This window comes from Streptomyces sp. NPDC054961 (assembly GCF_053609145.1).
This window is the reverse complement of record NZ_JBSGWY010000033.1, coordinates 45,258-93,770: the sequence shown is the minus strand read 5'-3', so window position 1 is coordinate 93,770 and position 48,513 is coordinate 45,258. Positions and strand designations below refer to the sequence as shown.

Below are 48,513 nucleotides of genomic sequence, written 5' to 3'. Positions count from 1 at the left end.
GGGGGCCGGGGTCGCGCGCCCCGGGCCCCCGCGCCCCGCGCCCGCCGCGCGCCCCGGGGCCCCCCGCGCCGCGGGCGGCCCCGGTCGCGGCAAGGCGCCGGGCCCCCGGACCCCGCGGGCCCCGGGCGACGGGGCGGGCCGCCCGGCGAGCGGCGGCGGCGGCGCGACCGGCGCCCTGGCCAAGGCGGCCGCCGTGACCGCCGGACTGACCGCGGCCGGGGCCGTGTTCGGGCTGGTGCGGGACCAGACCATCGCGCACCTCTTCGGCGCCGGACACGACAGCGACGCCTTCCTCATCGCCTGGACCGTCCCCGAGATGGCCTCGACGCTGCTCATCGAGGACGCCATGGCGCTGCTGATGGTGCCCGCGTTCAGCCACGCCCTGGCCCGCCGGGCCGCCAGCCGGGCCGGGCTCACCCGCAAGGAGGCCCGCGCGCAGGACCCCGTACGGCTGCTCGTGGGGGCCACGCTGCCCCGGCTGGCCGTGCTCCTGGCCGCCGTGGCGTCCGTGCTCATCGTCGCCGCCCCGCTCGTGGTGGCCCTGCTCGCCCCCGGACTGCCGGATCCCGGGCTCGCCGTCGAATGCACCCGGATGACCGCCCTGACCGTGCTGTCCTTCGGGATCGCCGGCTACTTCAGCGCCGCGCTGCGCGCCCACCGGTCCTTCGTCCCGCCCGCCGCCATCTACGTCTCGTACAACGTCGGGATCATCGGGACCATGGTGGCCCTGCACGCCCTGTGGGGGGTGCGCGCCGCCGCCGCCGGGGTCGCCGTCGGCGGGATGCTGATGGCGCTGGTCCAGCTGCCCGCCTTCATCCGCAACGTCGGCTTCGGGCCGTCCCGCGCCAAGGGCGCGCCGCGCAGCCAGCGCGACCGGGACCGGCCGACCCTGATCGCCTTCGGGGTGATCGCCCCGGTCATCTTCTTCGCCGTCTTCCGGCAGTCACAGGTGCTGGTCGAGCGGTTCCTCGCCGCCTCGCTGCCGCCCGGCGCCATCTCGCACCTCAACTACGCGCAGAAGGTCGCGCAGATGCCGATGGTGCTGTCCCTGATGATCTGCACCGTCACCTTCCCCGTCGTCGCCCAGGCCATGGCCGGCGGCGAACGCGAGAAGGCCCGGCGGCGCGTGGAGCAGGACCTGGCGCTCGCCTCCCTCGCCGTCCTGATGGGCACCGCCCTCGTCATCGGGTACGCGCCCCAGATCATCCAAGTGCTCTTCGAACGCGGGGCCTTCACCCACCAGGACACCGAGGCCACCGCCTCCGTCATGCGGGTCTACGGCCTCGGACTGCTCGGCCACTGTCTCGTCGGGGCGCTGTCCCGGCCCTTCTTCTCGACCGCCCGGCCCACCTGGTTCCCGGCGCTCGCGATGGGTGCCGGGCTCCTCGTCAACATCGTCGCCGGGGCCTTCGCCGTCGGCTGGTGGGGCACCTACGGGATCGCCGCCGCCAACGCCGCCGGCATCTCCACCACCGCCGTCCTGCTGCTCACCGGTCTCGGCTCGCGGATCATCGCGATCCAGGTCCGCCGGGTCGCGATCAGCATCGGCCGGCTCTCGGTCGCCGCCGTCGCCGCCTGCGTCACCGGCTGGATCGCCGGCCCGATGATCCCCGACCCCCTGGTCAGCGCCGCCCTCGGCTGCCTGCTGGTCCCGGCCATGTTCGGGGCCACCGGCATGGCCATACGGGCGCTGGAGATCACCGCCCTGCCCGGCCAGCTCGCCCAGCTCACCGCTCACCTCACCTCCCAGCTCACCCAGAGGTTCCGCAATGTCCGCTGACACCGATACGGCGCCCGCCGCCGCGCTGGTTCCCACCCGCCGGACCGCATCGCCGTGGGTCCTGATGTACCACTCCGTCGCCGAGTTCACCGATCCCGCCGAGGACCCGTACGGCATCACCGTCACCCCGCACGCGCTGGAGGCCCAGCTGCTGTGGCTGCGCTCCCGCGGCCTGCGCGGGGTGTCCGTCGACGAACTGCTGCGGGCCCGTGCGGCGGGGAGCGGCGCCGGACTGGTCGGCCTGACCTTCGACGACGGCTACACCGACTTCCTGACCTGCGCGCTGCCGCTGCTGCGCCGCTTCGGCTTCACCGCCACCCTCTTCGTCCTGCCGGGCCGCCTCGGCGTGGACAACGTGTGGGACCCGCTCGGCCCCCGCAAGTCCCTGCTCACCGCCGAGGGCATCCGCGAAGCCGCCTCCGCCGGGCAGGAGATCGGCTCGCACGGGCTGCTCCACCAGGACCTCACCGCGGCCGCCGACGACGTGCTGCAGCAGGAACTGCGGGGCAGCCGCGAGCTGATCCGGGAGCTGACCGGGACGCTGCCCGCCGGGTTCTGCTACCCGTACGGGCACCTCGACGCCCGGGTCGTCGCCGCGACCCGGGACGCCGGGTACGCGTACGCCTGCGCGATCGACCCCGGGCGGCTCGCCGGGCCGCACGCGCTGCCCCGCACGCACATCAGCCAGGCCGACGGCGGCGCGCGCCTGGGGATCAAGCAGGCGCGCCACCGGGTGCGGGAGCTCCGGCGGGCGGTGCGGCTGTGACCGCCGACAAGGTGCTGCACATCATCACCGGCCTGGGCGTCGGCGGCGCCGAACAGCAACTGCGGCTGCTGCTGCGGCACATGCCGATGCCGTGCGAGGTCCTGACGCTGACCAACCCCGGCCCGGTGGCGGAGGGACTGCGCGCGGACGGGATCCGGGTCGCGCACCTGGGGATGAGCGGCAACCGGGACCTGGGAGCGCTGCCGCGCATGGTCAAGTTCATCCGGCGCGGCCGGTACGACCTCGTGCACACCCACCTGTACCGGGCCTGCGTGTACGGGCGCCTCGCGGCCCGGCTCGCCGGGGTCGCCCGCGTCGTGGCCACCGAACACTCCCTGGGCGAGGGCGAGATCGAGGGCCGGCCGCTGTCGGGCGGGGTACGGGCGCTGTACCTGGCGAGCGAACGGCTCGGCGCGGCCACGGTGGCCGTGTCGGACACGGTCGCCGCCCGGCTGGAGGGCTGGGGCGTACCGGCCGCGCGGGTGCACGTGGTGCCGAACGGGATCGAGGCCGTCCGCTTCCGTTTCGACGAAGGCGTACGGCGGGCCACCCGGGCCCGGACCGGCCTGCCCGAGCGGGCGTTCGTCGTCGGCGGGGTCGGGCGGCTGGTGCCGGGCAAGCGGTTCGACGTGCTGGTGCGGGCGGTGGCGGCGCTGCCGGGCGCGCACCTGCTGCTGGCCGGGGACGGACCGGAGCGGGCCGCGCTGCGCTCGCTGGCCGCCGAACTGGGTGCGCAGAGCCGGATCCACCTGCTCGGAGAGCGGGACCCGCTGGGCGACAGCGCCGACGGGCGGACGCCGGGGATCCCGGCGCTGCTCGCCGCGATGGACGTCTTCGTGTCGCCCTCGCGCGAGGAGGCGTTCGGGCTGGCGGTGATCGAGGCGCTGGCCGCCGGGCTGCCGGTGCTGCACGTCACCTGTCCGGCGATCGACGACCTGCCGGCGACGCAGGCGCCGGGGGCGCGCCGGATCGGCACGGGCACCGAGGAACTGGTCGCCGCGCTGCGCGGGCACATGGAGGCGGGCGCCCGCAGGCTGCCGCCGCCCGCGGTGGTGCGGCGCTACGACATCGCCCGCAGCGCCGAGCGGCTCCTGTCGGTCTACGACCTCGTGACGACCGCCGCGCCGGCCGGGGGACGCACGGCGGGAGCGGACGGCGCGGTGCCCTCGCCCGGGGCCGGCTCCCGGACACCCGCGCCCCAGCCTCCCGAGGCCACCGCCGGGAGGGACCCCCTGGCGGGGCCGAAGACGGCCTCCGTGCCGGGGCCGGCGACCGGGCCGCGGGCGGCGCCGGGGGGCGGCGAGGCCGGCTGACCGCGCTTCCGCAGGGGTCCCGCACCGGGGATCCGAAACCACCACTCCTCCACCAGGAAAGAGGCACGCACATGGCTGACACCGCCGAGCAGAAGAAGTCCACCCACCGCCGCCGGGTCCGGCTGCTGCCGCCGCCCGCGTGGTGGCCGTTGCCCGTCGCCGCGCTGCTGGGGCTGGCCGCGGGCGGGGCGTACGGGGTGCTCAAGGCGCCCGAGTACGCCGCCACCAGCTACGTGGTCGCCGTCCCCGACGACACCACGGAGCCGGCCACCGCCCTCGGCTTCGCCCAGGCCTACGCCCGGATCGCCACCAGCAGTTCGACCCTCGCCTACGCCCAGCCCCGCGCGGGCATCGGCGTGCGGCAGCTGCGCACGCGGGTCCGCGCCGAGACCTCTCCCGAGTCCCCGATGATCGCGATCACGGGGACCGCGAAGAGCCCTTCCGAGGCCGCCGACATCGCCAACGCGGTGGCCGACGCGCTGTCGTTGAGCAGCAACCAGGCCGCGAAGAACACCGGCGTCCAGCTGCTCCTCTTCAACCAGGCCGTCGCCCCCACCGAGCCGGCCTCCGCGTCCCCCGCCCTCGGCGGAGCCGTCGGGCTGTGCGCCGGCGGGCTGCTGGGCGGTCTGTGGATGCTGGCCCGGCCCGCCGGGCGCCGCAGGGCGCGGGAGGCGGACGCCGTGGTCCCGGCCGTCGGCGAGTTCGCCTCGCTGCCCGCGCAGGGCGACCACAGCGAGACCAAGGAGAAGGAGTCCGTGCGATGACTCCGGGCTCCACCGGGGCCCTGTCGGTGACGCTGTGCCGCGACCCCCGGCAGTTCGCCGCGCTGGAAGAGCCGTGGAACCGGCTCGTCCGCGGCTGTCCCACCGCCACCCCCTTCCAGAGCCACGCCTGGCTGCACTCCTGGTGGCTGTCCTACGGCAAGGACGGCCGGCTGCGGATCGTCCTCGTACGGCGCGGGCAGGAGCTGGTCGGCGCCGCCGCGCTGATGCTCGTGCACCGGCCGCTGCCGCTGCTCGTGCCGCTCGGCGGGGGCATCACCGACTACTTCGACGTGCTGGTCGCCGAGCGGTACGCCGACCAGGTCGTCCCGGCGCTGGCCAACGGCCTGCACCGGGCGGCCCGGGGCGCGGTCGTCGACCTGCGCGAGGTCCGGCCGGGGGCGGCCGCCGAGGCGGTGTACGCGGCCTGGCCCGGGATCGGCAGCAAGCTCACCGACTCCACGTGCATGGAGCTGCCGGCCATGCCCTTCGACGAGCTGGTCAAGCGGATGCCGTCCTCCGGCGCGCAGCGGGTGCGGGCCAAGCTCCGCAAGAGCGACGCGGCCGGGATCGAGGAGCACGAGGTCACCGAGCAGGAAGTACCGGGTGCGGTACGGACGCTGCTGCGGCTGCACGAGAAGCAGTGGCGGGGCCGCGGGGTCACCCCCGAGCACCTCAAGCCGCGGTTCGCCGAGCACCTGACCCGGGCCACCCGGCGGATGGTGCGGGCCGGGGAGGGGCGGCTGGCCGAGTTCCGGCTCGACGGGAAGGTGGTGGCCGCCAACCTCACCCTGCTGTCGGGCGCGCTCAGCGGCGGCTACCTCTACGGGGCCGACCCGGACCTGCGCGACCGGAAGGTCGACGTGACGACGCTGCTGCTGCGCTACGAGACCAACCGCGCGCTCGCCGAGGGCCGCCCGGTGGTGAGCTTCCTGCGGGGCAGCGAACCGTACAAGAACCACTGGCGGCCGCGGACGGTCGTCAACCAGCGGCTCCTGCTGTCCACGGCCGCGCTCGCGCCCCTGCTGCGGCTGCACGAGTCGCAGGTGGCGGGGCGCGGGCGGGCGGTGGAGGTGCTGCGCGAGGCGTTGCCGGCCGCCCGGGACTGGCGGGCACGGCTCAACGAACTGCGGATCCGATGACCCCGCCGTCCCGTCTAGAAGGGCCAGAAACCGGAGTCCCTGCCCCAGTCGATCTTGACGCAGAACGACTGCCTGCCGACCAGCTTGGAAAGCCACTCGCCGAAGTTGAGCGGCACGCACCACTGCGTGCTGTTGACGGGCGGCTTCTCGGGCTGGGGCTTCGGCACGACCGGCGAGGGCACCGGGGACGGCACCTGAGGGGACGGGACCACGGGGACGGGCTCGGGCACGAGGGGGCTCGGGCTCGGGTCGGGGCTCGGGACCTCCGGGCTGACCTCGGGGGACGGGACGGCCGGGCTCGGTTCGACCGGCACCGGGAGATCCGGGCTCGGGGCGACGGGGCTCGGGATGACGGGGCTCGGGACGGCCGGGCTCGGGACGGCCGGGCTCGGGACGGCCGGGCTCGGGACGGCCGGGCTCGGTTCGACCGGCACCGGGAGATCCGGGCTCGGGGCGACGGGGCTCGGGACGGCCGGGCTCGGGGCGACCGGGCTCGGGATGACCGGGCTCGGGACCTCGGGGCTCGGGGCGACCGGGCTCGGCACGGGGATCGGCGGCGGCGTGACGACCGGCGTCGGGATCTCGGGCGTGGGGATCTGCGGGCTCGGCACCACGGGCGTCGGGATGACCGGGGTCGGGACCACCGGGGTCGGGATGACCGGGGTCGGCACCACCGGGGTCGGGATCACCGGGCCGGGCTTCTCGGGCGTCAGGGCGTCGCGGAAGACCTTCGCCGACCCGGGGTTCTGCTTGCACTGCCACACGCCGTGCGGGCAGTAGTCGGTGATGGTGTGGTAGAGCGGCTTCTGCTGCTCGATCCACTTCAGCATGCGCCGCACGTACTCCGGGTTGTCCCCGTTGCGGAAGAGTCCCCACTCCGGGAACGAGATCTGCTTGCCGTGTGCCTTCGCGAAGTCGACGTGCTGCTGGAGCCCGTACGGCTGGCTGATCTGCTCGTCGAAGGTCCGGCCGGGAGCCTGGTCGTACGAATCCATTCCGACGATGTCGACCACGTCGTCACCCGGGTAGCACTTGGTCCAGCCGATGGCGTCTGTGCCGCGGTTCGGGGTGAAATCGAACTTGAACTTCTGGCCGGGCACCGCGCGCATCGTGTTGACGACGCGCTTCCAGTACGCCTTCCACCTCTCCGGATCGGGTCCGCAGCGGTGGGTGTAGGTGACCCCGTTCATCTCCCAGCCGAGCACGATCACGGTGTCCGGGACGCCCAGCGCCACCAGTCGCTCGGCGAGCTTCCTGAAGTGCCGGTCGTACTGGCCGTCCGCGCCCGCCCGGATCAGCTGGGCGACCTGGTAGTCCGGGACCCGGGCCTCGTTGCGCTCCTGCATCGGCACGTTGAGGACGAACATCCGGTCGTCCCGGGCCCGCCGCCAGTCGGCCCAGTTCTCCAGGAAGTTGACGTCGCCTTCGATGCCGGCCCACCGGTCACCGGGCAGATAGGTGTGTCCGACCCGGATCTCCTTGCCGCCCAGCCAGTGCGACAGGAACGGGATCCGGGCCACTCCCGACGGCCCGTAGTCGAGATAGGCGCCCATGGCGATGTCGGAGCCCGCGCCCTGTTCCTCGGGGGCCGCGAGGGCGGCCCCGGTGGCGAGCAGCCCGGCCGTGACCGTGCCGATGCAGGTGCTCGCCAGTCGGCGGCGTGGTCTGGCCATGGCTTCTCCCGAGCTTTCCTGAACCGGTGTGCTTACGAGAGACGTTAGACATCAGATCTGACGAATGGCCTGTCCGGTGACGTCTGCCTAGGCCATTCGCAGGTGCGCATCCTCCCCGCTTGGTCCGACTAGGTGAAAGACACCGTTCTCATGCACGCGCATCCCAACCAAGTGCCCGCAGTTCTGCTCAGACTCGATCGGAATCCGTTCCACCACGGAACCCTCGGCGCCGTCAGATCGCTCGGGCGCAAGGGCGTGGAGGTCCATGCCGTCGTCGAGGCCGGGGGAGGTCCCATGGGGCGTTCGCGCTACCTGCGTTCCGTGCATCCCGGACCGTCCGGCGGGCTGGACCCCGAGGCGCCCGAAGCGCTGCTGGAGTGCCTGACCGGGGTCTCCGAGCGGATCGGCCGTCCGGCCGTGCTCATCGCGATGGACGACCTGAGCGCGATCGCGGTGTCCCGGGTCGCGCCGATGCTGACGGACCGTTTCCGGATCCCCCATCAGCCCGACAACCTTCCCGCGCGGGTGGCGGACAAGGCCGAGCTGTCCAGGCTGTGCGCCCGCTGGGACGTCCCGCACCCGGAGACCGTGATCCCGGCCGGCGGGGCCGAGGCGGCGGAGGCCGCGTGGCGGCTGGGCCTTCCGGTGATCGCCAAGTGGAGCCAGCCCTGGCTGCTTCCCTCGGGCACGGACCTGCGCAGCACCACCCTGGTCCACTCGGCCGCCGAGGCGCGGAGGCTGTACGAGCGCTCGGCGGAGGCGGGGAGCCGGCTGCTGCTCCAGCGGTTCCTGCCCGCCGGGCCGGACACCGACTGGTTCTTCCACGGGGCGTTCAGCCGGGGCGGGCATCCGCTGATCGCCGGGTCGGGGCGCAAGGAGATGTCCTGGCCGGTGCGGACGGGGCTCACGGCGGTCGGGCGGTGGCTGCCCGATCCGGCGGTGGAGGAGGCCGGGCTGCGCCTCGCCGAGCGGCTGGCCTACCACGGGATCCTGGACCTGGACTTCCGCCGCGACGAGCGCGGGGTCTTCCGGCTGGTGGACTTCAACCCCCGGCCGGGGGCGCAGTTCCGGCTCTTCACCGACACGGCGGGACTGGACGTGGTCCAGGCGATGTACCTGGACCTGACGGGCCAGCGGGTCCCGGAGCCCTCGGGCGGGCCGGGACGCGTCTTCGTGGCGGAGAACTACGCGCTGCTGTCGGCCCTCCGCTCCCGCTCCCTCCCGCGCCGCGCCCCGGCCGTGCCCGCTCCGGCGGCCGCCGGAGCCGTCGCCGGTCCCGGGACCCGCGCCGACGCCGACCGGTCCGTACGGGCGCTGCCGCGCGGGGAGCGGGGCCGGGTGGAGGTGGCCTGGTTCGCCGCCGACGACCCGCGGCCGTTCCTCGCGATGCTCGCCGCCTTCCTGGGGCGGGGCGCGGGGAAGGCCGCGAGGGTGCTGCGCGGAGTCCCCGCGCAAGGCCGCCGCACGGCCCGGGCCGTCGCGCGGGCACCGCGCCAGCGCGGCGGCGACCTGCCGGCGGGGGCGGCGGCCGGCGGACCGGGTGCCTCGCGGCCCAGCCCGCCGGAGGCTCCCGCGGAGCCGGACGAACTGGTGACGCGGTGACGCCGTGACGGGGGTGACGCGGTGACGGGCCGGGCGAGGAGGTCCGAGACGTGCGAGAAGGCCGGGACATCAGAGAAGTCGGGGGAGGGACCATGAGACTGGAGGGACAGCGGTGACGCGGATGGACGATCTCGTGGTGATCGGAGCGGGCCCGTACGGGCTGTCGATCGCCGCCCACGCCGCCGGCGCGGGGCTCGGGGTGCGGGTGCTCGGACGGCCCATGGCCTCCTGGCGGGATCACATGCCCGAGGGCATGTACCTGAAGTCGGAGCCGTGGTCCTCCAACCTCTCGGCGCCCGGCGGGCGTTACACCCTGGCCGAGTACTGCGAAAGCCGCGGGATCGCGGCCGGACACGGAACTCCGCTGCCCATCGGGACGTTCAGTGCGTACGGGCTCTGGTTCGCCCGCCATGCCGCACCCCCGGTGGAGGAGGCGACCGTCACCGAAGTCACCCCGCAAGGCGACGGATTCCGCGTCCGCACCGCCGAGGGGCCGCCCCTGCTCGCCCGGACGGTGGCGCTGGCCGTGGGCGTCATGCCCTTCGTCCGGTACCCCGGCGCGCTCCGGGAGCTGCCCCCGGCCCACTACTCGCACAGCACCGGCCACCGCGACCTGACCCGCTTCGCCGGCCGCGAGGTCGCCGTGCTCGGCGCCGGGCAGGCGGCCCTGGAGACCGCGGCCCTGCTCGCGGAGCAGGGGGCCCGGCCGTGCCTGGTGGCCCGCCGCTCCCGGCTGAACTGGAACACGGTGCCGCAGCCGCTGCGGCGGCCCCCGCTGCGCGCCCTGCGCGACCCGCACAGCGGACTGGGCACCGGCTGGCGCAGCTGGGCCTGGTCGGAGCTGCCCTGGGCGGTGCACAGGCTGCCCGCGCCCACCCGGGAGCGGATCGCGGCGACCGCCCTGGGCCCGGCCGGAGCCTGGTGGCTGCGGGAGCGCTTCGAGCGCAGGGTCCCCGTCCTGCTCGGGCACCGGCTGCACCGGGCGGTCGCGTCCGGCGAGCGGACCCGGCTCGGGCTGACCACCGCGGCCGGGGAGTCCGTCGTACTGGACACCGCGCACGTGATCGCGGCGACCGGGTTCACCCCGGACCTGGCCCGGCTGGACCTGCTCGACGCGGGGCTGCGGGCCGCGCTGGGGACCGTCGGGGAGAGCGGGACGCCGGAGCTGAGCCCCGGCTTCGAGTCCTCGTGGCCGGGACTGTTCTTCGCGGGGCTGCTGACGGCTCCCTCATTCGGCCCTTCCATGCGATTCGTGCACGGCGCCGGCTTCACGGCGGGGAGACTGGTGGCAGGAGTCCGCAGGCGTCTGGGAGCGCGGGGCCCGCTGGCGGGTTCCAGCGGTGCGACCCGGGCCGACCGGGCGCCGGCGGCCGGGCACAGAGCGTGAGAGGGGTCCGGGATGAGCGATGAGCGACCACAGGGCCGCGGCTGGGTGAGGATTCCGGCCAGCCGCGGGGAACAGCCGGCCACCACGAGGCCGGAGCCCCCGCACCCCCGTCCGCAGCCCTCGTACGCGCAGCCCTCGTACGGTCAGCAGCCCTCGTACGCGCAGCCCTCGTACGGTCAGCAGCCCCCGTACGGTCAGCCCTCGTACGGGCAGCAGGCCGCGTACGGGAGCGGCCGGTACCCGCAGGCCCCGTACGACCCCGCGACGGCGATCTACCTCTCCCTCGTCACACGCTGGCGAGAGGCCGGACGCACCCTTCCGGGGCATCCTGACGAAGAGTGGGAGCGGCTCATTTCCCAGCCGTGCTGGCCCGGCCGTTAGGTGGTGTGAGTCTCGTGGCAGCGGCGGAGCGACGCGACAAGAGACCGGATGCGCAGAGGTCCGCGAGCCCCCTCACCGGCCCCGGCGAGCGGCTCGCGCTCAACGGCATGGGCAGCTTCGAGTGGGACCTCGTCGCCGGGACCCTGGTGCTGGACGAGGCCGGGATGACGGTCTTCGACCTGGAGCCGGAGGAGTTCGACGACACCCCCGAGGGCCTGGGGCTGCGGATCCCGCCCGACGACGGCGCGCGGCTCGCGGACACCGTGCTGGCGGTCCTGGAGAGCGGGGAGGAGACGTACGGCCAGTACTTCACGGTGCAGCGGCGCGACGGCCGCGACCAGTGGACGCACACCCAGGGCCGGGTGGTGCGCGACGGTGACGGCCGGCCCGTGCGGATCCTCGGCATCGTCCGGGACGCCACGGCGGAGCTCGCCCACCTCACGGTGCTGCGCAAGCTGGAGTCGGCGCGTGCCCAGCAGGCCACGATCGTGCAGCGGACCACGGAGGCCCTGTCGCGGGCGGTGACGGTCGACGACGTGACGGCCACCCTGACGGGCGCGGGCGCGCTGGAACGGCTCGGCGCGGACGGTCTGGCGCTGGGGCTGGTCGAGGGCGGCACCATGAAGATCATCGCCCTGAGCGGGGAGTCCCTGGAGATCCTCAGCGAGCGGAAGTTCACCCGGCTGGACGGCTCGCTGCCGCTGTCGCAGGCGGTGCTCACCAGGAAGGCGCGTTTCGTCACCTCGCTCGCGGAGCTCTCGGGCGAGTTCCCGCTGCTCTCCGACTACCTCAACCGCATCCAGTACGACGCCGCCGCCTACCTGCCGCTCATCGCCCAGGCCAAGTCCATCGGCGGGCTGGTGCTCTTCTACCGGCGGCGCACCGAGTTCAGCCCCGAGGAGCGCAACCTCTGCCTCGGCCTGGCCGGCATCGTCGCGCAGTCGCTCCAGCGGGCGCTCCTCTTCGACCAGGAGCGCGAGTTCGCCACGATGCTGCAGGCCGCCATGCTCCCGCGCCGGATCCCCGAGATCACCGGCGGGGAGATCGCCGTGCGCTACCACTCGGCCTGGAGCGGGCGCGAGGTCGGCGGGGACTGGTACGACGTGATCTCGCTGCCCCGCGACCGCGTCGGGATCGTGGTGGGCGACGTACAGGGCCACGACACGCACGCCGCCGCCATCATGGGCCAGCTGCGCATCGCGCTGCGCGCCTACGCGGGCGAGGGCCATCCGCCGTCCACGGTGCTGGCGCGCGCCTCGCGCTTCCTGGCCGAGCTCGACACCGAACGGTTCGCGACCTGCATGTACGCGCAGGTGGACCTGGAGAGCGGAGGGGTGCGGGCGGTCCGCGCGGGCCACCTCGGACCGCTGATCCGGCACACGGACGGGCGAACGGGCTGGCCCAACGTGCGCGGCGGCCTCCCGCTCGGACTGGCCACGGCCTTCGAGCAGGAGGAGTTCCCCGAGACCCGGCTCGACCTGGTCCCCGGCGAGACCCTCGTGCTGTGCACCGACGGCCTCGTGGAGGAGCCCGGGACCGCCATCACCCAGGGCATGGACGCCCTCGCCCACGCGGTCCGCAGCGGCCCCCAGGAGGCCGGGGCGCTCGCCGACCACCTCTCAGACCGGCTGTGGGAGCGCTGGGGCTCCGGGGACGACGTGGCCCTGCTGGTGCTGCGCCGGGCCCCCGACCCGGGCACCCACCGGGCCCCGCGCATCCACCAGTACGTCCACCAGGCGGACCCGGAGGGGCTCTCCGAGGCCCGCTACGCCCTGCGGCAGGCGCTGCGCGACTGGGGCATGCCGGAGCTCGCCGACGACGTGGAGCTGGCGGCGGGAGAGCTGCTGGTCAACGCCCTGCTGCACACCGAGGGCGGAGCGGTGCTGACGATGGAGGTGCTGCCCGAGCCCGTCCGGCGGATCAGGCTCTGGGTCAAGGACCGCTCCAGCGTGTGGCCGCGGCGGCGCACGCCGGGGGAGTCGGCGACCACCGGGCGCGGGCTGCTGCTGGTGGACGCCCTGGCCACGCACTGGGGCGTGGAGTCCCGTGGCGACGGCAAGGCGGTGTGGTGCGAGTTCGACGCGGCGGGCCACGCGGCGCGCAGCGCGCCGTGACCGATCGGTCACGTCGAGTTGTGGGTCGTGCGAGGTGGGGCGAAGATGCGGACCATGGAACGGGAACGGATTGTGATCCTGCGGGTCCTGCCGGTGGTGCGCCTGTCGCGGGTTCTGCCGTGCGCCGGCTGAACAGGGGCGCCGTGACGGGCGTCCTGGCGCTGCTGCTGCTCGCCGCCGGGGTGCCGAAGGTGGTGGACTGGACGACCGGGCGCCCGCACGCGGACCCGCGGTGCCAGACGGTGGCCTTCATGTCGATGACGGGCGTCGCGCCCGAGTGCCGCTGACGCTGCCGACACCGCCCGCACGCCTACACCACCGACACCGCTGTCCGGCTGACGCGCTGACGCGCCGACGCGCCGACGCCCGGGTCCGGGTAGCGGCGGCTACCGGACGGGGCGTCGCGCGCACTCCGACGGTCTACCGGTGGTCGATCACCGTGACCGGGTGGGCGTACTCGGCGATGGTGTCGACCGAACGCGGCAGCAGACGGCCGAAGCGGACCTCCTGCAGCCGGGCCTCGGCCATGGCCTCGCCCGCGTGGATGCTCGGGGTGAGCCGGAGCGTGCCGTGGGCCGACCACTCGTGCTCGGTGCCGTCGCACCGTGCTTCGCCGGCGCCGATGCTGAGGCGGACGTCGTCCTGGACGACGGTCGCCTTGATCTGCACCGCTCCGGAGCGCGACGGGGAGGTGCAGTGGTAGGCCCCGGAGAGGTGGATCGTGCCGTCCTCGGCGATGTGGGCTTCCGAAGATACGTAAATGTCATTTCCGTAGGGCGCGGCATTCGCCGGGGCGGTGAATACCGCCGTGGCGCCCAGTGCGGCGAGTGCGGCCAGGGCCATGCGGGGGCCGGACGCGGCCATCGTTCCTCCTGTTGGACGGGGGTTGCGGGGGGATTGCGGAATTCCGCCGGAACGCATTGTGCTGGCATATGGAGGGCAATGCGTTCCGCCTGCTCGTGTCGGTGAGTGCAATTGCCTGCTCGGGCGCGTGAAACTGGCCGTAATACGTCCTCGAAGATCCCCGAAGGGATCCCGCATGCGTCAGTCCTCCCCCCGCACCTCCACGGCTTCCGCCCTCGCCGCCGCGGCCCTCCTCCCGCTCCTGCTGTTCGGTGCCACGGCCTGCTCCGGCGCCCCTGAGGGCGCCGCGCTCGCCCCGGCCGCGGCGCCCGCCGTACCGGTGGACGACGGCGCACCGGGCGCCGGGGACGACCCCGTGGCGGAGGAGGGCGGGGCCGTGCGACGCGCCGCCCCGAAGGACGCCCACGTGGGTGACTCCGTACGGGTCAAGGGCAAGGAGGTCGGCCGTCACCTGCAGGTGGTGCTCAACGCGTACGTGGACCCGGCCGTGAGCGTGGAGAAGAACTTCGCCCCGGCCGCCGGCAAGCGCTGGGTGGCCGCCTCGATGTCCTTCGTCAACGTCGGCGGGGCCTCGTACGGGGCTCTTGGGCGCATGTGGGCGCTCGACGGCGCGGGGCAGCGCCACCCGGTGGTGCCCACCGGTGAGCTCACGACCGGCAAACCACTCGTCTTCGATTCCCTCGCGGTGGGTGAGCGGGCCGAAGGCTGGGTGGTGTTCGAAATCCCGGAAAACACGCGCATCGTGCGGCTCCAGTACCAGGACACGAACATGCAGGCGAATTCCGGAGGTGGATTCTGGGCCGTCTAGCCCGGCCGGGTGAAACGGCGTCAAAGGGACGGGGCCCCGGCCACTAAGGTGCGGCGCATGACTTCTACCCAGGCCGAACTCGACCGCTCCAAGCTCGGCACCCTTTCGGTGCTCGCGTGGATCGGCGATCCCGAAGAGGCCCACGACATTCCCTACCTCCTCGCCTACATCCTCGGCGACGGACCCGACGGGCCGGCGGCGAGCGAGGCGGCCGCCCGCGGGCTGCTGGAGGAGATCGGCCTGCCCATCGGCGACGTGGTGATGGACGGCGTCCGCAACCCGGCCGGCTTCCCGGTGCAGATCCTCCTGGAGGGCAACCAGATCGCGCTGACCCTGCCGGGCATGAACGCGAAGTGCACCGCCCCGCCGGAGTGGGTCAAGGCGGCGGACGACAGCGGCCAGGCGTACTTCCTCTTCGCCACGCGGGCCTGGCCCGAGGCGGCCCCCGGCCGGCCGGTCTCGGCGGAGACCCTGCAGGCGTTCGCGGGTGACGAGTCGGTGCTCACCGGCAGCGCCCACGCGGTCCTCGCGGTGCGCCGCCTGCAGCGGTAGTCTCCGCCCGCACCCGGCGTTCCCGCTCCGGCGGCCCCCCCGCCCCGGCCGCCGGGCGCCCAGCCCGCCCGGTGGCCGGTCCGCCGGCCCCTCAGGGCTGTTCGAAGGCGAAGCGCAGCGAGCGGACCCGGTTGTCGAAGCTGGAGCCCGCGAGATCGGGCAGGCCGACCGCGCGGAGCGCGACCGGGCGGGTCAGCAGCTCGCGGAAGAGGGCCTTCATCTCCACCCGGGCCAGGTGCGCGCCCAGGCAGAAGTGCGGGCCGCCGCCGCCGAATCCCAGATGGGGATTGGGGGAGCGGGTGATGTCGAAGGCGTCGGGCAGGGGGAAGACGTCCCCGTCGCGGTTGGCGGAGGCGTAGTACAGCACCACCTTCTCGCCGGGCGTGAACAGGCGTCCGCCCAAGGTGTGTTCGGCCGCCACCGTCCTGCGGAACTGGATGATCGGCGTCGAGTGGCGGATCATCTCGTCGACCGCTCCGTCCGCGTGCTTCTCGAAGTCCCCGAGCAGCAGGTCGCGTTGGTCCGGGTGGTCGGTCAGCAGGGTCAGGCCGTGCGTGATGGCGTTGCGCGTGGTCTCCACCCCGGCCACCATCAGCAGGGAGAAGAACGCGCCGAGCTGGCGGGCGCCGAGGGCCTGCCCGTCCACGTTCGCGGTGACCAGAGCCGAGATCAGGTCGTCCGTCGGGTTCTTGCGCCGCTCGCGGCCGATCCCCGCCACCATCCGCTGCATGCGGGCCAGGGCCCGCAGCCCGCGGCCGGGCATCCGCAGCCGGGAGGCGAGGCCCCGCTCCACGCCGATGTTCTCGGAGGCGTGGTTGACGCGGTCGGCGATCTCGGCGCGGTAGCGCTCCGGGATGCCCATCATGTTGCAGATGACCTCCAGCGGCAGCCGGGAGGCCACCGCCGAGACGAACTCCTCCGGCCGCTGGGCCAGTACGTCGTCCACGATCCGGGCGGCCACCGCATGGACGTCCTCCTCGGCCGCCGCGAGCAGCCGGGGCGTGAAGGCCCGCTGCACGATCTTGCGCAGCTGCGCGTGGTCCGCGCCGTCCAGGTTGACCATCGAGTCCCCGAAGAGGGCCCGCACCCACCGGGCCGGTTCGGGCGTGGTCACCCCGGGCGCGCTCGCGAACACCTTGGGGAGCCGGCTCGCCTCCTGCACGTCCGCGTGCCGTACGAGGGCCCAGTGCCCGGTGGTCCCCTCGGGGACGAACACGGGGGAGTCGAGGGCGCGCAGGCGGGCGAAGGCCGCCAGGCGGTGGGCGGGCGGAGCCTTCCAGAAGGCCGGGTCGGCCAGTTCCCTGCCGGGGTCGGTTCCGGTGCCGTGCCGTTGTGGGGGGAGTGTCATCCGAGCAGCCTCTTCCTGTCGCCGCCGTGGCGTCCTGCGCTGAGAACGGCGGGGACGGCGCCGGAGTGACGGCCCGGGGCCCGGCGCCGTCCCCGGGACTCCGTCCGGGAGGGCGCGGTCACCCGGCCGGACGGCCGGCGCGTACCGCGAGGATCAGGCCGACCGCGACGGCCGCCGCCGAGACCAGGCCCGCGTACAGGACCGCGTACGTGCCCGCCCACGCGCAGGCGAGCACCGCGGCGGCGGCGACCGGCAGGGTCAGCTGCTGGGCCGGACCCCGTTTGAAGTGGCGGGAGTGCAGCAGCCAGACCATCAGCAGGAAGAGCGCGGCCGGGACGGTGACGGACGCGTTCGCGGCGGTCTGGGAGATGTGGGCCTTGCCGACCGCGTGCTCGACCGCGACCTCGATGCCGGCGCCGATCGCCGCGCCCGAGGCGAAGACCAGCAGGTGTCCGTAACCCCAGGGGATCGCCACCCGGTTGGAGGTCAGCCGCTCGTGCATCGGGGCCGCGAAGTAGATCCACCACGCGGCGAAGACGATCAGCAGCCCGCCGGCGGCGAGGGGAAGCAGCTCGCCCAGCGCCTCGTGCTCGTCGATCGCCGACTTCACGGCCACCGTGCTCGCGGCGATCGTCTCGCCCAGCACGATGATCGTGAACAGGCCGTAGCGCTCCACGATGTGGTGGGCGTGCCACGGCGTCGGGTGTCCGTGCTCCGCCCACACCGGGACCAGGAGCTCCGCGGCCACGAGGAGCAGGAACAGCCAGCGCTTCGAGCCGTCCGGTGCGAACAGCAGCGCCACCCAGCCGGCCTGGCAGACGACCAGCCCGGCCGCGTACTTCAGGTTCGCCGTGCGGGCCTCGCCGCTCTCGCCCGCGGCGGCCCGCAGCCACTGGGCGGTGAGCGCCACCCGCATGATCAGGTAGCCGATGACGGCCACCGTCCAGTCGTTCATGTCGAAGGCCTGGCTCACCCCGGCCGCGTAGACGAGCACGCCGGTGATCTGGACGAGCGTGGCGATCCGGTAGGGCACGTCGTCGCAGTCGTAGGCGGAGGCGAACCACGTGAAGTTCATCCACGCCCACCACACGCCGAAGAAGACGAAGAAGTAGCCGATCACGCCCGTGCCGGGATGGCCCTCGGCGAGCGCGTGCACCAGCCGCGCCCCGGCCTGGGCCACGGCGACGACGAAGCAGAGGTCGAAGAACAGCTCCAGCGGGGTCGAGGCCCGGTGGCCCTCGTCCCGGCTGCGGGCGGTCATGGGTACGTACACCAGAGCCATGCGGCCAGGACAGCAGCCCCGCGGGGTTCGGCAGGCGAGGCGCGCGGCCCTCACCATCCGTGTGCCCCGGGCGGACTCATCCCGGCCCTAAGGCTCTGCGCGCGCCGTGCCAACGGGCCGTGTGCGGCGGGACTTGGGCCCGTCGCCCCTGCGACGTTCTCCCCTGATGGCGGGCGCCCGGCGGGCGGACCCTGAAGGAGTCAGGACCTTCAGCTTCAGTTCTCCGCCCCTCTCAACGTTCAGGACGTGCCATGAGTTCCGCCCAGCAGGACGTGCGGCCGGCGACCGGCCGAGTGCAGGTGCCCGATCCGGAGCAGTACCGCCCCGGGCGCACGATCGCGCAGTGGACGCCCGAGGACCCGTCCTTCTGGCAGTCCACCGGAAGGAAGGTCGCCACCCGCAACCTGTGGATCGCGGTGCCGGCCCTGCTGGTGGCCTTCGTGGTCTGGCAGGTCTGGAGCATCACGGCGACCAACCTGAAGGACGTCGGCTTCGGCTTCTCGCAGTCGCAGCTGTTCTGGCTGACGGCCGTCCCCGGCATCACGGGCGGCAGCGCCCGCATCCTCTACACCTTCATCGGCCCGATGACCGGCCAGCGCCGCTTCACGGCGGTCTCCACGGTCGTGCTGATCGTGCCGCTGCTGTGGCTGGGCTTCGCGGTGCAGGACCCCGGCACCTCCTACGGCACGATGGTCGCCATCGCCGCGCTCTGCGGCATCGGCGGCGCGAACTTCTCCTCCTCCCTGGCCAACATCGGCTTCTTCTACCCGAAGCAGGAGAAGGGCAACGCGACGGGCATCAACGGCGGCCTGGGCAACCTGGGCGTCTCCGTGGTCCAGTTGCTCACCCCGATCCTGATCACCTCCTCGGTCCTGGCGATCGGCACGGGCCAGAAGAAGGCGAACGGCACGGAGATCTACCTCCAGAACGCCGCGTTCGTGTGGGTCCCGGTCCTGATCGTGCTCGCGGCCGTCGCCTGGTTCGGCCAGAACGACCTGAAGGTGGCCTCCACCCCCTTCAGCCAGCAGAAGATCATCTTCAAGCGCAAGCACAACTGGGTGATGACCTGGCTCTACGTCGGCACCTTCGGCTCCTTCATCGGTTTCGCGGCGGCCCTGCCCCTGCTGATCAAGACCACCTTCCCGGCGTACTCCGTGGCCACCTACGCCTGGATGGGCCCGGCGCTCGGCGCGCTGGCCCGCTGGGCCGGCGGCTGGATCGCCGACAGGTTCGGGGGCGCGCGGGTGACGATCCTGTCGTTCGCGGGCATGGGCGCGTCGATCATCGGCGTGATCACCTTCCTGCCGGCCGGTTCCGGCACCGGCTCCTTCTACGGGTTCTTCCTCTGCTTCCTCTCGGCGTTCTTCTTCTCGGGTATCGGCAACGGCTCGACCTTCCGCCAGATCCCGGTCATCTTCCGCGGCCAGCACCTGAAGGGCCTGACGGAGGGCACCCCCGCGTACGCGAAGGCCCTGAAGCAGGCCGAGATCGAGTCGGGCGCGGTGACCGGCTTCACCGCGGCCATCGCCGCCTACGGCTTCTTCTTCATCCCGGCGATGTTCGCCAACTTCGCCGTGACCAGCGCGATGTGGGGCTTCGTCGCCTTCTACGCCAGCTGTGTGGCCGTGGCCTGGTGGTTCTACGCCCGGAAGGGCGCGGAAGCGCCGAGCTAGTGCCGCGGGAGCCCGGCCGACAGGGCTGGGCCCGGTCGGCCGGAAGGACGGCCGAGCCCCTTCCCCTGCTTGTGAAAACTTTCACAAGCAGGGGAAGGGCTTTGGTCCCGATCGAAATGCCTGGTCAGGCGGGGTTCGGGGTCCTCGATCCCGGAAGCGGGGGGACTTCTGGGCCCCAGTTCGGGACCAACGCGGCGCCAAATGATCGATCAAAAGGCGTGCAATGGATACAAGCAATGAGGCGACTGAGGAAGGTGCGGGCGATGACTGCCACTCCTGCGGAAACCACGAAGAACGGCGAGGCCTGGAAGGGCTTCAAGGGCGGCCTGTGGCGTGACGCCATCGACGTCCGCGACTTCATCCAGCAGAACTACACGCCGTACGAGGGGGACGACACCTTCCTCGCCGGCCCCACCGAGCGCACCACCGCCGTGTGGAAGGCCATCACGGACAAGTTCCCGCAGGAGCGCGAGAAGGGCGTCTACGACGTCGCCCACGACATCCCGTCGACGATCACCGCGCACGCCCCCGGCTACATCGACCGCGACAAGGACCTGATCGTCGGCCTCCAGACGGACGCCCCGCTCAAGCGCGCGATCATGCCCTTCGGCGGCTGGCGCATGGTCGCCGGCGCCCTGGAGACCTACGGCTACCCGGTCTCCGACGACCTGGAGAAGGTCTTCACGGAGTACCGCAAGACCCACAACGCCGGCGTCTTCGACGCGTACACCCCCGACATCCGCGCCGCCCGCAAGGCCGGCATCGTCACCGGCCTGCCGGACGCGTACGGCCGGGGCCGCATCATCGGCGACTACCGCCGCGTGGCCCTCTACGGCGTCGACCGCCTCATCGCCTCCAAGAAGGAGGAGAAGGAGGAGTTCAACTCCCTCCCCGCGGGCCACCGTTCGCTGGAGGAGACGATCCGCCTGCGCGAGGAGCTCTCCGAGCAGATCCGCGCCCTCGCCGAGCTCAAGGCGATGGCCGCCTCCTACGGCTACGACATCTGCGGCCCGGCGCGGACCGGCCGCGAGGCCATTCAGTGGCTGTACTTCGCCTACCTGGCCGCCGTGAAGGAGCAGAACGGCGCGGCCATGTCGCTCGGCCGCACCTCCACCTTCGTCGACGTCTATCTCCAGCGCGACATCGAGGCCGGCCTCCTCACCGAGGAGCAGGCCCAGGAGCTGGTCGACGACTTCATCATCAAGCTGCGCATCGTCCGCTTCCTGCGCACCCCGGAGTACGACGAACTCTTCTCCGGCGACCCCACCTGGGTCACCGAGTCGATCGGCGGCATGGGCGAGGACGGCCGTCCGCTGGTCACCAGGACCTCGTTCCGCTACCTCCACACCCTGTACAACCTCGGCCCGGCGCCCGAGCCGAACCTGACGGTCTTCTGGTCGCCGCGGCTGCCGCAGGGCTTCAAGGAGTTCTGCGCCCGCGTCTCGATCGACACCTCCTCGGTGCAGTACGAGTCCGACGAGCTGATGCGCCCGCGCTTCGGCGACGACACCGCCATCGCCTGCTGCGTCTCGGCCATGCCGGTCGGCAAGCAGATGCAGTACTTCGGCGCCCGCGTGAACGTCGCCAAGACCCTGCTCTACGGGATCAACGGCGGCCGGGACGAGAAGTCCGGGGCCCAGGTCGGTCCGGCCACCGGTGCGATCACCTCCGAGGTCCTGGACTACGACGAGGTGATGGCCACGTTCGACGCGCAGATGGAGTGGCTCGCCGACACCTACGTCCACGCCCTCAACGTCATCCACTACATGCACGACAAGTACGCGTACGAGCGCATCGAGATGGCGCTCCACGACCGCGACGTGCGCCGCACCATGGCCTGCGGCATCGCCGGCCTCTCGGTCGCCGCCGACTCGCTGTCCGCCATCAAGTATGCCAAGGTCACCGCGCACCGCGACGAAACCGGCCTCGTCACCGACTACACCGTCGAGGGCGACTACCCGGCCTACGGCAACAACGACGACCGCGTCGACTCGATCGCCGTCCGGCTCGTCGAGGAGTTCATGAAGAAGGTGCGGGGGCACGCGGCCTACCGCGGCGCCGAGCACACCCAGTCGGTACTGACGATCACCTCGAACGTCGTCTACGGCAAGAAGACCGGCAACACGCCGGACGGACGCCGCGCCGGCGAGCCGTTCTCCCCGGGCGCCAACCCCATGAACGGCCGCGACACCCACGGCTACGTCACCTCGGCGCTGTCGGTCGCCAAGCTCCCCTACGCGGACGCCGAGGACGGCATCTCGCTGACCAACACCGTCACCCCCGACGGCCTGGGCCGCACCCCCGAGGAGCGGATCAAGAACCTGGCGGGCGTCCTCGACGGCTACATGGCGGTCGACGGCTTCCACATGAACGTGAACGTGCTCAACCGCGACACGCTCATGGACGCCATGGAGCACCCGGAGAACTACCCGCAGCTGACCATCCGCGTCAGCGGCTACGCGGTGAACTTCGTCCGCCTCACGCGCGCTCAGCAGCTCGACGTGCTGAACCGCACCTTCCACGGCTCTCTCTGACCCCCGCGGGAGACCCGCGCACCGCGCACCCGCACCGCGCACCCGCACCGTGCGCCCCGGGGCCGGCCCCCAGCCGGCCCCGGGACCGCGCGCCACCAGATCGGTCCCCGGAACCCGGAAGCTGGAGCACCCGCCATGACCGTCCTCTTCGGTACGAGCCTGCCCGTCGGCCACGCCGACGCCATCGGCGTGAGCGCCGGGCGGACGCCCGCCGCCGCCGCCACCCAGCGGCCGAGCGAGGGCTCGGTGCACTCGTGGGACCTGTCCACCGGGGTCGACGGCCCCGGGACCCGGTTCGTCACCTTCCTGTCCGGCTGCCCGCTGACCTGCCTGTACTGCCACAACCCCGACACCCTGCGGATGCGCGACGGCAAGCGCACCTCGGCGGACGACGTCATCGCCGAGGCCCGCAAGTACACCCGGTTCATCGCCGCCTCCGGGGGCGGCGCCACGCTCTCCGGCGGAGAGCCGCTGCTCCAGCCCGTCTTCGCGGGCGAGCTGCTGTACCGGATGAAGAACGACCTCGGGCTGCACACCGCCCTGGACACCTCCGGCTTCCTCGGGGCCCGCGCCACCGACGCGCTGCTGCGCGACGTGGACCTGGTCCTGCTGGACATCAAGTCCTGGGACCGGGAGACGTACACGAAGGTGACCGGGCGCCCGCTGGAACCGACCCTGGAGTTCGCCCGCCGCCTCGCCGGCCTCGGCAAGGAGGTGCACCTGCGCTTCGTGCTGGTGCCGGGGCTGACCGACGCCCGGGAGAACGTCGAGGGGGTCGCGGCCTTCGCGGGCGCCCTCGGCAATGTCTCGCGGGTCGACGTGCTCCCCTTCCACACACTGGGGGAGAGCAAGTGGGAGGCGCTGGATATGGAGTTCACCCTCCGGGACACGCCGGCTCCGACCGCCGGGCAGGTCGCGGAGGCCAAGGCGGTCTTCGCGGCGCGGGGACTGTACGCGGTCTGAGGCGCCGGGGCCGGGGCCGGGGACCGCCGGAGCCCGCCGGGGCCCGCCGCGGCTGCTGGTGGAGGTCACCCGGACGGCGCACCGATGACCTAGGCAAAACGGGCCGAATCGGTACAGGCCACCTAGCGTGGTGCTGTGTCCGAGCCCTCAGACGTCATCGAAGCAGCGCCGCCCCCGCCGCCGCCCCCACCCGCGCCCGAGACCCCCCGGCCGGCCGGGCGGTCCGTCACCGCACGGGCCACCCTGGCCGGCACGGTCGTCTCGCTCCTGCTCGTCATCGCGATCGTGCTCGGCAGCCGCCTGCTGCGCGACTTCGACTCCGCCCTGCTGCCGTACGCCGTCGCCACCGTCTTCCTGGCCTTCGGCGTGGCCTACCGGTACACGGTGTGGGTCTCGGCGCCCGGAGCGCGCCGCCTCTTCAAGAAGGGCTTCGGCAGCTTCTTCTCCGCCGACAACTTCCGCAGGGCACCCACCGCCCTGCCGAAGATGATCGCGACCTACCTCGGCTTCCAGAAGTTCCTCGGCGCCCGCTCGCGCTCCCGCTGGATCGCCCACCAGCTCATGTTCTGGGGCTGCCTCCTCGCCGCGGCGATCACCTTCCCGCTGACCTGGGGCTGGTTCACCTTCACCGGGGACAGCGCGACCGGGCCCGGGTACGAGATGCGGATCTGGGGCGTCAAGGTCCTCGGCTTCGACTCCCTCGACCTCCTGGGCTGGCTGATGTTCCACGGCCTGGACATCGCGGCCGTCCTCGTCATCCCCGGGGCCTCGTACTTCCTGTGGCGGCGGATGAAGGACCGCGGCGCCATGACCGGCCAGCGCTTCGCCTACGACCTGCTGCCGCTGATCTGCCTGATCGTGGTCTCGGTGACCGGTCTGCTGCTGACCTTCTCGTCGATCTTCCTGCACGGCGGCGGATACGAGTTCCTGGCCATCCTGCACATGGTGTCGGTGGTGTTCACCCTCATCTACATCCCCTTCGGGAAGTTCTTCCACATCGTCCAGCGCCCGGCCGCCGTCGGCATGCAGCTCTTCAAGTACACGGCCCGCCAGGACGAACAGGTCTTCCACTGCAAGCGCTGCGCGGAGCCCGTCGACACGGCCCCCTACGTGGAGAACCTGCGCGACACGATGAAGGACCTGAAGCTCGACTTCGACGCCTGGGCCGAGTACTGCCCGCGCTGCAAGCGCGTCCTGCGCGGCAGCGCCTACCTCAACCGCGTCAAGAAGGGCTTCAAGTGACCGCGACGGACCCCGCCCAGGCCGCGTCCCGGCCCGTAGCCGTATCCATCGACCCGTCCATCGCCCCGCCCGGCACCCGCAACTTCCGCGACGCCGGCGGCATCCCCGCCGACCAGTGGCACGCCGACCAGAACGGCGAGACCCTCGTCCCCACCCACTGCTGCTTCTGCGGCGTGCAGTGCGGGATGTACCTGCGCGTCGACAAGGGCGGCAAGGTCTTCGGCGTGGAACCCCGCAACCACGACATCAACCGGATGCGGCTGTGCCCCAAGGGGATCAACGCCTACCAGCAGGTCAACCACCCCGACCGGCTGACCGCGCCACTGATGCGGCGCACGCGGGACGAGGAGTTCACGGAGTGCTCCTGGGACGAGGCGCTGGACTTCACCGTCTCCGAGATCCGCCGCATCCAGGGCGCCTACGGGAACGACGCCTTCGGGCTGCTCGGCGGGGCCAGCCTGTTCTCCGAGAAGACCTACCTGGTCGGCAAGTTCGCCCGCGTCGCGCTCAAGACCAAGCACGTCGACTACAACGGCCGGCTGTGCATGGTCAGCGCCGCCGGGGCCAACAAGCTCGCCTTCGGCATCGACCGGGCCGGCAACCCCTTCTCCGACATCCTCCTCACCGACTGCCTCCTCATCGCCGGGTCGAACGTCGGGGAGTGCTTCCCGGTAATGACCCAGTACGTGTGGGGCGCGCGCGACCGCGGCGCCTCGCTGATCGTGATCGACCCGCGCGAGACGGCCATCGCCCGCACCGCCGACATCCACGTCGCGCTCAAGCCCGGCACCGACTCGGCCTTCTTCAACGCCGTGCTCAACGTGGTCATCGCCGAGGGCCTGACCGACGAGGCCTACATCGCGGCGCACACCACCGGCTGGGACGAGGTCAAGGAGACCGTCGCCGCGTACCAGCCGTCCCGCGCCGCGGAGATCTGCGGGGTACCGGCCTCGCAGATCGTCCAGGTGGCGCGCGTCTTCGCCGGCGCCGGCAAGGCCATGGCCTGGCACGCCCGCGGCATCGAGCACCACTCCCAGGGCGTCGAGAACTGCCTGTCCGTGATCAACCTGTGCGTGGCCACCGGCCACATCGGCAAGCCCGGCGCCGGCTACGGCACCATCACCGGCCAGGGCAACGGCCAGGGCGGGCGCGAGCACGGCCAGAAGTCCGACCTCCTGCCCGGTGGCCGCTCCATCACCAACCCGGAGCACCGCGAGCAGATCTGCCGGATCTGGGGCATCGAGGAGTCCGAACTCCCCGGCGCCGGCACCTCCATGATGGAGATGGTCTGGCAGATGCAGCGCAAGGAGATCCGCGGCCTCATCGGCATCTGCAACAACCCCTTCGTCTCGCTGCCCCACTACACGGTGGTCAAGGAGGGCTACGACGCCGCCGAGTTCCACGCCCAGTTCGACTTCTTCCTCTCCGAGACCGCCGCCAACGCGCACGTGGTCTTCCCCGTCACCACCTGGGCGGAGGACGAGGGCGTGATGGCCAACGCCGAGGCGCGCGTGGTCAAGCACAACAAGGCCCAGGAACCCCCCGCCGGGGTGCGCACCGACACCTGGGTCATGTGCGAGCTCGCCAGGCGGCTCGGCGCCGGAAAGCACTTCGACTTCCCCGGTTCCCGCGAGGTGTTCGAGGAGCTGCGCGTCGCCTCCGCCGGCACGGTCAACGACTACTACGGCATCACCTACGACCGCCTTGACGAGACCGGCGGGATCGTATGGCCCTGCCCGTCCACCGAGCACCCGGGCACGCCCCGGCTGTTCGAGGACGGCCGCACCTACCACCCCGACGGCAAGATCCACCTGCAGGTCGTGGAATGGCATCCGCCCATGGACGCCTACACCGAGGAGTACCCCCTCTCCCTCACCACCGGCCGCACCGTCGCGCACTTCCTCTCCGGCAACCAGACCCGCCGCCTGGGCGCCCTCGTCGAGCAGACCCCCCGCCCCTGGGTGGAGGTCCACCCCTCGCACGGCTTCCGCAACGGCGACCCGGTACGGGTGGTCACCCGCCGCGGCAGTGAGGTGTTTCCGGCCCTGGTCACCGAGGCCATCCGCCCCGACACCGTCTTCATCCCGTACCACTGGCCCGTCCCGACGGCCGCGAACGCCCTGACCATCGACGCCCTGGACCCCCGCTCGAAGATCCCCGAGTACAAGGTCTGCGCGGCGCGGCTCGAGGCCGCCGAGCGGGTCGACGAGGTCCCGGCGCCGCCCACGGCCCCCGGCCACGAGGCCTATCCGGAGACCCAGGTGTCCCGCACCGACCCCCTGCCCCCCACGTCCCCGCAGGGCCGTGGCACGGCGGAGAGGAGCTGACCCGCCATGATGGGCCGCACGATCTTCATCGACCCGGGCCGGTGCATCGGATGCCAGGCCTGCGTCTCGGCCTGCCGCGAGTGCGATTCGCACCGCGGCAAATCGATGATCCACCTGGACTACACCGAACCCGGCACGTCCGTCGCCTCCCTCCCGAGCGTCTGCATGCACTGCGAGGACCCGGTCGCGCCCTGCGCCGAGGTCTGTCCCGCCGACGCGATCCTGGTGACCGCCGACGGGGTGGTCCAGCAGGCCGACACCACCCGCTGCATCGGCTGCTCCAACTGCGTCAACGCCTGCCCCTTCGGAATCCCGAAGATCGACCTCCAGGCGAAGCTCCAGATGAAGTGCAACCTCTGCTACGACCGCACCGCCTACGGGCTGGCCCCCATGTGCGCGACCGTCTGCCCGACGGGCGCCCTCTTCTACGGAACCCTCGAAGAGCTCCAGGCGGAGCGCCCCGGCGTGCAGGTCGCCGACTCCTTCGCCTTCGGCGACGTGGTCGTCCAGACCGGTGTGGCCATGGTCGTCCCCGCCGACAAGGTCCAGTGGCCCGTCCCCGGCGGCCTGCCCGTCGTCGAGGTGAATGGAGTCGACGTCCGATGAGCGTCACCGAACAACCCCCTCCCCACCCGGGTCCCGGCCCGGACCCGGACGCCGGCGCGGACGCCGACGCGGCGGTCGCGCAGCTGCGCGACCGGATCAGCGCCGACTCCCTCACCACCCGCCGCGACTACCTGCGGATCGTCGCCACCGTGTCCGGCGGCCTGGCCATCGGCGGGGTCGGCGTCGCCGCCGGCATCCTGCACCGGCACGGCGACAGCGAGTCCCTGCCCGAGCCCAAGCGGGTCACCGGCCGGCTCGGCCCGGGCCAGGCCGTGGCCTTCCGCTTCCCCGGCGAGGACGACCGGGCCCTGGCCGTGCGGCTCGCGGACGGCTCCCTCGTGGGCTACTCCTCCGTCTGCACCCACCTGGCCTGCGGAGTGCTCTGGCGCGAGGACCGGGGCGTCGACGGGGAGCTGTACTGCCCCTGCCACGAGGGCGTGTTCGACGTCCGCACCGGCGAGGTGACGGCGGGCCCGCCGCCGCGCCCGCTGCCCAGGATCTTCCTGACCGAGCAGGTCGACGGCAGCGTCTGGGCCGTCGCCACCGCCCGGTCGGGAGAGCAGGCCAAGGACGCGCTCTGCCGGCAGTTCGGCGACGACCACCCGGGGGAGTCCGCCAGCGTGGGCTGCCCCGGCGCGGGCCGCCCCGGAGCCCCCGAACGGAGGCCCACATGAGCGAGGCGCCGCTGCCTCCCCGCCCGGAGTACCACCCGGGCAGTGCCGAGCCCCGGCTCAACCGGCCGGTGCACGAGCGGTACCCCCAGATCCGCTCCACCAGCGGGTACGGGGACCCCCGGATCCGGCACACGGGCCCGGGCCCCGGAGCCGGCACCGAGCAGGAACCCGAGCGCTCCTCGCGGCTCAACGCGCGGCTGGCCCTGGCCCTCACGGTCGTGATCGGCCAGCTCTGGGCGCTCACCGTGACCGTCAACGAGTGGATGAAGGGAAACACCGGCACGGCCTGGTGGGGGGCGGGGTTCCTGATCCTCTCCTTCTGCGCCGTGATCGGACTGTGGCTCCTCGACCCGAAGGACCGATGACCATGTCGATACCCACGCCGACTCCGTCGGTGCCCCGCAGCCACCGGGCGGAGACCTACAAGCCGGGGGCCACCATCGCCGACTGGCGGCCCGAGGACGACGGCTTCTGGCAGGCCACCGGCCACCGGGTCGCCCAGCGCAACCTCTGGGTCTCCATCCCGGCCCTGATGCTCGGCTTCGTCGTCTGGCAGGTCTGGTCGGTGACCGTGGTCAAGCTGAACGACGTCGGCTTCGCCTTCTCCAAGTCGCAGCTGTTCTGGCTGACCGCCATCCCCGGGATCACCGGCGGCACCTTCCGGATCCTGTACACCTTCATCGGGCCGATCTTCGGCGAGCGGAAATTCACCGCCTTCAGCACGATCATCCTGGTCGGCCCGATGCTGTGGCTGGGCTTCGCGCTCCAGGACATCGGCACCCCGTACTGGGAGCTGGTGCTGATCGCGGCCGTCTGCGGCATCGGCGGCGCGAACTTCGCCTCCTCGATGGCCAACATCGGCTTCTTCTTCCCCAAGCGGGAGAAGGGCAGTGCCAACGGCCTCAACGGCGGTCTCGGCAACCTCGGCGTGAGCGTGGTCCAGCTGGTCGCCCCGCTGGTGGTCACCGCCGCCGTGCTGGGCGCCCCCGCCGGCGGCCCGCAGCACGACGGGAAGGAGGACACCGACATCTGGCTGCAGAACGGCGCCTTCCTGTGGGTGCCGCTGCTGGTCATCATGGCGCTGGCCGCCTGGTTCCTGATGAACGACCTCAGGGTGGCCGCGGCCCCCTTCAGCGAGCAGAAGATCATCTTCAAGCGCAAGCACAACTGGCTGATGACCTGGCTCTACGTGGGAACCTTCGGCTCCTTCATCGGCTTCGCCGCGGGCCTGCCCCTGCTGATCAAGGACAACTTCGAGTCGCAGGGCTACCAGGCCACCACCTACGCCTGGATCGGCCCGTTCGTCGGGGCGCTCATGCGCTGGGGAGGCGGCTGGCTCGCCGACAAGATCGGCGGAGCCAAGGTCACCATGCTGTCCTTCGTGGGCATGGCCGCCGCCCTGGTCGTGGTGATCTTCGCCCTGCCGGCCGGCGGCGACGAAGGCAGCTTCTGGGCCTTCTTCATCGGCTTCCTGGTCGCCTTCGCCTTCTCCGGCCTGGGCAACGGCTCGACCTTCCGGCAGATCCCGGTGATCTTCCGGGACCTCCACATGAAGGAGGCCGAGGGCAAGGGCGCCGAGGCGCAGGCCGCGGCCATGAAGCAGTCGGAGATGGAGTCGGGGGCCGTGACCGGCTTCTCCTCGGCCATCGCCGCCTACGGCTTCTTCTTCATCCCCGCGATGTTCGCCGCCATGGCGGTCACCAACGCGCTGTGGATGTTCATCGGGTTCTACGCCACCTGCCTGGCGGTGTGCTGGTGGTTCTACGCCCGCAAGGGCGCCGAGGCTCCCAGCTGAGCGGAGCCGGTGGCGGGGGCGGCCGTACCCTGGAGGCATGAGCGACGCCCCCGCCACCGACCCGCAGGCTCCCCGGACCCCGGAGCCCGCGCAGCAGGCTCCGCAGCCGAAGCCCAGGCCGCGGCTGGTCTTCGACGACCCGCTGGACCAGCAGTCCTCCGACGACACCGACCGCGGCTGGGGCGAGCGGCCGCCCGCCGGAGGAAGCGCGGCCGATCTGGCCCGCTTCCTCGACGAGAAGCCGCCGCACCACGTCTGAGCCGCCGGGGCGGTCAGTAGCCGTCGCGCGACCCCGGCGCCATGCCGCCACCGCCGTTCGGGCCCCGCTGGGCGACGAGGGCGTCCCGGATCTCCTTGAGGACCTCCAGCTCGGTGATCTCGATGGTCTCGTGCACGCCTTCCCTGGCCTTGCGGCGCGCCTCCTGCCGGGCGAGGTACTTCGCCATCGGCAGCACCATGAGGAAGTACACGACCGCGGCGGTGATCAGGAAGGTCAGCGCGGCGTTGAGCACCGAGCCCCAGAGGAGCTCCACGCCCGTCGGCTTGCCGTCCGGGCCGATCCCGCAGGGATCCTTGATGCAGCTCTTGTAGGCATCCAGACTCTGTGTGCCGGCGAGGCCGATCACCGGGCTGATCAGGCCCTTCACGACCGAGTTCACGATGTTCGTGAACGCGGCGCCGATGACCACGGCCACCGCCAGGTCGACCACGTTGCCGCGCATCAGGAAGGCCTTGAAGCCTGCCAGCACGCTCACCTTCTTCTTCTCGCTCACCACTGAGCCTTTCGTCGTATCTGCCGAACATGGAGCCAACGGTTCCGAAAGCTACGGCAGTCCGGGCCCGGCGTGTCCCATCGACCCCCGTCCCGAGGTGACTTGACCGCGCGTTCGTGCGAATCAACACACCGCCACCGCCAGCCGGGATACGGTGCCCGCCGCCACGAGCGCCCGCGCGGTTTCCCGGGGCACGGACAGGACCACCAGCGCACCGCCGTCCCCGACACCCTTGTCCGGATCGGGTACTTCGGCAACCGTGGCGCCCGAGGCCAGAACCCGGGGCGGCCCGGTGCGCTCCGCCGTCACCACGTCCACCCGGTCGCCGGGCCGCAGCAGACGCACCGTCCCCGCGTCCGCGATGCGCACCGGAGCCGACACCATCCGCACCGCCATCGGGGGCGCCGCCCCGCGGGAGGCCCGTACGGCGGGCGGCGCGGAGCCCCGCGAGGCCTGCGCCTCGGTCCCGCCCACCGCCAGCGCGGCCGCCACGACGGCCAGCCCGGCCGCGGCGCTGCGCCGCCGGCGCCGCACCGCCCTGCGCAGGCGGTCTCCGCCCCGGCCCACGCGGAGCGGGGGAAAGGGCGGCACGGCGCGCGCGGGGGGACACGTGGTGGAAGCGGACCGGGGGACGGGGCGGGAGGCGGAGCCGCCGTGACAGGCGTGAGCCGGACCGGGAACGGCCGCGGGGGACGAGGCGGGAGAGACCGAGGGGGCGAGGGAGGGAGAGGACGAAGGGGAGGGAGAGGACACGGGGGAGGGGGAGGGAGAGGAAGAAAGGGGAAAGGCGCGGGACGTCGCGGTCATGAGGCCACCACCAGACGGGATGCGATCCGAAGTCCGGACCCAGCGCCCGGACGCCCCTCACGATCCGCCGTCCCGCCCGATCCCGCTCGGCCCTGTGGACGATCCCCAGCTTGTGGATATCCGCGTCACCCGCAGGGGTTAACCGCCCGCCGCGACCCGCCGCAGCGCCGCGAGCGGATCGGCCGCCCGTGTCACCGACCGGCCCACCACGACGTACGAGGCCCCGGCCGCGAAGGCGGCCCCCGGGGTACCGGCGCGGGCGTGCCCGCCCGCCTCCGCGCCCGTGGGCGGCCCGTCCGGCCCGTCCGGCGCCTCCGCGCCCCGCGGGCCCCCGTCCGCCGGCGCTCCGGCGGACAGCCTCACCCCCGGCGTGACGATCAGTCGCTCCGGCCCCAACAGGCGGCGCAGCGGCCCCGTCTCCCGGGGCGCGGCGATCACCCCGTCGCACCCGGCGTCCACCGCGAGCCGGGCCAGCCGCAGGACCTGCTCGTCGGTGCCGGCGGCGATGCCGATGTCGGCGAGGTCGCTCCCGGTCATGCTCGTGACCACCGTCAGCGCGAGCACCTTCAGCCCGGGGAACTCGCGCGCCGCCCGGGCCGCCGCCGTCATGATCCCCGTACCGCCCATGGCGTGCACGGTGACCATGGACGCGCCCAGCGATCCGGCCGCGCGGACCGCACCGGCCACGGAGTCCGGTATCTCGAAGAGCTTCAGGTCGAGGAACACCTCGTGCCCGCGCGAGACGAGTGCGCGGACGAGGTCCGGTCCGGCCGCGGTGAGGAGCTCCAGGCCGACCTTGTAGAACCCGCAGGCATCCCCGAGGCGGTCCACGAGGGCCTCGGCGTCGGCGCGGCGGTCGAAGTCGAGGGCGATGATGATCCGGTCATCGGCGGCGTCGTTCACCCCGTCATTGTCCTTGTCATCGTCATGGTCCGGGGCGGCCGGCGGCCGGGGGCCGCCGGGGAGCAGGTGGCGGGCCGGGGTCCGGCCAGCCACCCTCTGGCCCTTGTGGCCGGGTGTCACCGCAGGGTGGCGCCGGTTGCCACCGTGTGCTGTGGGGCGCCGCCGCCGGCCGCTACCAGGTGAAGTCCGAGGCCTGCGCGCCGGTCGCGGTGCAGTAGATGCTCGGAACCCCCGGCGGGGTGATCGAGACCGTGAAGTTGGCCGCGCCCGGTGCTCCGGCGAGAGGGGCGACGTTGGTCTTGTCGCCCGCGGCCAGGGTGCCCGTGGTGAGCGGGAGCGGGCCGACGGTCACCGAACCGCCCGCGACCATCGGTGGGTTGACGGTGCCGGAGAACTGCGTGGTTCCGGCGACGCCGTTCTTCGTGACCTTGACGACGGTCGCGATGGTGTTGGCGCCGATCGGGGCCGTGCCCGCGGGCACCTTGATGGCGGTCGAGGCGAGCTTGAGCTTCTTGACGCCACCCGTGTCGGTGGCGGTGAGGGTCACGCTGCCGCTTCCCCAGGTGTTGCAGTTGAAGGTGGCGGTCGTGGTGGCCGGCGCGACCGCGTAGGCGCTGGTCGACAGCGCGATCGAGGCCGTGATCGCGGCCGCGCCGGCGGCTGCGAGGGTGGCGGTCTTGAGGCGGGACATGGTGGTGCTCCCTTCGAGGTCCTGACGGACATGAGGCGTTCGGGAGGAGCAGCGGGCACGCCGAGACGGAAGTGCGCCGCTTGGTGACGGGACGGGAATTCCCGGGCCTGACATCCGGGGGCTCAATGGTGCCCAGTTCCTCGGGGCCCGGGTGTGGCTGGATCCAGCATCCCGAATTGCAGTGAAGCCGCGCTTTCGGGTGGGAGTCAAGGCTTGGAGGGAAATTCTTTCCGATTACTGAGGTGGGTCGGCGGTGTAAAGCGCCGGTGACTCGAAAGCGGCTGCTTGACTTTTCGGGCGAGGCCGTAAAGGGCCATCTGACGTACCGTCACCTCGACTATTCCCTTCTGTGCTCCGCTGCGCCACGCTGTGCGCTCCGGGCGGTTCGGAGTTCCATCCGGCCGCTCCGGGCCGCCCGTGTTTGGTCAGGTCAGGGCGGCGGTCGGATGATGGTGTAGCAAAGGCGGGGTGGGTGTTACAGAGTCACCGAATGGAATGAATGCCGGGCGGTGGACCGAGACTCGATTTCGGCTGTATATCCGCAGGATGGCTTTGAGGCGCAGGATGGCAAAGCGTGCCGCAGCGGACGCTTCCTTTGTTCGTTCCGGTATGCCGTAGGCATTTCGGCGCGCTGGGTGTGGAAATTGACCGAAAGGGAAATCGGGCGCCCGCGGCGACCGTGGGCGGCCGCGGCCGATCACGGCCGATCGCAGTCGATCACCCGAATCCGACCGCTCGAACGGCCGGCCGGCTCACCCACGAGCGGGCCGGAACTCCTACTCGCCCATGAGGAGATCAGGTGTTCTTCCAGCGAAGTCCGGTGGTCCGGAGAGCGATGACGGCGGGGGGAGGCATGACCGCCGTGCTCGCCCTCGCGGGTGCGGTGCTGGCACCCGCGGCGCACGCGGGGACGATCCGCCCCACCGTGCACTGCGTCCTGCCGGCCGGGCAGGGCGATCCCTCCGGCCCGCAGGACGTCACCGTCGAGCTGTCCCCGGCCGCGGTGGCGCCCGGCGGCAAGGTGCACGCCAGGATCACCCTGGGCCCCGGCCCGGCGGTCAGTCCGATGAAGCTCGACCAGGTGCCGTCCACCCCCTCCATCGACCTGGTGATGTCGGGGGGCGCCACGGGCAAGGTGACCGTGCAGGGACCGACGGTCCCGGTGGACGTCCCCATGCAGCCGGCCCCGATCGTGATCCCGCCCTACGAGGGCGACTTCTTCGTCCCGGCGACCGCCTCCGGGCCGGTGGAGTTCACCCCCGTCAAGATGAACACCGCCACCGTGGTCTTCGGCGGGAACTACAACACCCCCTGTGAGGTGGTCAGCGGCGGCGGCGTGGTCGCCGCCGTCACCGTCCAGGGCGGCGGCGGCGCGGAGGCGAAGGTGTCGGCGCCCGGCGGCCCGGTCAAGCCGAGCACCTCCGTACCGCTGTCGGGCACCGGCTGGACCCCGGGCGCCACGGCGACGGCGAGCCTGTGCGACGCGGGCGGCGGCGGATGCGACGCGACGAAGCTGACCGGCGGTTCCCTGGTGATCGACGCCGCGGGCGCCCTGAGCGGGAGCGTCACGCTCGCCAACTCCTGGACCGTCGCCGACGGTTCGTACTCCGTCCAGGTCAGCGACGGTACGAAGCAGGCGAAGGCTCCGCTGGAGGTCAAGGCGTACGTCCCGGCGGGCCCCTACCAGCTGACGGCGAGCCCGGACCGGGCCCCCGTGGGCACGGTCATCACGGTCTCCGGCCGGAACTACCACCAGGACCAGCAGCTGAACGTGGTGGCCCTGGACGCCGCGGGCAACACCCTCGACGACACCGCCGTCTACCCGAACACGACCACCGACGGCACCTTCACCACCGAGTTCACGATCAGTGACCCGGCCATCGCCTTCCTCCACACCGACGAGGGAGGCCTGGAGGGCACCGACACCAAGGTGCCCTTCACCGTCACCACCGGCGGAGGTCCGGGCGAGGGCGGCACCGGCACCCAGAAGTTCACGTTCTCCGTCACCCCCGGACCGCTCTCGATGAGCCAGGCTGGGGCCGAAGTGCACTTCGGGACGATCCAGTCGGACGGCACGAGCCACGACGTCCACGGCACCCTCAACCCGGTCGAGGTCTCGGACGCCCGCGGCGGCACCGCCGGCTGGTCGCTCACCGGAACGCTCAGCGACTTCACCGCCGCCGGCGGGGGCACGGCCGTGATCCCGGCGGCAGCCGTGAGCTGGACCCCGTCCTGCTCGGCGCACGCCGACGCGGTCGGCACACCCACCGCGGGAGCACCCGGAGCGCTCGGCGCGACCCCGGCGGGCCTGTGCGAACTGCGCTCCGGCAGCGGCCAGTCGGTCGGCGGAGTCTTCGACGCCTCCGCCGGGCTGAATCTCCACACCCCGGCGGTCGTCCCCGGCGGGAACTACGCGGCGACGCTCACGCTCTCGCTGTCCTGACGCACCACCCGGCACCCGCCGGCACCACCCGGCTCCGACCCGCACCACCCCCGCACCCACCGCACCACCGGGCCGGGGCCCCGCGCGAAGCCGCGCCCGGGTCCCGGCCCGTCCCACCCCTCCACCCCCCGTACGTACCCCACACCGACAAAGGGAGATCGGATGCTCTCGCACCGAAGACTGCTGCGGCGCGCGCCACTGGCCTCGGGCGGCATCGCCCTGGTTCTGGCCGCCGGCGGCCTTGCCCTGGCTCCCACGGCCCAGGCCGGCACCGTCACCCCCACCGTGCACTGCTCCCTGCCCGCCGGGCAGGGCGAGGCCACCGGTCCGCAGAGCATGACCGTGGACCTGACCGGCACGAGCGTTCCGCCGGGCGGCAAGGTCCACGCCAAGATCACCCTCGGGCCCGGTCCGGCGAAGAGCACCACCAACCTCAGCAACATCCCGACCACCCCGGCGATCGACCTCACCCTGTCCGGCGGGGCCACCGGCACCGTCACCGTGCAGGGGCCCACGGTCAACCTCGACTACACCAGCGGCCAGGCCGTCGTCCTGCCCCCGTTCGAAGGCGACTTCTTCCTTCCCGCCACCGCGTCCGGCGCGGTCAGCCTGACCCCCCTGCGGACCCGCACCACCACCGTGGTCTTCGGCGGCACCTACCAGACCCCCTGCGACGTCACCGCCGGCGGCGGGACCGTGGCGACGGTGACCGCGCAGGGCGGCGGGAACACGGAGGCGACGGTGTCCGCGCCCACCGGTCCGGTGAAACCGAGTACGTCCGTGGCCCTGGCCGGCGGCGGCTGGACGCCGGGCGCCACGGCGACCCCTACCCTCTGCGACGCGTCGGGCGGCAACTGCGACGCGGCCAGGATCGCCTCCAGCACGCTGGCCATCGACGCCTCGGGCGGTCTGAGCGGCAGCGTCGCCCTCGCCAGTTCCTGGACGCTCGCGGACGGTTCGTACTCCGTCCAGGTCAGCGACGGTACGAAGCAGGCGAAGGCTCCGCTGGAGGTGAGGGCGTACGTCCCGGCGGGACCGTACGAGCTGACGCCGAGCCCCGATCACGGTCCGGTCGGCAGCGTGATCACGGTGTCGGGCCGGAACTACCACCAGGACCAGCAGCTGAACGTGGTGGCCCTGGACGCCGCGGGCAACACCCTCGACGACACCGCCGTCTACCCGGGGACGACCACGGACGGCACCTTCACCACCGAGTTCACGATCAGTGACCCGGCCATCGCCTTCATCCACACCGACGAGGGCGCCGTCGAAGGCACCGAGACGAACGTCCCCTTCACCGTCACCTCCCAGCCCGTCACCCTCGCCGCGGGCGCGGCCACCGTGAAACCGGGCGCCACGGTGAACCTCTCCGGAGCCGGCTGGCCCGCGGGCGCCGCCGTCACCGCCGCGCTGTGCGCGGCCGACGGCACCGGCTGCGGCCCCGCCCGGCTCTCGGCGACGCACCTGGGCGTCGACGCTTCCGGAGCCCTGTCGGGTACGGTCACCCTCGCCTCCTCGGTGACCGAGGGGGCCTACCAGGTCCAGGTCACCGCAGGCGGTCTCCACGTCACCGCCCCGCTCACGGTGGCGAAGACCTTCATCACGCTCTCCCCGTCCACCGGGCCGGCCGGCACGAAGGTCACGGTCGTCGGCCAGGGCTTCGCGCCGGTGAGCACCGTCGAGATCGACGGGCTGAAGCCGGACGGCTCCAAGAGCGCGGACAGCTACAGGACCAAGGTGGTCGGCCTCGACGGCAGCTTCTCCCAGACCTTCACCGTGAACGACCCGGCCACCGTCGCCCTCCAGGCCCGCGAGTGGCTCGTGAACGGGAGGAAGGCGCTGGCCCGCTTCACCGTCGGCGGCGCCCCGCCCGCGCCGGCGCCCTCGTACGCGCTCTCCCCGGACAGCGGTCCCGTGGGGACGGTCGTCCAGGTCACCGGACGGAACTTCGCCCCGGTGGCCACGGTGGCGGTGAGCGGCCGGAAGGCGGACGGGACGAAGACCGCCGACCCCTGTGTGACCCGGATGATCGGTCTGGACGGCACGTTCGCGCTGAACTTCACCGTGCGGGACCCGGCCACGGCCTCGGTCATGGCCTCCGAGGTCCTGGTGGACGGGAAGGTGGTCCAGACCCGCTTCACCGTGCGCTAGTGCCCTGAGCGAGAACCGCCCCGTCCGGAGCCGCGCGGGCACCGGACGGGGCGGATCCGTACGCGCCCCCGCCTACGGCAGCTCGATCCCCAGGTCCCACCCGTCGTGGGCGTGGGTGCACAGGCAGGCGCGGGATTCCGTCGGCGGGAGGGCCGCGACCGCGTCGAAGAGGACCTCGCGCAGCCGTCCGACGTTCTCGCCGAAGACCTTCAGGACCTCGGTGTGGGAGACCCCCTCGCCCGTCTCGGCGCCCGCGTCGAGGTCCGTGACCAGCGCCATCGAGGTGTAGCAGAGCCCCATCTCGCGCGCGAGGACCGCCTCCGGGTGGCCGGTCATGCCGACCACCGACCAGCCGGCCGCGGCGTGCCAGCGGGACTCGGCGCGGGTCGAGAAGCGGGGCCCCTCGATGACGACCATCGTGCCGCCGTCCACCGGCTCCCACTCCCGCCCGCGCGCGGCGGCCAGGGCCACCGACCGGCCGACCGGGCAGTACGGGTCGGCGAAGGCGGTGTGCACGACGTTGGGGACGGAGCCGTCCGGGAGGGGCTCACCGTCGAAGTAGGTCTGGGCGCGGGACTTCGTACGGTCGACCAGCTGGTCGGGGACGAGCAGCGTGCCCGGGCCGTACTCGGGCCGCAGGCCGCCGACCGCGCAGGGGCCGAGGACCTGGCGGACGCCGACCGAACGCAGCGCCCACAGGTTGGCCCGATAGTTGATCTTGTGCGGGGGGACGGTGTGGCTGCGCCCGTGCCGGGGCAGGAAGGCCACGGTCCGGCCGGCCAGCTCGCCGAGGTACAGGGAGTCGCTGGGGGGTCCGTAGGGCGTCTCCACCTGGATCTCGGAGACGTCCTCCAGGAAGGAGTAGAAGCCCGATCCGCCGATGACACCGATCTCTGCATTCGCCATGCGGCCCACCCTACGGGGGCATGCCGAAGGCCCCGCGGTCGGCAAGGACGGCAGGGCCTCGGATGAAGCTGTGGAGCGGTCGTGCAGGTCAGGCGGCAGAGCTGCTCGACGACGAGGCCGAAGTCGAGGACGACGATGCCGTCGACGAGGACGCGGCCGGGGCGGCGGGCGTGGACGCCGGCTTCGAGGCGGGGGTGCTGCTCGACGAAGCACCGCGGCTGTCGTTCCGGTAGAAACCGGAGCCCTTGAAGACGATGCCGACCGCGGAGAACACCTTCTTCAGGCGTCCGTCGCAGCTCGGGCACACGGTCAGCGCGTCATCGGTGAACTTCTGCACGGCCTCAAGGCCCTCACCGCACTCGGTGCACTGGTACTGGTAGGTCGGCACGAATTTCCTCCTGGCACTCTGGCTCGACGAGTGCTAATGAACATCCATAGTAGCTGCAACCGCTGCCTGGCAGGAGTAATGTGCATCACCTGCCGTGGAGGCAGCGGTCAGGGCTTGGCCGTCGCGACGATCCGAGATCCGGGCGAGAAGCCACCGCCTTCGCGCGGTGGAGGAGTCACGGTGACGTATTCCGGCGCTCGGCTCGCCCCCGGCGCCGCGACTGCCTCGTCACTTACCGGCCGCGGCAAGTTCGCGGTGTACCGTGCCGCGCGCGATCACTCGGGTCGCGCGCGCCGGGTCCAGCTTCGCACGCAGCGCCAGCAGGATGCTCAGCGCGAGCGCCGTGGCCGCCATCGGCACGAGGAACCCGTACGAGGATCCGTGCGCGTCCGTCAGGCGGCCGGCCAGGATCACGGCGCCGGCCTGCCCGAAGGCGACCGCTCCGGTGAGCCAGGTGAAGGCCTCGGTGCGCGAGGCCGCCGGGATCAGCTGCTCGACCATGGTGTAGCCGGTGATCAGCGCGGGGGCGATGCACAGGCCGACGACCAGGCCGAGCGCGCCGAGCAGGATCATCGAGTCGGCGGCCCACAGGACCGAGGCGGCCGCGGTGAGTCCGACGTAGCCGAGGATCAGGCGGCGGCGCGGGCCGATCTTCCAGGCGATCGCACCGCAGGCGATGCCGGCGATCATGTTGCCCGCGGCGAAGACGCCGTAGAGCAGGCCGTTGGCGCCGGGGTTGCCGATCTCCTCGGAGAAGGCGGCCAGCGAGACCTGCATGCCGCCGAAGACGGCGCCGATGCCCACGAAGGCGACGATCAGGACGCGCAGACCGTGGAACGAGAGGGCCGAGGCGTGCTTCTCGCCGTCCGCCGGGCGGGCGACGGGCTGGGGCTGCGTGCCGCGCTGCGCGGCGAAGACCAGGCCGCCGATCAGGGTCAGCGCCGCCTCGGTGACGAGGCCGGCCGCCGGGTTGATGCCGGTGCACAGCGCGGTGGCGAGCACCGGGCCGACGACGAAGGTGAACTCGTCGGTGACGGACTCGAACGCGGCGGCCGTCGGCAGCAGCGGGGAGCCCTCGAGCTTGGCCGCCCAGCGGGACCGGACCATGGGCCCGACCTGCGGGACGGACGCGCCGGCGGGGACGGCCGCCAGCGCGAGCGCCCAGACGGGCGCGCCCAGCAGCGCGAGCGCCGCCAGGGAGCTGACCGCGGTGGCGTGGGCGAGGGCCACGGGGACCAGGACGGCGCTCTGGCCGTGGCGGTCGATGAGCTTGCCCATGACGGGAGCGAACAGCGCCATGGAGATGCCGGTGACGGCGGCGACGATGCCCGCGCTGCCGTAGGAGCCGGTGGAGTGCTGGACCAGCAGCAGGATGCTGATCGTCAGCATGCCGAAGGGGAGTCGCGCGGCGAATCCCGGGAGAACGAAGCCGAGGGCGCCGGGTGTGCGCAGGAGCTGTCCGTAACCGGGGCGGGCGGACGTGTCGGTCGTGACCGCGGATGTCACGGCCTGGCCTTTCCGCTGCCTGGTAGAACTCCCCGTCTGCGGACGATGCGCCGCCTTGTGAGCAGTCGCACCCGTACATGTGGGAGCCCCGAGAGCTGTCCTCTTGCGCAGAACCGAGTGATACCTGGGCGCCCACTGCGGGAGGGTGCCACGGCCGCTTTGCGGTCGCGCCAGCTCTGCGTCAGGCAGAGTTGGTTCGATGTGTCCCTTTATCGTACAGGCGGATCGACTTATATGTCCTGTGATTCGGGCTACAGCGCATCTCTTCGCCTGCGATTAACTGGAATTTTGCATTCAGGCTCGGTGTAAATCCGGATGAACGCGGGCAAAGCTCATCGAAAATGGCCGAATTAGAGTGCCGCTCTAACCCGCGGTGCTCGCCCCGCCGGTTCCCAGCCACCCCGCCAGCTTTCCGCCGCGGGCCACCGCGCGCAGCCGTGCCTCCGCCGCGTCGCGCACCGGGTCCGTGGCCACCACCAGCAGCTCGTCCCCGTGCCGCAGCACGGTCGACGGCGCCGGTACGAAGCTCTTCGCATCCCGGACGACCAGGGTGACGGAGGCCCCTGGCGGCAGCCTCAGCTCGCTGACCTCGACCCCGTGCATCCGTGAGGCCGGCGGGATCGCGAAGGACAGCAGGTGTCCGCGCAGCTTCTCCAGCGGCGCCGACTCGATGCCCAGGTCGGAGGCGCCCTCGCCGCTGTCCTCGAGCTTCAGCTTGCGCGCCAGCCACGGCAGGGTCGGGCCCTGCACCAGGGTGTAGACCACGACCAGCACGAAGACGATGTTGAAGACGCGCTCGCTGCCCTCGATCCCGGACACCATCGGGATGGTCGCCAGGATGATGGGCACGGCGCCGCGCAGGCCGGCCCACGACATCAGGGCCTGCTCCTGCCAGGGCAGCCGGAACGGCAGCAGCGAGACGAAGACCTCCAGCGGCCGCGCCACCATCGTCAGCACCAGTCCGATGATGACGGCCGGCCAGAAGTCGTGGACCAGCTCGTGCGGGGTGACCAGGAGGCCGAGCAGCACGAACATGCCGATCTGGGCGATCCAGCCCAGTCCGTCCGCGAATCCCCGGGTGGCGGGCCAGTGCGGCAGCTTCGCGTTGCCGAGGACCATCGCCGCCAGGTACACGGCGAGGAAGCCGGAGCCGTGCGCGATCGCGCCGGCCGCGTAGGCCGTGATGGCGATCGCCATCACGGCGATCGGGTAGAGGCCGGAGGCGGGCAGGGCCACGTGCCGCAGCCCGTAGGAGCCCAGGAATCCCACGGTCAGGCCGATCGCGGCGCCGATCGTCAGCTCCAGGGCGATCTTGCCTATGAGGACGTACCACTCGTCGACCGGTCCGACGGTCGAGAAGGCCACGACCAGGATGACCACGGGTGCGTCGTTGAAGCCGGACTCGGCCTCCAGCACGCCCGTCACGCGGGAGGGCAGCGGGACCTTGCGCAGGACCGAGAAGACCGCCGCCGCGTCGGTCGAGGAGACGACCGCGCCGATCAGCAGGGCTTGGCGCCATTCGAGTCCGACCAGATAGTGCGCTCCGGCCGCGGTCACGCCCACGCTGACGGCGACGCCGACCAGCGAGAGCACGATCGCGGCCGGCAGGGCCGGCTTGATCTCTTTCCACTTGGTGCCCAGACCGCCCTCGGCGAGGATCACGACGAGCGCGGCATAGCCGATGACCTGGGTCAGCTCGGCGTTGTCGAACACGACGTTGCCGATGCCGTCCTGGCCTATGGCGATGCCTATGCCGAGGTAGATGAGCAGGCTGGGGAGGCCGCTGCGTGAGGAGATGCGAACCGCCGCGACGGCGACGAGCAGCACGAGCGAGCAGACCAGCAGGAGCTCATTGAGCGTGTGGACAGTCAGCGGGCGGCCCTTTCCTCGACGTGCCTGGCGATGACGGGACGACGACGTCGGACTGACGGATCGTTCCGGCACGGGCACGGACGGCAAGTACTTCGTTACCTTACCTAATCTTTGACGCGCCCTTTACTCGACAACCACATTGTGAAACGCCCACGGAGCTCTGTCCTCACGACCTCGACCCCTGGCGGATCAACGCACCCGGTCCTGCGCCTATGGTTGCTCCCAGCACTCCCAGGACCACCCTGCCCCTCTAAGGACAGCGATGCCCGCCAACGAAACCGCCCCTTCCGTCAAGAAGAAGGGACGACGCGCCCGTCTGATCGTGCTCGTCCTGGTCCTGGCGCTCTTCGCGGGCCTCGGCTACGGGGCGTACTGGACCGTGGACAGCGTGCGCGCCTCGTTCCCGCAGACCACCGGCTCCTTGCGGGTGCCCGGCCTGGCCGGGACCGTGGACGTCAAGCGCGATGCCCGCGGAATTCCGCAGCTCTACGCCGACACCGACGCCGACCTCTTCCGCGCGCAGGGCTTCGTGCACGCGCAGGACCGCTTCTGGGAGATGGACGTACGGCGGCACATGACCTCCGGGCGGCTCTCGGAGATGTTCGGTGCCGGCCAGGTCGAGACGGACGCCTTCCTGCGCACCCTCGGCTGGCGCCAGGTCGCGCAGCAGGAGTACGACACCAAGCTGTCCCCGGAGACCAAGAAGAACCTCCAGTCCTACGCCGACGGGGTCAACGCGTACCTGAAGGGGAAGTCCGGCAAGGACCTCTCCGTGGAGCACGCGGCGCTCAAGCTCAGCGGCGACTACCGGGTCGAGGAGTGGACCCCGGTCGACTCGGTGGCCTGGCTCAAGGCGATGGCGTGGGACCTGCGCGGCAACATGCAGGACGAGATCGACCGCGCGCTGATGACGGGCAAGCTCTCGCAGGCGCAGATCGACGACCTCTACCCGCCCTACCCCTTCGACCGGAACAAGGCGATCGTCGAGGGCGGCACCGTCAAGGGCGGCAAGTACACGCCCCAGGCCGGACCGGGTTCCGGCTCCGGCGGCTCCGCGGGATCCCCCGCTTCCGGCGGCCAGGGCAGCGCCGTCGGCTCCCAGGCCTCCGCCCGCACCGGCGACGCCGCCGACGGCCCGACCGGCCTGGCGGGCAACGCCACCGCCCAGGGCGCGACCGTGGGCCTGCGCACCAACATGAGCGCGCTGGCCGACACCCTCGACAAGATCCCCGCGATCCTCGGCCCGGCCGGCAGCGGCATCGGTTCGAACTCCTGGGTCGTCTCGGGCCAGTACACGACCACCGGCAAGCCGCTGCTCGCGAACGACCCGCACCTCTCCCCGCAGCTGCCCTCGGTCTGGTACCAGATGGGCCTGCACTGCCGGGCGGCCTCGGCCCAGTGCCAGTACGACGTGGCCGGCTACACCTTCTCCGGCATGCCGGGCGTGGTCATCGGACACAACGCCGACATCGCCTGGGGCATGACCAACCTCGGCGCCGACGTCACCGACCTCTACCTGGAGCAGGTCAAGCCCGAGGGCTACGTCTACGACGGCAAGGTCGTCCCCTTCGCCGTCCGCGACGAGGTCATCAAGATCGCCGGTGGCGGTGAGAAGAAGATCACGGTCCGGAGCACCGGCAACGGCCCGCTGATCTCCGACCGCAGCGACGAGATCGCCTCGGTCGGCGCCCGCGCACCCGTCGCCAGCTCCGCGCCCGACCGCGGCAACGGCTACGGCGTCGCCCTGCGCTGGACCGCACTGGACCCGGGCAAGTCGATGGACGCCGTCTTCAAGATCAACCAGGCCAAGGACTTCACCGCCTTCCGCGCCGCGGCCCGCGATTTCGAGGTCCCCTCGCAGAACCTGATCTACGCCGACAACAAGGGTCCGAACGGCAACATCGGCTACCAGGCCCCGGGCCGCATCCCGATGCGCGGCGGTGGCGCGGACGGCCGGATGCCGACGCCCGGCTGGGACTCGAAGTACGCCTGGAAGGGCGGCAAGGACGGCAGCGCGGGCTACATCCCGCAGGACGAGATGCCGTACGACCTCAACCCGGGCCGCGGCTACATCGTGACCGCGAACCAGGCCGTCACCGATACCGGCGCCGGCAAGTACCCGTACCTGCTGACCACCGACTGGGGCTACGGCGCGCGCAGCCAGCGGATCAACGACCTCATCGAGGCGAAGATCAAGGACAGCGGCAAGATCTCCACCGACGACATGCGCACCATGCAGATGGACAACAGCAGCGAGATCGCCGCGCTGCTGACCCCGATGCTGGCCAAGATCGACGTCTCGGACCCGGACGTCCGCTCCGCGCAGAAGCTGCTGGAGGGCTGGAACTACACCCAGGAGCCCGACTCGGCGGCCGCCGCGTACTTCAACGCGGTCTGGCGCAACATCCTGAAGCTGGCCTTCGGCGACAAGATGCCGAAGGAGCTGCGCATCGAGGGCAGCTGCATGAACGTCCCCGAGCAGACGACCGGACCGGCCGACGACCTCGCCAAGATGGTCCGCGAATGCGGTACGCGCGGCGCGGACTCGGCGCAGCCGGACGGCGGCGACCGCTGGTTCGAGGTGGTCCGCCGCCTCGTCAAGAACGAGAACTCCGAGTGGTGGCAGGCGCCCGCCGCCGGGCGGGGCGAGGCGGCCACCACCACCCGCGACCAGCTCTTCGCGCGGGCCATGAAGGACGCCCGCTGGGAGTTGACCGCCAAGCTCGGCAAGGACCAGTCCACCTGGAGCTGGGGCCGGATGCACCAGCTGATGCTGAAGAACCAGACGATCGGCACCGAGGGTCCGGGCTACCTGCAGTGGCTCCTCAACCGCGGCCCGTGGAACCTGGGCGGCGGCGAGGCCACCGTGAACGCGACCGGCTGGAACGCCTCCAGCGGGTACGGGGTCACCTGGGTGCCGTCGATGCGGATGGTCGTGAACCTCAACGACCTCGACAAGTCCCGCTGGATCAACCTGACGGGCGCCTCGGGGCACGCGTACCACGACCACTACACGGACCAGACGACCCTGTGGGCCAAGGGCGAACTGCTGGACTGGCCCTTCGGCAAGGAGGCCGTGGACAGGGCCACGGTCGACACCCTGAAGCTGACGCCCTAGCGGCGCGAGGCCTCAGAAGCGCACCACCCCCGACGGGGTGGCCACCGCCCGCACGGGGTGGTCGTGCGGCTCCTCCGGGACCCGCGCGACCACCTCGTCGTCGTAGAGGAGCACGACCAGCGCGGGATGCGCCCCGGCGCGCTCCAGCCGCTCCAGGACCCGGTCGTACGACCCGCCGCCCCGTCCGAGCCTCATCCCGCGCCGGTCCACGGCGAGTCCGGGCAGCAGCACGGCGTCGGCGCCGGTCACCGCCTCCGGGCCGAGGCGCGATCCGGCCGGTTCCAGGAGCCGCATCTTGCCCGGGTGCGCGGCCTCGGCCAGACTCGCAGGGCCTTCGTACGCCGCCCAGTCCAGGTCGTTGTCGGGCAGCAGGACGGGCAGCAGCACCCGCTTCCCGGCCGCCCGCAGCGCGTCGAGCAACGCGCGCGTGCCGGGTTCCGATCCGACGGAGACGTACGCGGCCACGGTGTGCGCGTCGGCCAGTTCGGGCAGGAGCGACGCGGAGCGGGAGAGCGCCCGCGCCGACGTCTCGAGGGCCTCGGGGGACAAGGCGCGGCGGGCGGCCAGGAGTTCCCGGCGCAGGGCCGCTTTGGCGGGGGCCGGACCGGACAACGGCTGGTTCTGTGCCACGTTTGTCTCACACCTCGCTGTTCTGGTACATACCTGAACATTCTTCATCAGCATCTCACCTGGTCCGTGCTCGGACCGACTATCGTTCCGCTCATGACTCAGTTGCACCCCGTGATCAAAAAGGCCGTCATCCCGGCCGCGGGCCTCGGCACTCGCTTCCTCCCCGCGACCAAGGCGACACCCAAGGAAATGCTCCCGGTCGTCGACAAGCCGGCCATCCAATACGTCGTCGAGGAAGCCGTGTCGGCCGGTCTCGATGACGTCCTCATGATCACGGGCCGTAACAAGCGCGCTCTCGAAGACCACTTCGACCGCAACTACGAGCTGGAGTCCGCGCTCATCGCCAAGGGCGACGACGACCGGCTCAAGAAGGTCCAGGAATCCAGCGACCTGGCCACCATGCACTACGTCCGCCAGGGCGACCCGCGCGGCCTGGGTCACGCCGTGCTGTGCGCCGAACCGCACGTGGGCGACGAGCCCTTCGCCGTCCTCCTCGGCGACGACCTCATCGACCCGCGCGACCCGCTGCTGCGTCAGATGGTCGACATCCAGCAGCGCACCGGCGGCACCGTCGTCGCGCTGATGGAGGTCGACCCGTCCCAGGTGCACCTCTACGGCTGCGCCGCCGTGGAGCGCACCGACGAGGACGGGGTCGTCCGCGTCACCGGGCTCGTCGAGAAGCCGGACGCGGTGGACGCGCCCAGCAATTTCGCGGTCATCGGACGGTACGTCCTCAACCCCGCGATCTTCGGCATACTGCGGGAGACCGAGCCGGGCCGCGGCGGAGAGATCCAGCTCACCGACGCCCTGCAGAAGCTGGCCGCCGACGAGACCATCGGCGGCCCGGTGCACGGCGTGGTCTTCAGGGGCCGCCGCTACGACACCGGGGACCGCGGGGACTACCTGCGGGCCATCGTCCGGCTCGCGTGCGAGCGTGACGACCTGGGCCCGGAGTTCCGCACCTGGCTTCACCGTTACGTCACGGAGGAGATGTAGCACCTTGAGCAAGACCGACGCACCGCAGCATCCTCGATCGGCCGGCGGCCGTCAGCGCCTCTGGTCGGTGGACGAGCACCTCGCGGACGTCCTCGCCGCCGTCCGGCCGCTGGAGCCCATCGAGCTTCAGCTGCTCGACGCCCAGGGCTGTGTCCTGGTCGAGGACGTCACCGTGCCCGTGGCCCTCCCGCCCTTCGACAACAGCTCGATGGACGGATACGCCGTCCGGACCGCCGACGTCCAGGGCGCGAGCGAGGAGTTCCCCGCGGTGCTGACGGTCATCGGGGACGTCGCGGCCGGCAGCGGGGACCTGCCGACCGTCGGACCCGGCGAGGCCGCCCGCATCATGACCGGCGCCCCGCTGCCGCCCGGCGCGGAGGCGGTCGTACCGGTCGAGTGGACCGACGGCGGCAGCGGCGCGGGCGCGGCCTCCGGCATGACCCCGGCCAGCGAGTCGCCCGAGGGCGCCGCCGGCGAGGTGCGGGTGCACCGCGCCGCCGAGGCGCGGGCGCACGTCCGCTCGCGCGGCAGCGACGTCCAGGCCGGGGACCTCGCGCTCGCCGCGGGCACCGTGCTCGGGCCGCCGCAGATCGCGCTGCTCGCCGCCATCGGGCGCGGCACCGTGCGGGTGCGGCCGCGCCCGCGCGTCGTCGTCCTGTCCACGGGCAGCGAACTGGTCCAGCCCGGCGAGGCGCTGAGCGCCGGCACGATCTACGACTCCAACAGCTTCGCGCTGGCGGCCGCCGCACGGGACGCCGGAGCCATCGCCTACCGCGTCGGCGCCGTCGCCGACGACGCCGAGACCCTGCGGTCCACCATCGAGGACCAGCTCATCCGGGCCGACCTGCTGGTCACCACGGGCGGGGTCAGCGTCGGCGCGTACGACGTGGTCAAGGAGGCCCTCACCGCCGTCTCCACCGGGGACGAGGACGTGGACGGGGCCCGGATCGACTTCCGCAAGCTCGCCATGCAGCCCGGCAAGCCCCAGGGCTTCGGCACCATCGGCCCCGACCACACCCCGCTGCTGGCCCTGCCCGGCAACCCGGTGTCCTGCTACGTCTCCTTCGAGCTGTTCGTGCGCCCCGCGATCCGCGCCCTCATGGGGCTGCCCGCCTCGGAGGTCAGCCGGCCGAGCGTGCGCGCGGTCCTGGAGGCCGACAAGGCGCTCGGCTCCCCGGCCGGCCGCCGGCAGTTCCTGCGCGGCAGGTACGACGCGGCGAACGGCACGGTCAGCCCGGTCGGCGGATCGGGCTCGCACCTGATCGCCGCGCTGGCGCACGCCGACTCCCTGATGGTCGTACCGGAGGACGTCACCTCGGTGGAGCCGGGGGCCGAGCTCGAGGTGGTCCTGCTCGGCTGAGGCCGGGCGGATGCGGGTAGCGTGTTGCACCACACAGGCCCTTGCGGGGCCCGGACGGGAGCGGCACGCAGACATGGCAGCACATTCCCCGGGGGAGACCCCCGTACCCCCTGAGCAGAGCAGCGCCGGCGCCGGCACCACGCTGACGCACCTCGACGAGGCCGGCGCGGCCCGGATGGTCGACGTCTCGCAGAAGGACGTCACCACGCGGACGGCGCGGGCCAGCGGACGCGTGCTGGTCTCCCCCCGGGTGATCGAGTTGCTGCGCGGGGGGGGGGGGGGCCGCGGGGGGCCCCCCCCGCCCCCCCCCCGCCCGCCGCGGGCGTGTGGGGTGGTTATAAACCCCCCCGGACAGCCAGGCGCAGCCCCCCGGGGTGCGCGG

Annotated in this window: 40 protein-coding genes and 1 pseudogene; 28 read left to right on the top strand and 13 right to left on the bottom strand. The window is 72.3% G+C overall.

The features are described from left to right. From murJ to ACWF9Z_RS26450, 5 genes are all read left to right on the top strand, one after another. A partial coding sequence (murJ, locus tag ACWF9Z_RS26470; RefSeq protein WP_453605833.1) for a murein biosynthesis integral membrane protein MurJ occupies positions 1-1,780 on the top strand: 1,780 nt, incomplete at its 5' end. Continuing rightward, positions 1,770-2,546, top strand: a complete 777-nt coding sequence (locus tag ACWF9Z_RS26465) for a polysaccharide deacetylase family protein (protein ID WP_453605831.1) — start codon at positions 1,770-1,772, stop codon at positions 2,544-2,546. The genes murJ and ACWF9Z_RS26465, both read left to right, overlap by 11 nt. Then, positions 2,543-3,859: a glycosyltransferase gene (locus ACWF9Z_RS26460; protein WP_453605829.1), complete on the top strand. Its 1,317-nt coding sequence runs from the start codon at positions 2,543-2,545 to the stop codon at positions 3,857-3,859. The genes ACWF9Z_RS26465 and ACWF9Z_RS26460 overlap by 4 nt, the downstream gene beginning before the upstream one ends. Before the next feature lie 71 nt (positions 3,860-3,930). After that, positions 3,931-4,623 (top strand): lipopolysaccharide biosynthesis protein, encoded by a 693-nt coding sequence (locus ACWF9Z_RS26455; protein WP_453605827.1) that lies wholly within the window; start codon positions 3,931-3,933, stop codon positions 4,621-4,623. Then, complete coding sequence (locus tag ACWF9Z_RS26450) at positions 4,620-5,762, top strand: GNAT family N-acetyltransferase (protein ID WP_453605825.1); 1,143 nt, start codon at positions 4,620-4,622, stop codon at positions 5,760-5,762. The genes ACWF9Z_RS26455 and ACWF9Z_RS26450 overlap by 4 nt, the downstream gene beginning before the upstream one ends. A gap of 14 nt (positions 5,763-5,776) precedes the next feature. On the opposite strand, the gene ACWF9Z_RS26445 is transcribed toward ACWF9Z_RS26450, so the two are convergent. Next, entirely contained in the window at positions 5,777-7,435 is a 1,659-nt protein-coding gene (locus tag ACWF9Z_RS26445) for a glycosyl hydrolase (RefSeq protein ID WP_453605823.1), read from the bottom strand. A 294-nt stretch (positions 7,436-7,729) separates the two neighbouring features. On the opposite strand from ACWF9Z_RS26445, the gene ACWF9Z_RS26440 reads away from it, so the two are divergent. The 5 genes from ACWF9Z_RS26440 (at position 7,730) to ACWF9Z_RS26420 (ending at position 13,206) form a co-directional block, all read left to right on the top strand. Then, positions 7,730-9,037, top strand: coding sequence for a carboxylate--amine ligase (locus ACWF9Z_RS26440; RefSeq protein WP_453605821.1), 1,308 nt, complete (start codon positions 7,730-7,732; stop codon positions 9,035-9,037). Positions 9,038-9,158: 121 nt separating this feature from the next. Further along, positions 9,159-10,424, top strand: a complete 1,266-nt coding sequence (locus tag ACWF9Z_RS26435) for an NAD(P)-binding domain-containing protein (protein ID WP_453605820.1) — start codon at positions 9,159-9,161, stop codon at positions 10,422-10,424. 12 nt (positions 10,425-10,436) lie between these two features. Further along, a complete protein-coding gene (locus ACWF9Z_RS26430) occupies positions 10,437-10,805 on the top strand; it encodes a hypothetical protein (protein WP_453605819.1) in 369 nt (122 codons plus the stop codon). Between the two features lie 14 nt (positions 10,806-10,819). Further along, positions 10,820-12,919 carry a SpoIIE family protein phosphatase gene (locus tag ACWF9Z_RS26425; RefSeq protein ID WP_453605843.1) on the top strand — a complete coding sequence of 700 codons (2,100 nt, stop codon included), beginning with the start codon at positions 10,820-10,822 and terminating at the stop codon, positions 12,917-12,919. A gap of 119 nt (positions 12,920-13,038) precedes the next feature. Beyond that, positions 13,039-13,206 carry a hypothetical protein gene (locus ACWF9Z_RS26420; protein WP_453605818.1) on the top strand — a complete coding sequence of 56 codons (168 nt, stop codon included), beginning with the start codon at positions 13,039-13,041 and terminating at the stop codon, positions 13,204-13,206. Between the two features lie 133 nt (positions 13,207-13,339). On the opposite strand, the gene ACWF9Z_RS26415 is transcribed toward ACWF9Z_RS26420, so the two are convergent. After that, a complete protein-coding gene (locus ACWF9Z_RS26415) occupies positions 13,340-13,783 on the bottom strand; it encodes a DUF6299 family protein (RefSeq protein WP_453605816.1) in 444 nt (147 codons plus the stop codon). Positions 13,784-13,958: 175 nt separating this feature from the next. Between ACWF9Z_RS26415 and ACWF9Z_RS26410 the strand changes: the two genes are divergently transcribed. Continuing rightward, positions 13,959-14,591 carry a DUF4352 domain-containing protein gene (locus tag ACWF9Z_RS26410; protein WP_453605814.1) on the top strand — a complete coding sequence of 211 codons (633 nt, stop codon included), beginning with the start codon at positions 13,959-13,961 and terminating at the stop codon, positions 14,589-14,591. 57 nt (positions 14,592-14,648) lie between these two features. Further along, complete coding sequence (locus ACWF9Z_RS26405; RefSeq protein WP_453605813.1) at positions 14,649-15,143, top strand: DUF5949 family protein; 495 nt, start codon at positions 14,649-14,651, stop codon at positions 15,141-15,143. Between the two features lie 91 nt (positions 15,144-15,234). Here ACWF9Z_RS26405 and ACWF9Z_RS26400 read toward each other — a convergent pair whose 3' ends face one another. Continuing rightward, positions 15,235-16,491 carry a cytochrome P450 gene (locus tag ACWF9Z_RS26400; protein ID WP_453605811.1) on the bottom strand — a complete coding sequence of 419 codons (1,257 nt, stop codon included), beginning with the start codon at positions 16,489-16,491 and terminating at the stop codon, positions 15,235-15,237. Positions 16,492-16,609: 118 nt separating this feature from the next. Then, positions 16,610-17,773, bottom strand: coding sequence for a low temperature requirement protein A (locus tag ACWF9Z_RS26395; protein ID WP_453605810.1), 1,164 nt, complete (start codon positions 17,771-17,773; stop codon positions 16,610-16,612). A gap of 251 nt (positions 17,774-18,024) precedes the next feature. Between ACWF9Z_RS26395 and ACWF9Z_RS26390 the strand changes: the two genes are divergently transcribed. The 10 genes from ACWF9Z_RS26390 (at position 18,025) to ACWF9Z_RS26345 (ending at position 29,846) form a co-directional block, all read left to right on the top strand. Continuing rightward, positions 18,025-19,446, top strand: a complete 1,422-nt coding sequence (locus ACWF9Z_RS26390) for an MFS transporter (RefSeq protein ID WP_453605808.1) — start codon at positions 18,025-18,027, stop codon at positions 19,444-19,446. Between the two features lie 263 nt (positions 19,447-19,709). Beyond that, positions 19,710-21,980, top strand: coding sequence for a formate C-acetyltransferase (pflB, locus tag ACWF9Z_RS26385; protein WP_453605806.1), 2,271 nt, complete (start codon positions 19,710-19,712; stop codon positions 21,978-21,980). Between the two features lie 135 nt (positions 21,981-22,115). Further along, the gene (gene pflA, locus ACWF9Z_RS26380; protein WP_453605804.1) at positions 22,116-22,943 is read left to right on the top strand and encodes a pyruvate formate-lyase-activating protein; all 828 of its coding nucleotides are present in this window, start codon (positions 22,116-22,118) and stop codon (positions 22,941-22,943) included. Positions 22,944-23,078: 135 nt separating this feature from the next. Further along, positions 23,079-24,185 (top strand): MFS transporter, encoded by a 1,107-nt coding sequence (locus ACWF9Z_RS26375; protein ID WP_453605802.1) that lies wholly within the window; start codon positions 23,079-23,081, stop codon positions 24,183-24,185. Next, positions 24,182-26,512, top strand: a complete 2,331-nt coding sequence (locus ACWF9Z_RS26370) for a molybdopterin oxidoreductase family protein (protein ID WP_453605800.1) — start codon at positions 24,182-24,184, stop codon at positions 26,510-26,512. Before ACWF9Z_RS26375 ends, ACWF9Z_RS26370 begins: the two co-directional genes overlap by 4 nt. Positions 26,513-26,518: 6 nt before the next feature. Beyond that, complete coding sequence (locus tag ACWF9Z_RS26365; RefSeq protein WP_453605799.1) at positions 26,519-27,118, top strand: 4Fe-4S dicluster domain-containing protein; 600 nt, start codon at positions 26,519-26,521, stop codon at positions 27,116-27,118. After that, positions 27,115-27,792, top strand: coding sequence for a QcrA and Rieske domain-containing protein (locus ACWF9Z_RS26360; RefSeq protein ID WP_453605797.1), 678 nt, complete (start codon positions 27,115-27,117; stop codon positions 27,790-27,792). The genes ACWF9Z_RS26365 and ACWF9Z_RS26360 overlap by 4 nt, the downstream gene beginning before the upstream one ends. Continuing rightward, positions 27,789-28,157 carry a DUF6755 family protein gene (locus ACWF9Z_RS26355; protein ID WP_453605795.1) on the top strand — a complete coding sequence of 123 codons (369 nt, stop codon included), beginning with the start codon at positions 27,789-27,791 and terminating at the stop codon, positions 28,155-28,157. The genes ACWF9Z_RS26360 and ACWF9Z_RS26355 overlap by 4 nt, the downstream gene beginning before the upstream one ends. A gap of 2 nt (positions 28,158-28,159) precedes the next feature. After that, positions 28,160-29,587, top strand: a complete 1,428-nt coding sequence (locus tag ACWF9Z_RS26350) for a NarK family nitrate/nitrite MFS transporter (protein WP_453605794.1) — start codon at positions 28,160-28,162, stop codon at positions 29,585-29,587. Between the two features lie 37 nt (positions 29,588-29,624). Next, positions 29,625-29,846 (top strand): hypothetical protein, encoded by a 222-nt coding sequence (locus tag ACWF9Z_RS26345; RefSeq protein ID WP_453605792.1) that lies wholly within the window; start codon positions 29,625-29,627, stop codon positions 29,844-29,846. Between the two features lie 13 nt (positions 29,847-29,859). Here the strand turns inward: ACWF9Z_RS26345 and mscL are convergent, their stop codons facing one another. The 4 genes from mscL to ACWF9Z_RS26325 form a co-directional block, all read right to left on the bottom strand. Further along, a complete protein-coding gene (gene mscL / locus ACWF9Z_RS26340; RefSeq protein ID WP_453605790.1) occupies positions 29,860-30,360 on the bottom strand; it encodes a large conductance mechanosensitive channel protein MscL in 501 nt (166 codons plus the stop codon). Positions 30,361-30,483: 123 nt separating this feature from the next. After that, a complete protein-coding gene (locus ACWF9Z_RS26335; protein ID WP_453605788.1) occupies positions 30,484-30,927 on the bottom strand; it encodes a hypothetical protein in 444 nt (147 codons plus the stop codon). 378 nt (positions 30,928-31,305) lie between these two features. Then, positions 31,306-32,070 carry an orotidine-5'-phosphate decarboxylase gene (pyrF, locus tag ACWF9Z_RS26330; protein WP_453605787.1) on the bottom strand — a complete coding sequence of 255 codons (765 nt, stop codon included), beginning with the start codon at positions 32,068-32,070 and terminating at the stop codon, positions 31,306-31,308. A gap of 172 nt (positions 32,071-32,242) precedes the next feature. Then, complete coding sequence (locus ACWF9Z_RS26325; protein ID WP_453605785.1) at positions 32,243-32,761, bottom strand: hypothetical protein; 519 nt, start codon at positions 32,759-32,761, stop codon at positions 32,243-32,245. Between the two features lie 853 nt (positions 32,762-33,614). Here ACWF9Z_RS26325 and ACWF9Z_RS26320 point away from each other — a divergent pair. Together ACWF9Z_RS26320 and ACWF9Z_RS26315 are read left to right on the top strand one after the other, a co-directional pair. Further along, positions 33,615-35,204, top strand: coding sequence for a hypothetical protein (locus ACWF9Z_RS26320; protein WP_453605784.1), 1,590 nt, complete (start codon positions 33,615-33,617; stop codon positions 35,202-35,204). A gap of 162 nt (positions 35,205-35,366) precedes the next feature. Next, positions 35,367-37,355 (top strand): hypothetical protein, encoded by a 1,989-nt coding sequence (locus ACWF9Z_RS26315; protein WP_453605782.1) that lies wholly within the window; start codon positions 35,367-35,369, stop codon positions 37,353-37,355. A gap of 72 nt (positions 37,356-37,427) precedes the next feature. Here the strand turns inward: ACWF9Z_RS26315 and ACWF9Z_RS26310 are convergent, their stop codons facing one another. The 4 genes from ACWF9Z_RS26310 to ACWF9Z_RS26295 form a co-directional block, all read right to left on the bottom strand. Beyond that, the gene (locus ACWF9Z_RS26310) at positions 37,428-38,261 is read right to left on the bottom strand and encodes an S-methyl-5'-thioadenosine phosphorylase (RefSeq protein WP_453605781.1); all 834 of its coding nucleotides are present in this window, start codon (positions 38,259-38,261) and stop codon (positions 37,428-37,430) included. Between the two features lie 88 nt (positions 38,262-38,349). Next, positions 38,350-38,649 (bottom strand): FmdB family zinc ribbon protein, encoded by a 300-nt coding sequence (locus ACWF9Z_RS26305; protein WP_453605780.1) that lies wholly within the window; start codon positions 38,647-38,649, stop codon positions 38,350-38,352. A gap of 228 nt (positions 38,650-38,877) precedes the next feature. Then, positions 38,878-40,155: an MFS transporter gene (locus ACWF9Z_RS26300; protein ID WP_453605778.1), complete on the bottom strand. Its 1,278-nt coding sequence runs from the start codon at positions 40,153-40,155 to the stop codon at positions 38,878-38,880. A gap of 363 nt (positions 40,156-40,518) precedes the next feature. Next, positions 40,519-42,027, bottom strand: coding sequence for a potassium/proton antiporter (locus tag ACWF9Z_RS26295; RefSeq protein WP_453605842.1), 1,509 nt, complete (start codon positions 42,025-42,027; stop codon positions 40,519-40,521). A gap of 262 nt (positions 42,028-42,289) precedes the next feature. Here ACWF9Z_RS26295 and ACWF9Z_RS26290 point away from each other — a divergent pair, with 262 nt between their 5' ends. Continuing rightward, positions 42,290-45,145 (top strand): penicillin acylase family protein, encoded by a 2,856-nt coding sequence (locus ACWF9Z_RS26290; protein ID WP_453605777.1) that lies wholly within the window; start codon positions 42,290-42,292, stop codon positions 45,143-45,145. 12 nt (positions 45,146-45,157) lie between these two features. Here the strand turns inward: ACWF9Z_RS26290 and ACWF9Z_RS26285 are convergent, their stop codons facing one another. Further along, positions 45,158-45,775, bottom strand: coding sequence for a 5-formyltetrahydrofolate cyclo-ligase (locus tag ACWF9Z_RS26285; RefSeq protein ID WP_453605776.1), 618 nt, complete (start codon positions 45,773-45,775; stop codon positions 45,158-45,160). Between the two features lie 93 nt (positions 45,776-45,868). On the opposite strand from ACWF9Z_RS26285, the gene galU reads away from it, so the two are divergent. The 3 genes and pseudogenes from galU to ACWF9Z_RS26270 all read left to right on the top strand — a co-directional run. After that, on the top strand, positions 45,869-46,771 hold the full coding sequence (gene galU, locus ACWF9Z_RS26280) for a UTP--glucose-1-phosphate uridylyltransferase GalU (RefSeq protein WP_453605774.1): 903 nt from the start codon (positions 45,869-45,871) through the stop codon (positions 46,769-46,771). Between the two features lie 4 nt (positions 46,772-46,775). Continuing rightward, positions 46,776-48,131, top strand: a complete 1,356-nt coding sequence (glp, locus tag ACWF9Z_RS26275) for a molybdotransferase-like divisome protein Glp (protein ID WP_453605772.1) — start codon at positions 46,776-46,778, stop codon at positions 48,129-48,131. A gap of 73 nt (positions 48,132-48,204) precedes the next feature. Further along, a pseudogene (locus ACWF9Z_RS26270) lies at positions 48,205-48,399 on the top strand (cyclic pyranopterin monophosphate synthase MoaC); the annotation flags it as partial. Between the last annotated feature and the right edge of the window lie 114 nt (positions 48,400-48,513).

Excerpts from the sequence above, each read along its gene's own strand:
- ACWF9Z_RS26465 (WP_453605831.1), top strand. The coding sequence starts at position 1,770 with ATGTCCGCTGACACCGATACGGCGCCCGCCGCCGCGCTGGTTCCCACC.
- ACWF9Z_RS26455 (WP_453605827.1), top strand. The coding sequence starts at position 3,931 with ATGGCTGACACCGCCGAGCAGAAGAAGTCCACCCACCGCCGCCGGGTC.
- ACWF9Z_RS26450 (WP_453605825.1), top strand. The coding sequence starts at position 4,620 with ATGACTCCGGGCTCCACCGGGGCCCTGTCGGTGACGCTGTGCCGCGAC.
- ACWF9Z_RS26445 (WP_453605823.1), bottom strand. The coding sequence starts at position 7,435 with ATGGCCAGACCACGCCGCCGACTGGCGAGCACCTGCATCGGCACGGTC.
- ACWF9Z_RS26440 (WP_453605821.1), top strand. The coding sequence starts at position 7,730 with ATGGGGCGTTCGCGCTACCTGCGTTCCGTGCATCCCGGACCGTCCGGC.
- ACWF9Z_RS26435 (WP_453605820.1), top strand. The coding sequence starts at position 9,159 with ATGGACGATCTCGTGGTGATCGGAGCGGGCCCGTACGGGCTGTCGATC.
- ACWF9Z_RS26430 (WP_453605819.1), top strand. The coding sequence starts at position 10,437 with ATGAGCGATGAGCGACCACAGGGCCGCGGCTGGGTGAGGATTCCGGCC.
- ACWF9Z_RS26415 (WP_453605816.1), bottom strand. The coding sequence starts at position 13,783 with ATGGCCGCGTCCGGCCCCCGCATGGCCCTGGCCGCACTCGCCGCACTG.
- ACWF9Z_RS26410 (WP_453605814.1), top strand. The coding sequence starts at position 13,959 with ATGCGTCAGTCCTCCCCCCGCACCTCCACGGCTTCCGCCCTCGCCGCC.
- ACWF9Z_RS26405 (WP_453605813.1), top strand. The coding sequence starts at position 14,649 with ATGACTTCTACCCAGGCCGAACTCGACCGCTCCAAGCTCGGCACCCTT.
- ACWF9Z_RS26400 (WP_453605811.1), bottom strand. The coding sequence starts at position 16,491 with ATGACACTCCCCCCACAACGGCACGGCACCGGAACCGACCCCGGCAGG.
- ACWF9Z_RS26395 (WP_453605810.1), bottom strand. The coding sequence starts at position 17,773 with ATGGCTCTGGTGTACGTACCCATGACCGCCCGCAGCCGGGACGAGGGC.
- ACWF9Z_RS26390 (WP_453605808.1), top strand. The coding sequence starts at position 18,025 with ATGAGTTCCGCCCAGCAGGACGTGCGGCCGGCGACCGGCCGAGTGCAG.
- pflB (WP_453605806.1), top strand. The coding sequence starts at position 19,710 with ATGACTGCCACTCCTGCGGAAACCACGAAGAACGGCGAGGCCTGGAAG.
- pflA (WP_453605804.1), top strand. The coding sequence starts at position 22,116 with ATGACCGTCCTCTTCGGTACGAGCCTGCCCGTCGGCCACGCCGACGCC.
- ACWF9Z_RS26365 (WP_453605799.1), top strand. The coding sequence starts at position 26,519 with ATGATGGGCCGCACGATCTTCATCGACCCGGGCCGGTGCATCGGATGC.
- ACWF9Z_RS26360 (WP_453605797.1), top strand. The coding sequence starts at position 27,115 with ATGAGCGTCACCGAACAACCCCCTCCCCACCCGGGTCCCGGCCCGGAC.
- ACWF9Z_RS26355 (WP_453605795.1), top strand. The coding sequence starts at position 27,789 with ATGAGCGAGGCGCCGCTGCCTCCCCGCCCGGAGTACCACCCGGGCAGT.
- ACWF9Z_RS26350 (WP_453605794.1), top strand. The coding sequence starts at position 28,160 with ATGTCGATACCCACGCCGACTCCGTCGGTGCCCCGCAGCCACCGGGCG.
- ACWF9Z_RS26345 (WP_453605792.1), top strand. The coding sequence starts at position 29,625 with ATGAGCGACGCCCCCGCCACCGACCCGCAGGCTCCCCGGACCCCGGAG.
- ACWF9Z_RS26325 (WP_453605785.1), bottom strand. The coding sequence starts at position 32,761 with ATGTCCCGCCTCAAGACCGCCACCCTCGCAGCCGCCGGCGCGGCCGCG.
- ACWF9Z_RS26320 (WP_453605784.1), top strand. The coding sequence starts at position 33,615 with ATGACCGCCGTGCTCGCCCTCGCGGGTGCGGTGCTGGCACCCGCGGCG.
- ACWF9Z_RS26315 (WP_453605782.1), top strand. The coding sequence starts at position 35,367 with ATGCTCTCGCACCGAAGACTGCTGCGGCGCGCGCCACTGGCCTCGGGC.
- ACWF9Z_RS26310 (WP_453605781.1), bottom strand. The coding sequence starts at position 38,261 with ATGGCGAATGCAGAGATCGGTGTCATCGGCGGATCGGGCTTCTACTCC.
- ACWF9Z_RS26290 (WP_453605777.1), top strand. The coding sequence starts at position 42,290 with ATGCCCGCCAACGAAACCGCCCCTTCCGTCAAGAAGAAGGGACGACGC.
- galU (WP_453605774.1), top strand. The coding sequence starts at position 45,869 with ATGACTCAGTTGCACCCCGTGATCAAAAAGGCCGTCATCCCGGCCGCG.